At 54.2% G+C, this 53082-nt stretch carries 55 protein-coding genes and 10 pseudogenes; 31 read left to right on the top strand and 34 right to left on the bottom strand.

Annotation, left to right across the window (positions count from 1 at the left end):
* Positions 1 to 139: 139 nt before the first annotated feature.
* Positions 140 to 1036, top strand: coding sequence for an ABC transporter permease (locus ACT4MF_RS15830; RefSeq protein ID WP_444683841.1), 897 nt, complete (start codon positions 140 to 142; stop codon positions 1034 to 1036).
* A gap of 20 nt (positions 1037 to 1056) precedes the next feature.
* Positions 1057 to 1983 (top strand): ABC transporter ATP-binding protein, encoded by a 927-nt coding sequence (locus tag ACT4MF_RS15825; protein ID WP_444683842.1) that lies wholly within the window; start codon positions 1057 to 1059, stop codon positions 1981 to 1983.
* A gap of 150 nt (positions 1984 to 2133) precedes the next feature.
* Here ACT4MF_RS15825 and ACT4MF_RS15820 read toward each other — a convergent pair whose 3' ends face one another.
* The gene (locus ACT4MF_RS15820) at positions 2134 to 2820 is read right to left on the bottom strand and encodes a hypothetical protein (RefSeq protein ID WP_444683843.1); all 687 of its coding nucleotides are present in this window, start codon (positions 2818 to 2820) and stop codon (positions 2134 to 2136) included.
* A 263-nt stretch (positions 2821 to 3083) separates the two neighbouring features.
* Between ACT4MF_RS15820 and ACT4MF_RS15815 the strand changes: the two genes are divergently transcribed.
* From ACT4MF_RS15815 to ACT4MF_RS15785, 7 genes and pseudogenes are all read left to right on the top strand, one after another.
* Positions 3084 to 4091, top strand: coding sequence for an IS110 family RNA-guided transposase (locus ACT4MF_RS15815; RefSeq protein WP_512053310.1), 1008 nt, complete (start codon positions 3084 to 3086; stop codon positions 4089 to 4091).
* A 254-nt stretch (positions 4092 to 4345) separates the two neighbouring features.
* Positions 4346 to 5167, top strand: a complete 822-nt coding sequence (locus ACT4MF_RS15810) for an IS5 family transposase (protein WP_512053309.1) — start codon at positions 4346 to 4348, stop codon at positions 5165 to 5167.
* Between the two features lie 48 nt (positions 5168 to 5215).
* Positions 5216 to 5770, top strand: coding sequence for a hypothetical protein (locus ACT4MF_RS15805; protein ID WP_444683303.1), 555 nt, complete (start codon positions 5216 to 5218; stop codon positions 5768 to 5770).
* Positions 5771 to 6000: 230 nt separating this feature from the next.
* Positions 6001 to 6420, top strand: coding sequence for a hypothetical protein (locus ACT4MF_RS15800; protein WP_444683304.1), 420 nt, complete (start codon positions 6001 to 6003; stop codon positions 6418 to 6420).
* A 434-nt stretch (positions 6421 to 6854) separates the two neighbouring features.
* Positions 6855 to 7331, top strand: a complete 477-nt coding sequence (locus ACT4MF_RS15795) for a hypothetical protein (protein WP_444683305.1) — start codon at positions 6855 to 6857, stop codon at positions 7329 to 7331.
* Positions 7270 to 7706, top strand: a pseudogene (locus ACT4MF_RS15790) (IS1595 family transposase); the annotation flags it as partial. The gene ACT4MF_RS15795 and the pseudogene ACT4MF_RS15790, both read left to right, overlap by 62 nt.
* On the top strand, positions 7703 to 8023 hold the full coding sequence (locus ACT4MF_RS15785; protein ID WP_512053311.1) for a transcriptional regulator FilR1 domain-containing protein: 321 nt from the start codon (positions 7703 to 7705) through the stop codon (positions 8021 to 8023). The pseudogene ACT4MF_RS15790 and the gene ACT4MF_RS15785, both read left to right, overlap by 4 nt.
* A gap of 385 nt (positions 8024 to 8408) precedes the next feature.
* Here ACT4MF_RS15785 and ACT4MF_RS15780 read toward each other — a convergent pair whose 3' ends face one another.
* The 6 genes from ACT4MF_RS15780 to ACT4MF_RS15755 form a co-directional block, all read right to left on the bottom strand.
* Entirely contained in the window at positions 8409 to 8969 is a 561-nt protein-coding gene (locus ACT4MF_RS15780) for a PIN domain-containing protein (protein ID WP_444683306.1), read from the bottom strand.
* The gene (locus ACT4MF_RS15775) at positions 8966 to 9592 is read right to left on the bottom strand and encodes a DUF7437 domain-containing protein (protein WP_444683307.1); all 627 of its coding nucleotides are present in this window, start codon (positions 9590 to 9592) and stop codon (positions 8966 to 8968) included. The genes ACT4MF_RS15780 and ACT4MF_RS15775 overlap by 4 nt, the downstream gene beginning before the upstream one ends.
* A gap of 242 nt (positions 9593 to 9834) precedes the next feature.
* Positions 9835 to 10056, bottom strand: coding sequence for a hypothetical protein (locus ACT4MF_RS15770; protein ID WP_444683308.1), 222 nt, complete (start codon positions 10054 to 10056; stop codon positions 9835 to 9837).
* Between the two features lie 23 nt (positions 10057 to 10079).
* On the bottom strand, positions 10080 to 10499 hold the full coding sequence (locus ACT4MF_RS15765; protein ID WP_444683309.1) for a DUF8161 domain-containing protein: 420 nt from the start codon (positions 10497 to 10499) through the stop codon (positions 10080 to 10082).
* A 17-nt stretch (positions 10500 to 10516) separates the two neighbouring features.
* Positions 10517 to 10912 carry an HVO_A0114 family putative DNA-binding protein gene (locus tag ACT4MF_RS15760; RefSeq protein WP_444683310.1) on the bottom strand — a complete coding sequence of 132 codons (396 nt, stop codon included), beginning with the start codon at positions 10910 to 10912 and terminating at the stop codon, positions 10517 to 10519.
* Positions 10913 to 10981: 69 nt separating this feature from the next.
* Entirely contained in the window at positions 10982 to 11278 is a 297-nt protein-coding gene (locus ACT4MF_RS15755; protein ID WP_444683311.1) for a toxin-antitoxin system TumE family protein, read from the bottom strand.
* 127 nt (positions 11279 to 11405) lie between these two features.
* Between ACT4MF_RS15755 and ACT4MF_RS15750 the strand changes: the two genes are divergently transcribed.
* Positions 11406 to 11573 (top strand): hypothetical protein, encoded by a 168-nt coding sequence (locus tag ACT4MF_RS15750; protein WP_444683312.1) that lies wholly within the window; start codon positions 11406 to 11408, stop codon positions 11571 to 11573.
* A 178-nt stretch (positions 11574 to 11751) separates the two neighbouring features.
* Here ACT4MF_RS15750 and ACT4MF_RS15745 read toward each other — a convergent pair whose 3' ends face one another.
* The 3 genes and pseudogenes from ACT4MF_RS15745 to ACT4MF_RS15735 form a co-directional block, all read right to left on the bottom strand.
* The gene (locus ACT4MF_RS15745) at positions 11752 to 12033 is read right to left on the bottom strand and encodes a helix-turn-helix transcriptional regulator (protein ID WP_444683313.1); all 282 of its coding nucleotides are present in this window, start codon (positions 12031 to 12033) and stop codon (positions 11752 to 11754) included.
* A gap of 167 nt (positions 12034 to 12200) precedes the next feature.
* On the bottom strand, positions 12201 to 12980 hold the full coding sequence (locus ACT4MF_RS15740) for a transcriptional regulator TbsP domain-containing protein (RefSeq protein ID WP_444683314.1): 780 nt from the start codon (positions 12978 to 12980) through the stop codon (positions 12201 to 12203).
* A 67-nt stretch (positions 12981 to 13047) separates the two neighbouring features.
* A pseudogene (locus ACT4MF_RS15735) lies at positions 13048 to 13405 on the bottom strand (IS5/IS1182 family transposase); the annotation flags it as partial.
* Positions 13406 to 13573: 168 nt separating this feature from the next.
* Here ACT4MF_RS15735 and ACT4MF_RS15730 point away from each other — a divergent pair.
* Entirely contained in the window at positions 13574 to 14200 is a 627-nt protein-coding gene (locus ACT4MF_RS15730; protein ID WP_444683315.1) for a DUF4352 domain-containing protein, read from the top strand.
* A gap of 3 nt (positions 14201 to 14203) precedes the next feature.
* Entirely contained in the window at positions 14204 to 14608 is a 405-nt protein-coding gene (locus ACT4MF_RS15725) for a hypothetical protein (protein WP_444683316.1), read from the top strand.
* Positions 14609 to 14998: 390 nt separating this feature from the next.
* On the opposite strand, the gene ACT4MF_RS15720 is transcribed toward ACT4MF_RS15725, so the two are convergent.
* Both ACT4MF_RS15720 and ACT4MF_RS15715 read right to left on the bottom strand, forming a co-directional pair.
* On the bottom strand, positions 14999 to 15679 hold the full coding sequence (locus ACT4MF_RS15720; RefSeq protein ID WP_444683317.1) for a serine integrase family protein: 681 nt from the start codon (positions 15677 to 15679) through the stop codon (positions 14999 to 15001).
* Positions 15672 to 15824, bottom strand: coding sequence for a hypothetical protein (locus tag ACT4MF_RS15715; protein WP_444683318.1), 153 nt, complete (start codon positions 15822 to 15824; stop codon positions 15672 to 15674). The genes ACT4MF_RS15720 and ACT4MF_RS15715 overlap by 8 nt, the downstream gene beginning before the upstream one ends.
* A gap of 144 nt (positions 15825 to 15968) precedes the next feature.
* Between ACT4MF_RS15715 and ACT4MF_RS15710 the strand changes: the two genes are divergently transcribed.
* Positions 15969 to 16496, top strand: coding sequence for a hypothetical protein (locus ACT4MF_RS15710; RefSeq protein ID WP_444683319.1), 528 nt, complete (start codon positions 15969 to 15971; stop codon positions 16494 to 16496).
* Positions 16497 to 16643: 147 nt separating this feature from the next.
* Here the strand turns inward: ACT4MF_RS15710 and ACT4MF_RS15705 are convergent, their stop codons facing one another.
* Positions 16644 to 17024, bottom strand: coding sequence for a hypothetical protein (locus ACT4MF_RS15705; RefSeq protein ID WP_444683320.1), 381 nt, complete (start codon positions 17022 to 17024; stop codon positions 16644 to 16646).
* A 224-nt stretch (positions 17025 to 17248) separates the two neighbouring features.
* Between ACT4MF_RS15705 and ACT4MF_RS15700 the strand changes: the two genes are divergently transcribed.
* Positions 17249 to 17764: a hypothetical protein gene (locus ACT4MF_RS15700; RefSeq protein ID WP_444683321.1), complete on the top strand. Its 516-nt coding sequence runs from the start codon at positions 17249 to 17251 to the stop codon at positions 17762 to 17764.
* A 533-nt stretch (positions 17765 to 18297) separates the two neighbouring features.
* On the opposite strand, the gene ACT4MF_RS15695 is transcribed toward ACT4MF_RS15700, so the two are convergent.
* The 5 genes from ACT4MF_RS15695 to ACT4MF_RS15675 all read right to left on the bottom strand — a co-directional run bounded on the left by ACT4MF_RS15695 (position 18298) and on the right by ACT4MF_RS15675 (position 28170).
* A complete protein-coding gene (locus ACT4MF_RS15695) occupies positions 18298 to 19635 on the bottom strand; it encodes a hypothetical protein (protein WP_444683322.1) in 1338 nt (445 codons plus the stop codon).
* Between the two features lie 413 nt (positions 19636 to 20048).
* Entirely contained in the window at positions 20049 to 21248 is a 1200-nt protein-coding gene (locus ACT4MF_RS15690) for a DsbA family protein (RefSeq protein ID WP_444683323.1), read from the bottom strand.
* Positions 21249 to 21251: 3 nt separating this feature from the next.
* A complete protein-coding gene (locus ACT4MF_RS15685) occupies positions 21252 to 22136 on the bottom strand; it encodes a hypothetical protein (protein ID WP_444683324.1) in 885 nt (294 codons plus the stop codon).
* Between the two features lie 592 nt (positions 22137 to 22728).
* Positions 22729 to 24063, bottom strand: coding sequence for a restriction endonuclease (locus tag ACT4MF_RS15680; RefSeq protein WP_444683325.1), 1335 nt, complete (start codon positions 24061 to 24063; stop codon positions 22729 to 22731).
* Positions 24064 to 24201: 138 nt separating this feature from the next.
* Positions 24202 to 28170: a helicase-related protein gene (locus tag ACT4MF_RS15675; RefSeq protein WP_444683326.1), complete on the bottom strand. Its 3969-nt coding sequence runs from the start codon at positions 28168 to 28170 to the stop codon at positions 24202 to 24204.
* 194 nt (positions 28171 to 28364) lie between these two features.
* Between ACT4MF_RS15675 and ACT4MF_RS15670 the strand changes: the two genes are divergently transcribed.
* Positions 28365 to 29045, top strand: a complete 681-nt coding sequence (locus ACT4MF_RS15670) for a DUF3800 domain-containing protein (protein WP_444683327.1) — start codon at positions 28365 to 28367, stop codon at positions 29043 to 29045.
* A gap of 221 nt (positions 29046 to 29266) precedes the next feature.
* On the opposite strand, the gene ACT4MF_RS15665 is transcribed toward ACT4MF_RS15670, so the two are convergent.
* From ACT4MF_RS15665 to ACT4MF_RS15655, 3 genes are all read right to left on the bottom strand, one after another.
* Positions 29267 to 31612 carry a DUF1156 domain-containing protein gene (locus tag ACT4MF_RS15665; protein WP_444683328.1) on the bottom strand — a complete coding sequence of 782 codons (2346 nt, stop codon included), beginning with the start codon at positions 31610 to 31612 and terminating at the stop codon, positions 29267 to 29269.
* Positions 31613 to 31848: 236 nt separating this feature from the next.
* Positions 31849 to 32733, bottom strand: coding sequence for an IS1595 family transposase (locus tag ACT4MF_RS15660; RefSeq protein WP_444683329.1), 885 nt, complete (start codon positions 32731 to 32733; stop codon positions 31849 to 31851).
* A gap of 198 nt (positions 32734 to 32931) precedes the next feature.
* Positions 32932 to 34206, bottom strand: a complete 1275-nt coding sequence (locus ACT4MF_RS15655; protein WP_444683351.1) for a Cdc6/Cdc18 family protein — start codon at positions 34204 to 34206, stop codon at positions 32932 to 32934.
* 571 nt (positions 34207 to 34777) lie between these two features.
* On the opposite strand from ACT4MF_RS15655, the gene ACT4MF_RS15650 reads away from it, so the two are divergent.
* The 3 genes from ACT4MF_RS15650 to ACT4MF_RS15640 all read left to right on the top strand — a co-directional run bounded on the left by ACT4MF_RS15650 (position 34778) and on the right by ACT4MF_RS15640 (position 35986).
* The gene (locus tag ACT4MF_RS15650; protein ID WP_512053308.1) at positions 34778 to 35032 is read left to right on the top strand and encodes a DUF7983 family protein; all 255 of its coding nucleotides are present in this window, start codon (positions 34778 to 34780) and stop codon (positions 35030 to 35032) included.
* 119 nt (positions 35033 to 35151) lie between these two features.
* Positions 35152 to 35490, top strand: coding sequence for a hypothetical protein (locus ACT4MF_RS15645; protein WP_444683330.1), 339 nt, complete (start codon positions 35152 to 35154; stop codon positions 35488 to 35490).
* Positions 35491 to 35548: 58 nt separating this feature from the next.
* A complete protein-coding gene (locus ACT4MF_RS15640; protein WP_444683331.1) occupies positions 35549 to 35986 on the top strand; it encodes a TRAM domain-containing protein in 438 nt (145 codons plus the stop codon).
* Positions 35987 to 36034: 48 nt separating this feature from the next.
* Here the strand turns inward: ACT4MF_RS15640 and ACT4MF_RS15635 are convergent, their stop codons facing one another.
* The 3 genes and pseudogenes from ACT4MF_RS15635 to ACT4MF_RS15625 all read right to left on the bottom strand — a co-directional run.
* Positions 36035 to 36382: a DUF6788 family protein gene (locus ACT4MF_RS15635; RefSeq protein WP_444683332.1), complete on the bottom strand. Its 348-nt coding sequence runs from the start codon at positions 36380 to 36382 to the stop codon at positions 36035 to 36037.
* Between the two features lie 232 nt (positions 36383 to 36614).
* A complete protein-coding gene (locus ACT4MF_RS15630; protein WP_444683333.1) occupies positions 36615 to 36782 on the bottom strand; it encodes a DUF7837 family putative zinc-binding protein in 168 nt (55 codons plus the stop codon).
* Positions 36783 to 37021: 239 nt separating this feature from the next.
* Positions 37022 to 37192, bottom strand: a pseudogene (locus tag ACT4MF_RS15625) (HVO_A0114 family putative DNA-binding protein); the annotation flags it as partial.
* Between the two features lie 366 nt (positions 37193 to 37558).
* Here ACT4MF_RS15625 and ACT4MF_RS15620 point away from each other — a divergent pair.
* Together ACT4MF_RS15620 and ACT4MF_RS15615 are read left to right on the top strand one after the other, a co-directional pair.
* The gene (locus ACT4MF_RS15620; protein WP_444683334.1) at positions 37559 to 37714 is read left to right on the top strand and encodes a hypothetical protein; all 156 of its coding nucleotides are present in this window, start codon (positions 37559 to 37561) and stop codon (positions 37712 to 37714) included.
* A 219-nt stretch (positions 37715 to 37933) separates the two neighbouring features.
* Complete coding sequence (locus ACT4MF_RS15615; RefSeq protein WP_444683335.1) at positions 37934 to 38404, top strand: NUDIX hydrolase; 471 nt, start codon at positions 37934 to 37936, stop codon at positions 38402 to 38404.
* A gap of 115 nt (positions 38405 to 38519) precedes the next feature.
* Here ACT4MF_RS15615 and ACT4MF_RS15610 read toward each other — a convergent pair whose 3' ends face one another.
* On the bottom strand, positions 38520 to 39059 hold the full coding sequence (locus ACT4MF_RS15610) for a DUF7965 family protein (RefSeq protein ID WP_444683336.1): 540 nt from the start codon (positions 39057 to 39059) through the stop codon (positions 38520 to 38522).
* Positions 39052 to 39507 (bottom strand): CopD family protein, encoded by a 456-nt coding sequence (locus ACT4MF_RS15605; RefSeq protein WP_444683337.1) that lies wholly within the window; start codon positions 39505 to 39507, stop codon positions 39052 to 39054. The genes ACT4MF_RS15610 and ACT4MF_RS15605 overlap by 8 nt, the downstream gene beginning before the upstream one ends.
* A gap of 85 nt (positions 39508 to 39592) precedes the next feature.
* On the opposite strand from ACT4MF_RS15605, the pseudogene ACT4MF_RS15600 reads away from it, so the two are divergent.
* Positions 39593 to 39772: pseudogene (locus ACT4MF_RS15600) on the top strand (RNA-guided endonuclease TnpB family protein); the annotation flags it as partial.
* Between the two features lie 333 nt (positions 39773 to 40105).
* Here ACT4MF_RS15600 and ACT4MF_RS15595 read toward each other — a convergent pair.
* Positions 40106 to 41350: a hypothetical protein gene (locus ACT4MF_RS15595; RefSeq protein WP_444683338.1), complete on the bottom strand. Its 1245-nt coding sequence runs from the start codon at positions 41348 to 41350 to the stop codon at positions 40106 to 40108.
* Positions 41351 to 41469: 119 nt separating this feature from the next.
* On the opposite strand from ACT4MF_RS15595, the gene ACT4MF_RS15590 reads away from it, so the two are divergent.
* From ACT4MF_RS15590 to ACT4MF_RS15580, 3 genes and pseudogenes are all read left to right on the top strand, one after another.
* Entirely contained in the window at positions 41470 to 41895 is a 426-nt protein-coding gene (locus ACT4MF_RS15590) for a DUF6884 domain-containing protein (protein ID WP_444683339.1), read from the top strand.
* Positions 41896 to 41943: 48 nt separating this feature from the next.
* A complete protein-coding gene (locus ACT4MF_RS15585) occupies positions 41944 to 42744 on the top strand; it encodes an alpha/beta fold hydrolase (RefSeq protein WP_444683340.1) in 801 nt (266 codons plus the stop codon).
* 51 nt (positions 42745 to 42795) lie between these two features.
* Positions 42796 to 42999: pseudogene (locus tag ACT4MF_RS15580) on the top strand (ADP-ribosylglycohydrolase family protein); the annotation flags it as partial.
* A 16-nt stretch (positions 43000 to 43015) separates the two neighbouring features.
* Here ACT4MF_RS15580 and ACT4MF_RS15575 read toward each other — a convergent pair.
* Positions 43016 to 43464: pseudogene (locus tag ACT4MF_RS15575) on the bottom strand (zinc ribbon domain-containing protein); the annotation flags it as partial.
* Between ACT4MF_RS15575 and ACT4MF_RS15570 the strand changes: the two are divergent.
* A pseudogene (locus ACT4MF_RS15570) lies at positions 43456 to 43707 on the top strand (heavy metal translocating P-type ATPase); the annotation flags it as partial. The pseudogenes ACT4MF_RS15575 and ACT4MF_RS15570 sit on opposite strands and share 9 nt — an antisense overlap.
* Positions 43708 to 43721: 14 nt before the next feature.
* Here ACT4MF_RS15570 and ACT4MF_RS15565 read toward each other — a convergent pair.
* Positions 43722 to 44201 (bottom strand): annotated as a pseudogene (locus tag ACT4MF_RS15565) (hypothetical protein); the annotation flags it as partial.
* A 55-nt stretch (positions 44202 to 44256) separates the two neighbouring features.
* Between ACT4MF_RS15565 and ACT4MF_RS15560 the strand changes: the two are divergent.
* On the top strand, positions 44257 to 44892 hold the full coding sequence (locus ACT4MF_RS15560) for an IS6 family transposase (protein WP_444683341.1): 636 nt from the start codon (positions 44257 to 44259) through the stop codon (positions 44890 to 44892).
* Here the strand turns inward: ACT4MF_RS15560 and ACT4MF_RS15555 are convergent.
* The 3 genes and pseudogenes from ACT4MF_RS15555 to ACT4MF_RS15545 all read right to left on the bottom strand — a co-directional run.
* Positions 44890 to 45081, bottom strand: a pseudogene (locus ACT4MF_RS15555) (hypothetical protein); the annotation flags it as partial. The gene ACT4MF_RS15560 and the pseudogene ACT4MF_RS15555 overlap by 3 nt on opposite strands.
* A gap of 25 nt (positions 45082 to 45106) precedes the next feature.
* A complete protein-coding gene (locus ACT4MF_RS15550) occupies positions 45107 to 47059 on the bottom strand; it encodes a heavy metal translocating P-type ATPase (protein ID WP_444683342.1) in 1953 nt (650 codons plus the stop codon).
* Between the two features lie 4 nt (positions 47060 to 47063).
* Positions 47064 to 47279, bottom strand: a complete 216-nt coding sequence (locus ACT4MF_RS15545) for a heavy-metal-associated domain-containing protein (protein ID WP_444683343.1) — start codon at positions 47277 to 47279, stop codon at positions 47064 to 47066.
* A gap of 188 nt (positions 47280 to 47467) precedes the next feature.
* Here ACT4MF_RS15545 and ACT4MF_RS15540 point away from each other — a divergent pair, with 188 nt between their 5' ends.
* Positions 47468 to 47992, top strand: coding sequence for an ArsR/SmtB family transcription factor (locus tag ACT4MF_RS15540; protein ID WP_444683344.1), 525 nt, complete (start codon positions 47468 to 47470; stop codon positions 47990 to 47992).
* Positions 47993 to 48229: 237 nt separating this feature from the next.
* On the opposite strand, the pseudogene tnpA reads toward ACT4MF_RS15540, so the two are convergent.
* Positions 48230 to 48627: pseudogene (gene tnpA / locus ACT4MF_RS15535) on the bottom strand (IS200/IS605 family transposase).
* Positions 48628 to 48680: 53 nt separating this feature from the next.
* On the opposite strand from tnpA, the gene ACT4MF_RS15530 reads away from it, so the two are divergent.
* From ACT4MF_RS15530 to ACT4MF_RS15520, 3 genes are all read left to right on the top strand, one after another.
* Positions 48681 to 48836, top strand: coding sequence for a DUF2080 family transposase-associated protein (locus ACT4MF_RS15530; RefSeq protein WP_444683345.1), 156 nt, complete (start codon positions 48681 to 48683; stop codon positions 48834 to 48836).
* The gene (locus ACT4MF_RS15525) at positions 48833 to 50107 is read left to right on the top strand and encodes an RNA-guided endonuclease TnpB family protein (RefSeq protein WP_444683346.1); all 1275 of its coding nucleotides are present in this window, start codon (positions 48833 to 48835) and stop codon (positions 50105 to 50107) included. Before ACT4MF_RS15530 ends, ACT4MF_RS15525 begins: the two co-directional genes overlap by 4 nt.
* 102 nt (positions 50108 to 50209) lie before the next feature.
* Positions 50210 to 51088 (top strand): Fic family protein, encoded by an 879-nt coding sequence (locus ACT4MF_RS15520; protein ID WP_444683347.1) that lies wholly within the window; start codon positions 50210 to 50212, stop codon positions 51086 to 51088.
* A 225-nt stretch (positions 51089 to 51313) separates the two neighbouring features.
* On the opposite strand, the gene ACT4MF_RS15515 is transcribed toward ACT4MF_RS15520, so the two are convergent.
* The gene (locus ACT4MF_RS15515) at positions 51314 to 51499 is read right to left on the bottom strand and encodes a hypothetical protein (RefSeq protein ID WP_444683348.1); all 186 of its coding nucleotides are present in this window, start codon (positions 51497 to 51499) and stop codon (positions 51314 to 51316) included.
* Between the two features lie 165 nt (positions 51500 to 51664).
* Between ACT4MF_RS15515 and ACT4MF_RS15510 the strand changes: the two genes are divergently transcribed.
* Complete coding sequence (locus ACT4MF_RS15510; RefSeq protein ID WP_444683349.1) at positions 51665 to 52690, top strand: Cdc6/Cdc18 family protein; 1026 nt, start codon at positions 51665 to 51667, stop codon at positions 52688 to 52690.
* Positions 52691 to 53082 lie beyond the last annotated feature (392 nt).

Below are 53082 nucleotides of genomic sequence, written 5' to 3'. Positions count from 1 at the left end.
ATCCTCGGTGGGCAAGAACTCAGATCAGGATGAGAGGCATCACTAACCGGTGAATCCTGGTCACGCTATCCAACTACCTATTTTCTCCATCCGAGATCAGATCACTTGGTATATTACCCATCAATCACAACAGCGGTATATGCGCTGGTCCCCCCTCGCTCGTAAAGAATTTAATACCCTCCTCCAGTCAAAGGGACTCTGGCTACTTTCGCTCGTCCTCATTGTCACGAGTTACTTCTCGATTGGCGGCCCCTCCTATGTGTCCGATACTCTTGGGCCAAATATAACACTAGCCGCTTTTCAACTTCCAGTCGTCGTTTTCGGTGGGTTCGGAACAGTTCTCATTAGCTACCGTTCAATCATCAATGAACGTGAATCCGGGAGCATCAAATTCGTCAGCGGAATGCCTCTCCGACGGTACGAAATCCTTATTGGGAAAATCTTCAGTCGGACAGCTGCTCTCTGTATTCCTGTACTTCTCACGTTCGTCATCGTAGGGCTCGTGGGAACGATTCAGTATGGCTTATTTTCGCTTCCACAATTTGTACTCCTACTTCTCGTCTCAATTTTATACGTTTTAGCAAACGTCTGTATTGGAACTTCGATTTCAGCAATAGCGAACACCTCTATTCAGGCTGCAACAACTACGTTCAGTTACTACATCATCTTCATCCTCGGCTGGATAGATTTTTTCACTATTCAGTTGTACTCCACACTAACTGGCGTTCCCGTCAATCCACTAAATCCGCCAGCATCTGAATTTCTCTTCATCCTCCATCGATGGGGGCCATCCGGAGCATATAACGTACTGACGAATGCAATTCTTGGCGTCGGAAACTCGGCATCGTGGGTGACCGCCGTGATCGCTGACCAACTCCCAAATACTCGTTCGAATGCCCTCGTTGTTGACCTTGCGTTTACTGGTCAACAACCGATGATTCTGGATGAGCCATTGGCCCTATTGAACTTCGCATTTTGGATCATCATTCCCCTTCTAATCGGGGGATATGCATTCCAGCGAACTGACCTCGCCTGATTACCTTACGGAGACACAACATGCCTGCAATCACCACGACAGATCTCACGAAACGGTACGAGAACGAAACCGCTGTTCAAGACCTAAACCTAGAAGTGCAAAGTGGAGAGATTTACGGCTTCCTTGGACCGAACGGCGCTGGTAAATCGACAACGATCAACATGCTGATGGACTACGTCTATCCGACGACGGGGGAGATCTGTATCCTTGGTCTCGACCCCCACCAAGATTTGGTTGACGTCCATCAGCGTGTGGGGATTCTTCCAGATCGGTTTAGCGTCTATGACCAACTGACCGGACGTCAGCACCTCAACTACATCATCGACTCTAAATCTGCTGGCGAAAATCCGACAGATCTGCTCTCTCGTGTCGGGTTAGCGGACGCAGCAACCCAACAGGCAGGTAATTACTCACGAGGGATGCAGCAGCGGTTGGCGCTCGCAATGGCACTCGTCGGAGAGCCGGACCTCCTCATATTAGATGAGCCGTTTACCGGATTAGATCCACACGGCGCGCGGGCGATACGAGAACTTGTTGAGGAAGAAAACGAACGGGGGGCAACAGTGTTTTTCTCGAGTCACGTTCTTGGGCAGGTCGAACTGGTCTGTGACAGGGTTGGCATACTTAATGAGGGACAACTAATTGCAGAGGGCAATATCGACGATCTCCGCTTGGAGACGGGAGTAAAGGCAACGGTGACGCTCACTGTCGAAGGGTTATCAAGTGGTGTTGTAGAAGCCGTCAGGTCCGTAGAGAGCGTAACGGACGTTACGACGAACGGGGCAGAATTGTTGGTAAAGACAGGACAGAGCGATAGACGGATGGAATTGATAGAGACAGTTGAGCAGAATGGCGGGACTGTCAAGACGTTCTCTGTTCAAGAACCCTCAGTTGAAGAGATCTTTATCTCGTATACCGAGGCCGAGACCGGTCCGCGTGAACAGTAACCCGGTTCACCAGACTCGAGTATCACAGTTTCGGAGGATGTTGACGAGCTCGTTGGAACAGTTCTCTACGTCCCAGGCAACTGGCTGTGACTACCTCGACAGCACCAAAAACCTGCTAACAAACTCGGGTTGCGACGCATTTTCACGTTATCAATCGGTCGGATCAGGAAGCGACTCCATCGCAGCCTCCCGATCAAACGTATATGTCCCGTACTCAGGGCGTTCAAAGCCTGGAAGGTCATCGTAGAGGCGTTCAACTGTAGATGCCCAGAGCGCCCCGGCAGAGCCGTACGTGTCAGGATTGCGTTCGTACAATTGCTCCCGTAATTCGCTTGCTTTGAGTGGTCCCTGATCATCTAGGATCTGAGCAGCATCCAGCAATACAGTGCGAGCATCGTCGCTTTGTGGTCCATTCTCGTCAAGCCACTGTTTGAACTTGGTGAGAGATCGCGGTTCGTCAGCTGATGGCTGTTCTGTCGTCGACGGGTGGTGATCCGAAGGAGAATCAGAGGTTGAACTCACGGAGGGAGGGGTGCCTGTTGGTTGATCATCATTGGGGTGGAGCTGTTCGACTTCTTCCTCGAGATCGCTAACTCGTTGTGTGAGCTCATCATGGTAGTCGGCCAGTTCGTCGACAGTCTGCTCTATCTCGTCAACTTGTGCGCTATCGGTTGTCGCGGATGTGTCCTCTGCCGTCGCGATCTGGCTAATATCGGGGCGATGAAACAGGAGATGGCGGACGTATTCTGAGCGGGTACTAAATCCAGTTTCGTCCCCAACAGGCGCTTCGGAGGATGTCGTTACAGCGTGGTTGATTTTCAGCTCCTCACCTTTCAATCCTTATCTGAACACCGCCATGTGGGGAGGAAAAAGATAAACGGCTCTGATGGATGAAAGCCTGCTAAGTCCCCAGCGTGCGTGAAGAGGTACTGGGGTGGTCAAAGGCCGATGATTCAACAGCGTCGTAGAACGCGTGGCTCTGATTGGCCTACCTGCCAAGGACGCACTATCATGGGAGGCCGCCCGGATGCCGTCAGCATCCGGGCGGCGAGCCCGAATAGGTGTGGCTCCCTTCACGCACTTCCCACTCCAGAGGAACCATGTACTACCTCGGAATCGACCTTCATAAAGATGAGTCGCACGTCGCTGTTTTGGACGACGATGCCGAGGTCGTCGAAGAGATTCGCGTCGCAAACGCGAATCTCGACGAAGTCGCCGAAGAATACGCTGGAGCCAAAGCTGCGATCGAAGCAACCAGCAACTACTACACGGTCTACGACACCCTCAACGAACACCTCGACGTGGTTGTCGCAGATCCGAGCCAAACCAAGGCGATCGGCTATGCTGAGGTGAAAAACGACCGGCTCGACGCGAAGTTGCTCGCGCAACTTCGCCGAGCCGGCATGATCGCTGAGAGTTACGTTCCGCCCGAAGAGCTCCGGGAGCGCCGCGCACTCGTGCGCGGCCGGAAGCGATTAGTCGAGAAGCGGACGGATTTTAAAAACGAAGTCCACGCTGTTCTCGACAAACACGGGATCACCTACGACTGGGATCCGTTCAGCGTGAACGGGAGAGAAATCCTCGCCGGCGAGGATTTCTCGCTCGGTGTGGTCGGCGATCAGCTGATGGAGTCGTTCCTCTCGATCATCGACGAGCTCACGGCTCAGATCGAGGAGCTCGAAACACTGATCGAAGAGACCGCTGCGTCTCTTGAGGAGACGCAGCTGTTGATGACGATACCGGGCGTGAGTTTCTACTCGTCGTTGCTGATCACCTCGGAGATCGGTGAGATCGACCGGTTCAACGAGGCGAATCAAGTGGTGAGCTACGCAGGATTGGATCCGGTCGTCCGCGAGTCAGGTGACTCGCGGACTGAAGGATCAATCTCGAAACGCGGAAGTGGAGACTTACGCTGGATCCTCGTCCAATGCGTCCAAACGGCGGTTCATCGGTGTAACGATCCGTATCTTGGACGCTTCTACGCTCGATTGAAACAGCGGAAGAACCACCAGATAGCGATCGTCGCAACAGCGCGGAAACTGCTCGTATCGATCTTCCACATGCTGGAGCGTGAGGAGGTGTACGATCCACCAGAGGTGAGTGCCTGAGGGCCGCCGAGCCGGCGGCCCTCATCGGCGGGTCGCAGCGGGCGTGAGCCACAGCTAACGCCTTCACGTTCTGACCGCCTGCCGGCTGGTTCCTGAGCAACCACCGTGACTGCTTGCGATTTTCTCTCCGTGGACAAGATCGGGCCGATCCCGGCGAAAAATATAGTATCGCAGACGTGGTTTGTTGCGCTAGCAGGCTTTCATAGGTGTTGAAATCCTCAGAGAGTTACATGTTCGCCGTATAATTCGACGAGATGAAGGCCCTCCCGAAGTCCCAAATTCTCCGGTTTACTGAAAAGGCGATCCATCTGGCACGCCGAGCAGTCTCTCGATACTCCTCGAAATTTTCTAAACACCGCTATACACTCCCGCAGCACATTGTTCTGATCTGTCTCAAAGTGCGGAAGAACACGACCTATCGTGGTCTGCTTGACGAACTGATCGAGATGCCACGCATCCGCCGAACCCTTGGCTTATCTGAACTTCCTGCGCCATCAACACTCTGTAAGGCGTTCAACCGGCTTGATATGGCTGTGTGGCGTATTATATTGACCCTCTCAGCGACGCTACTCCCGACAAGCGGAGTTGTTGGAGTTGATGCGTCAGGATTCGACCGCAGTCACGCTTCGAAACACTACACGAAACGCGCTGAACTCACGATTCAGCAGCTCAAAGTGACACTACTGGTCGATACAAAAGTGAACGCGATTCTCGATCTACACGTGACGACGACACGAAAACACGATAGTCAGATTGCCCCGTCGTTGATCGAGCGCAATCCCGAGCATATTGACATCCTGCTTGGTGACAAAGGCTACGATGACCAGAAAATCAGACGACTTGCCCGTCACCACGAAGTTCGACCACTGATCAAGCATCGTGAGTTCACGTCGCTCCACAAGGCATGGAACGCACGCTTAGATGGCGATCTCTACCGTCAGCGAAGTCAATCCGAGACTGTGAACTCGACGATTAAGCGGAGGTACGGTGCGTTTGTTCGCTCACGACGGTGGTGGAAGCAGTTCCGTGAACTCACTATCGCCTGTCTCGTTCATAATGTAGACCGGTCACTCTGAACGGTCAATACAGACAAAGCATTTACCGAGAGTATCCTACGATGACCTATGAAGCGTCGTGATGTGCTTGTCATCACTGCTCCAGTCGTCGTTCTCCCCGCCGGGTGTCTACGCACGCAGAATTCTAAGCGAAACTCCGAATCATCCGAGTCAACACAGTACGAGTCTACGAGGCTGGTTGAAATCGGGTGGCAGGAAGAAAGCCCACTCGTCGACGGGCTTTCGCGTCATTCGGAGACAGAATATCATGTCGCGGTCGTCGGCTCTCTCTCGAATAGTGCCGTGAACCGGGAGTATCTTCGGCAGAACGACGGGCAAGACCTCCTCGCGTTTCTTGATAAAACGTCGTTCGAGACAGAACGAATCCTTGCGCTACAAGCACGTCATATGAGTACCGCCCGATACCTCGACCCTCCCTCGTTAGAGATTGACGTGGACGAGCGCATCGAGGGGACAATTTCCATCGGTTCAGCAGAAGGCGGTGGCGGTGCGGTAACCCGTGAAACTCTCTTTGTCCGAATCGAGGTCGATGCGCAGAATCCAACTGGAGCACGGATCACGATACACGAAAACGAGGACTCCGTTACGGTGACTACCGATTGATTCGTAGTTCTCATCGGCCGGCTGTTTCACACGATCTTATGTCTGAACAATAGGATTTCAACAGAGCCGATGATATAAATGTTGATACAGTAGAAAAAATAGAGCCGAATGATGTTGATTTCCTTGATGACGAGGAAATAACCCCTGAGGAATCGTTCGACGAAAACGAATCGGAATTAGTTGTGACTTCGTCGGGAGACCTTGACGACGAAGTGACAGTAACTGTTAATATGCTCCTTGACGGATACACTCCAACAGTTCGTAATTCTTGGTGGGTTGATGATGCTATTATTATCTCCTATATTCAACAGGACTGGGCACCTGTAGGTGTACCCACCGTCGAGGCTGATGACCTTCTCAATGCAGAGTTCACAACGGAAGACGTAAAAGAAGACGCAGTTGCTGGTACTGTCGAAATAGAAACCTACGGAGCTATAGATAGTCCACGGCTTGTAAGCTTAGTCAGCGATTTCAAACTACGAGACAGTGGAGAGCCGAGTAGAATCTGGGGCGGATATTCACACAATATTGCGCCTGAGCCAACTGGATCAATTAAGTCAATTTCAGGTGGGGGACAAGGCATTAGCGTGGAACTTAGTGTTGGAGCTGCCGCACATTTCAACCCCGCATCTGCTACTGATCCAAGATAGTCATTGATTCGTTAAAGAGGAATAAGCTCAACAAGATGCTGAAACATCCCGCCGAATGCGAAACGAGCCGTGACACAGTGAATCGAGCGCAGTCTGGCGATTCACCAAAACTGAAATAACACAACGACCTCACCACTTCTCATTTGGTAATAGCTTCAGTCACGTTGACCCGGCAACTGCTGAATTGCTGCCTCAAGCCTACAATTCTTGCGGCTCAGAAAATCAAAAGCGGATTTTCCGAGTCACAAAGCTTTTTATACAACCGGATTTTATACTATATTATAGAATAATGGCCGATTCAGGTCTTGAAGCGTCCCTCCGTTCAGTACGTTCCGCAATCGCTGGGTTGACCTTCGCAGTGTTAGCTATTCCGTGGTTCCTTGGAGGTTCCGATGAGATTGGACTTTTGATTTCTCTACTCGGAGTCCTGCTTCTTGCCTACGCGTTTTTCCAACGCTGATTCACTCAACCACATACTGATCAAACGCTCTCCCGTAGCAAATCGTCTATCTAATTGCGTTGAGATCAAAGAAGCGTTCGAGCCGTTCTATGGGAAGACCACCGTTACTGAGGAGACTGACCCGCAACACCTCCAGCAGCTCGCGAGCGAGCTGAAGGCGTTCCGCATCTACGATCAAAGTGATGTCGATCGGTTCGCGGAGGTCTTCTTCGACCCCGAAAACACCGGAACTGAGGGATCACACGCGAAATTAAGCAGCTTGGTACAGTCGGCACGCGACGAGTTCATGGTCTCGAACGAGGAGACACAGGAAGAGTTTCGGTCGACGCTCCGCTCGTTCCTCCGTCTCTATAAATTTCAGTCCCAGATCGTCAGCTACGCCGATACGCCTCTCGAAACGTGGCCGCGGAACATTCGATATGGACAAGCCACCCGTTTTTGTGGTCGTTGATCGCGGCACCGATCAGCGATACACGATCCCAGCGAAATCCGCGAGAGAATCGACTGTGCGACTCCTCCTCGATGACCGCGAAGAGGGTCGCTAACCGTCTACACCGACGGATTTCGAGCGTACGACCCACTGGAAGATGACGAGAATTTTCAGCGGAAGGCGGTGATTCACAGCGACGGCGAATACGTCGATGGAGATTCCCACGTGAATACCTGCGAGAGCCACGCGTCGCTGGTGCGACGGTGGCTCTCGCCGCATCGAGGCGTCTCAAAAGACAAACTTACGCCATATCTCAGAGCCTTCCAACTTCGTCGGCAGATCTTCCGTGAACCCGGCCAAGAAGCTCTCAAAGAGGTCGTTCGAACTGTCCTCTGATTCACCAACAACGTGCTTCCCATGAGCGTAAAGAGAATATCACGCTATTCCTGAGTAATAGCGTTTTAGATGTCCTCCTCAAGAATCAACCTGATACCATCACCCCACATATCGAATCTTGTAACGCTATCTACAGAGGGATCGAGATTCCACAATATAGCCTCTTTCTGATTGATGATGAAATTCTGTATACGGGTATCTATTCTCAGACAAATCATCTCTCAACTGTCATTCGAAACACAAACCAGCGAGTGATCGAATGGGCGAAGGAAATGGTCTCCGAATTCGAAGATGAGGGGACACTCCTCACAGCGTAAGTCGTTAGCTTATTTTAAGAGATATTGGCATTGATGCCGATGAGGTTTATTCTCCACATACAGGTACAAGAGCAAACTTCTAGATAACCTACAGAGGCCTGATATATCACTCCCCGTTTTATTAAATATCTGTTGTGAGAAAATAACTCGTGAACGTTTCGTGTCGTTCGTAACTTAACTCCAGGACTCCGGCGCGGTGGTATGGTGAGGTCGTCGACCTACCGGACACTCATCTCATAAGCCGCGCGAGGAGGGTGGCCTCAACGAAGAGAGGGACGTTATGATTCTCTGTCGAACTGTACCGAAAGGTCGACCACGGAACGATCTCACGGTGGAAGATCCAACGGACTATCAGAAACCGAAGGACAGCAGAGCAACAAGGGTGTTATTGTATCTCTTCTAATACCTCCGGCCCCCTCAGTATCCGGAAGAATTGCTCGTACTCCGTCTCGCTGACTACCTGAGATAGTGCGCGCTCTGCGTTCCTGTCGTCGATGATCAGCCCCACGGAATCGTGACCCTCAGACACCCGAATTTGAACAAGATTACCGGCGAATTTGGCGTCCGTTTTCGGGAGTTCATCTTCTCGCTCCTGTTCGAGCTTGGCTAATTCTCTGTGTGCTTCGTCAACCATCTCGCTCACGGTAGGACTGTCACGGATTCGCGCACCGTAGTCCGGCTCTGGAAGGGCAACAATCCAGTCCTCGTTACGTATTGGATCAAGCCAATCATTGACACCATAGGGACCAGCCCATTCCTTGTCCAACTCCTCGACTACTCCAGTGGAGACGTACAACTGCCTATCAGTCGACTGAATATAGTTAATTAGCTGTCGTCGTTCTGGAGTAGATCGCCCGATTCCACCCAAGACGCTCGAGTCAACGAGGAGCGCATCTGGGAGCGGGTAGAGGGGTGAAGAGTCAACTAATTTCGGCCGATCGCTCATTCCTGCTCAAACACGTACGGGGTGTTTCGAATCTTCCGATCATGTACGTCGTGTTCGAAGGAATCATCGATGAGCCCTGCTTTGACAAACAGGGCAATGATTGGCTCCAGCGCCTGCGTGATGCTGATAGCCTCGATCTCATCAACATTGAGGCGGTCTGCTGCTCCACGACGTGTCACCTCGCCACTGAGATATGCCCGTGTCTGCTCAACCGCCATCAGCAGCTTCGCCTTGCCGTGCCGATCAACGAAGAGTTCGATCTCACTGACCTCGCCGCTTGCACCGTAAGCGGCGATCGTAAGCGGGTCAAACAGTATCCGCGTCTCTCCCTCCCCAACAGGGAGAAGTAGTGAATCAGTCCGGAGCTGGCTCTCTTTCCCGCTACTGACATCCTCGACAATGTCTAAGTTCTTGAGCTTTCCCACCCGCATTGAGGTTGTACTTCCGGCAAGGTCGAGTCTACGCTCGATACTGCTGTTCGTGGTAGGCTGATTCAGCAGGATATCAGTATAGACTCTGGCGATGTCGGGGTTCACCAGTATCTCTGAGGCTGCGATGAAGGAGCGTGCGGTGCCCTCTTTCGAGCCGTCCTCGCCCGCAGCCGGGGCGTTTGTTACCACCATCGTAATTCATGATACGTGAACCGAGAACTAATATCTTGTGGCAGTTGTGTCGGACTGTATGGAGGCTCCTAGAAACTGTTCTTAGATAACTGGTTTGTAGATACTGTCATTCGCATCCACGCCTTAGGAGGGTATCTCACCCAAATGAATTAATCTTAATCTTAACCTTAAGGTTAGTCTGACAGCTTCTTCCGGACAAACGGCTGCTATCCGGGTACTAGGTCGGGGTCACTGTTTCGTGGTCACCACCCAGTGGCCATGTCCCAGAGGAGGGCGACGTCGACGACACCGGGAATAACCCCAGCCAGTAGCCACACATCAAGCAACGATGTGAGATCGAAGATCGGGCCAGAAACTGCGAGCTCGAAGGCCGACACCCAACTCGTCACCTCGAACAAGAGCACCCCGAAGATAGCCCAGAGTACAGTCGCACCGGCGGCGATGAGAAGCTTGCTCTCGCCCATCCTGGACGCCTAGCGACACCCAGCTACTGTCCATCGTATCGGGGAGGCGCACCGAACGCATCGGCGTAGCAGTCTGGGTGACACGGCCGCTTGCGGTTATCTGGCCATGCCCGGTCGAGTGGAACCTGCTCGCCGCAGAGCCCACACTCGGCGGTGTGACCTGCCTGACGAGCGTCTGGTGAGAGATTCCGCGCCTCGATGTAAAGCTCGTGGAGCGCCCACGGCGTGAGGCGAACGGCGACACGCTCGGCCGGATCGGGGTCCTCATCCGGCGTCGCGGCCGAGAGCGTAAGCACCCAGTCGTCACCGGGCTCGCCGTCGGTCGCTGGCCCGAGGGCGATCGTCCCCGCGAGGTCGTCGTCGACGTAGTACCACTCTGCGTCGCGGTCGACGTGGTAGTGGCCATCGGGGCGCGGATCCTCGGGATCGACGTCGTCGCCCATCGTGTATCCTCGCTGAGTCAGGCGTTCGCCTTTCGGCCCTGTCCCGACCCAGTCGTGAGCGGAATGTCGGCGTCGATTTCGTCGTACCACACGACAGGGCGCTTTGCCCGGCCATTCTCCTCAAGTTCGACGAGGCCGTAGTCAGCCAGCTCGTTCACGTTCTCGAGGACCTCTGGTGGGTTCCGATCAACGAGGCGAGCGAGCTCGCGGATGCTCTCCGGCTCGTGTTCGACGATCGCCTCCAAGAGCTCAAGGTTGGTCGAGCGGAAGACGCGACCGAACGTTTCGAGATTCTCGATCGAGAGCGTCGGTTCGTTGGGGTCGACGTCCTCGCCGGCGTCGATCGCCTCGAGGCGCTCTTCGAGGTCGCTACGGTCGGCGGACTTGATCTGAACATGGAGTGTCTGGGTCATCGGTGGGGTGTGGGGTTGTGGGTCGGAATTAGTTGCGGGTCTGTACGTCGGTCACCGTCCTTGAACGGGCTACCAGTCGTCGCGCTTCTCTTCTGGGAGCGCCGCCCGCCAGGCGCGGAAGATCTCCGCAAGGCCGGGGTAGTCGATCTCGAAGGTCTCACCGCCGAGGTGGAGTTCGTGGACGCCGTGGTGGTTGTCGAACCGGATGATCGGATCGTCTGTGCCGGCTTCTCCGTAGTGGTACGCGTACTTGATCCCGTCCTCGAACCGGTCTGAGGTCGGGACCGAAAGCACACGCACCCGCGCAACGGTGCCGTCGGCGTAGGCTTCAATCTCGTCTTCGAGTACGGTGACATCATCGCTCATCCACACATGTGCCGACGCACCTTGCTCCGATAAGTGTTAGGGCAAAACCTAACAAAACCAAGGAACGGATAGCACCCACGAAGGCAACCGAGCGATCGCTCTGTCAGCTGTGAGGCTACACCCAGATGTGGCTGATGCGGTACTACTCGTCGTCGGAGTCGTCATCGACAGAGACCTGGGAAAGCTGTCCGTTGCCTGTCTGAGCTACTGCCCGGCTGACGCCCTTCTCGAGCAGGTTCTCGATTCCATCTTTGGACACTCCATTGAAAAACAGTGGATGATTCTTCTCGGCTAGGTGTTTGGTCGAGTCCCAAATATAGTTCGGATTTTGAGAAGGCAGGAATTAAGATTAATCTTAATCTTAGTATTAAGGTGAAAAATTCCTTCTACGGTGTCTAGATACGCTACGTGGAGTTCACACGAGAAGAGCGTGAAATACTAGAGCCAAACAGTCCTCGAACGCAGCGGCTCGATCAGCCGTCGTGATCAATATAGTTGGCTTCCCATTCAGCCCGCGCTTCAATCTCTCTGGTGCCCCGACGAGTAGTGCTGTACTCGTTGGTCCGTCGGTCACGCTGGCTCTTCTCGATGAGTCCCTTCTCAACGAGCGTATCGAGATTTGGATAGAGCCGGCCATGATGAATCTCTTTTTCGTAGTAGTCCTCGAGCTCGTCTTTGATCGCGAGTCCGTGGGGGTCATCAAGTCCGGCAACTACGTACAGCAGATCGCGCTGAAAGCCAGTGAGATCGTACATGTCGCAATTTACGTATTCGAGTTTTGAAATACTATTGATCTGGAGGCTGCGTGTCATAGAATACGTTTCATACCCTCTACGCAGTGATTTTGACTACTTCATCTCACGCTTGAGTCGGAGAAGTACCGTATTCTCGTCTCGATAGCTGGGCTATCGTGGAGTGGATGCTACAGCAGAGACCGGATCTCGGTGGAGAGTGTTTTGAGGTCTGCTGTCGCGAGCTTGTCGGTTGCGATGAGCCGAAGTCGGGGACGGCCGATGTCTACTGGGACTTTCTCAGTCTCAATGAGGTCAGCGTCTTCGAGTGCTGATTTGGCTCGTGAGAAGGTTGCTTTCGAAGCGATCCCTGTATCTTCGCCCCATCTCGAGATGTCGTAGAGGAGGACTTCGTTGCGGGCTGCGAGGATGAGCATGATCTCGACGATACTGAGGTATTCGTTGGTGTTGGAAATGTCTTCAGCGTGTGCGAGGACCTCGTCGAACTCGTCTGCGACATCGTCGCCGATTTCATCTCGGAGCGTCTGTTTCACTACTGAGAGGGCAGGTGTCCGGAGGTGATACTCTTCGGCGGCTTCGAAACGCGAGTCGAACTCGCTGTAGACTGATGAGACCAGTTCGGGGTCCGAGCTCGAAATACTGTGCTTGCCCATCACAGGAACGACAGTCTCAGATTCGGTTGTGAAGATGGTATTCTGGGCTGGCTCCGTGAGTGTTCGGAGGCTGAGTTGCTCCCGATGGATGAGTTCGGCTATCTTTGAGGCCGTGAGAAAGCTGTAGAGGGCGTCTTTGATTTCATCTGAGTCTGCGAGCAGCCGGACCTTGGGCTGGTCCTCAACCGTTACTGCTTCCTCTGCGAAGGCTGCGATTTGTTCAGAACGGGGATTGATATACAGTGCTGGCTTGTCTCGTTCGGGAATCATCTGAGTGGAAATGTGTTGTTTGGCCATGTTCTGTAACTTTGCCGATATGTACTTAATAGATATGGTATCATAGAACAGTTTCATACCCACAGTATGAAAATGTGAACTTCGCTGCGATCGGCTCTTTCGCCTGGTCAAGACGATTGTACAGCTGTAGCCGTGGTAGTACCCGTCGTCAGTTGGATCATAGCACTTCAACGCGTCTTGATCGGTGGGTATCGCCTTCACGTCAGTTGAATCGATACAGTATGTCAAGTCGAGCAGACCGCGCGGGCGGCCTGCTCGACGAGGTTGTCGAACACCTTGCTAACGACGTATTCGAGGTCGGTAAGGAAGCGATCGACCGCGTCTCTCGACGGGGGTCGATCGAACCCACGGCTCAGCCAGACAACCGCGTTCTGAAGTTCTCGTTTAACGGGACGGATGACGTAGATGTTCTTGTAGGAGCAGTTCTATGACTCCTTCAAAATCCCATTTCAAAACTGGGATTATCTGTTATTCAAATATAACTCTAGACTGTATTATCTCCTCATTAATATAATTATAAATAATATTATTCTATGTAATCAGACATTACTATATAGCTAACATTTAACACAGTAGCTGAAAAATTGACAGATATGAACCGAAGAAAGTATCTAGCTATCTCTGGCGGTATGGTAGCACTAGCAGGGTGTAGTGGTGAAACCGAAGAAAGCCCGAGTAGTTCGGGCGGTGAATCCGATAGCGATTCACAAGATGGATCCGATAGTAGTTCGGGAGATGGCTCAGACGGCGGTTCGGAAAGTGGAGATGGGGAGGATTCAATTCCCACCCATGAGATCGGTGATACGTTCATGGTAGGGGGTGATGAGGATGCTGTAGAATATACTGTTTCATCTGCTTCAACAGCTGATGCTATTGGAGGTGAATACTCTAGTGAAGAAGCTAATGGGGTATTTCTTATCGTTCAACTAGAAATGGTAAACCAAACTAGCGAAACAATTAATATCTCGTCTAATCACCTGAAGGCAGTGGATTCTGATGGAAATCAGTTTGATGCTGACGCCGGAGCTAGTGTCTATCTGGAGAGTGACGAAAGATTTGATGTTTCAGGAATAAGCTTTGAGCAACTAAATCCCGGATTGTCTACTTCGGGAGCCGTGATCTTTGACGTGGCCACTGGTAGTAGTTATGGCCTATTAGTTGAACCAGTTGGACTCTTTAGCTCTGCGGATTCACACCTCGTAGAATTGGGGAGTACCTAAAATATGAACATTAACGTCAAACAAGCGGTAACAGCCGGTATCTTAGGACTAATTCCTGCTATTGTAGCGTATATGCTCATTACAATAGCAGCGGGTGCTGAAACGTTGGGGATTTCAATTCTGCTTATCGCGTTACTTGGATTCGGTTATTACTTTTACCAAAAAACAAGCATAAAGGGACAAGCAAGTTCTATGTTCTTTGTTTTAGCGATTGAATTATTACTATCTCCATTAGTATTTCTGATATATACGTTTGTATTCACAGCAGAAAATACAGCTGGAGATGCTGAAGCAGCAGGTGCTGCTATTGGTGGTATTCTGTTAATAGGTGTTGCGTTCTTTATTGGACTTCCACTAGCAGGCGTGTTCTATTTGATATCTAGAAAATTAGATACAAGTCCTGAATAGCTACTTCGCTCATAGGAAGCAGATTGTTGGTCGAAGTAGTGAACCTCGATCCGGGGTAGTAGATTCCGTGGTTCGGCTACAGAAGTGTCTCTGAGCGCTATACTTTCGGTACAGACACCTCCGTCTGTACTATTAAACGTAGTATCTACACGTGAAGGCTACATCAGTTTCTTTCGGCAGACTTCGTTGAGACGACCCGGACGGGGATCAATTATTAAAAAGGTGGCTGTAGAGAATAAAACATGACACTAACAATTTTTGCGTATTTTCTACAGTGGCCGGTCTTGATACTACTGGCTGTATTTTCCATCGGCCTTACTTATCTTTTGAGAGAGGCGGGCTTGCTCTGAATCGTAGCTTTTGTTTACCGATTGTTACAGCGACTACTAGCTACGATTCTGCCATTTTCTCGCGCTCCAAATACCACTCGCGGCGATCAATAACGTTCTGGACTGTACTTGTCGGGACATCAAGGATATTGCCAATTTCACGCCGGCTCTTCCCCGCGTTGTCGAACCGGAATATCTCTAAGACCGTTTCGAAATCTTCTCCCGGTACTTGGTATCGTCCATCTCTGTCGTAGGTCATTCCGAACCGCGGCCGTCCGTGGTCGTATCCCTCTTCTTTTCGCCTCTCGATCGCCCTCTGTGATTTCTCTATCTCCTCTTCTTTGGTGTCGCGTTCGATGCGACGCTTCAGATCGAACGTGAGATCGTCCTCGTTCACGTCGCCGACGTAGACGATCTCAGCGTCGCCCTGCTCGGCCGCGTACTGGATCACCGAGAAGTACTCGTCGCGGCAGATTCGGCGGTCATCCCACGCAATTAGGTGTGTGTACTCGCCGGCCTCCAGCTCGCCGACTCGCTCCTGGACGCGATCGTTCTGGTCAAGGAGGCCTGTCGGGTCGTCGCGGGTCATCGTCGAGAAACCAGTGTGGACACCGAGATTGAGAACGTCGATCTCGTCGGCTATGTCGTCAGCGAGAGCCCGCACTAACTCCCGCTGCTCTTCGAGCCCGACATCCGATTCGTCACCCTTCGACTTCCGTATCCACGCAAGCGCCTTACTCATCGACCACGGCCACCTCTAACGAGCTTCCCGATTTGACTTTCCAGTCGAGACGTTTTCCCTCGAGGTCCATCGCCTCTGCGAGCCCCTTTGGAACCGTCACTTTGTACTGGCCGTTCGCTCCCTGACTGACTCTCGTTTTCGCCATCTCTGTATAGGTCTATATTTAGGCCTAAACTTAGTTCTAATTGTGGTGTTCAGAAAACCCCGGTATTCTGTACGCTAAATAGGATGCCAACGTTTCCCCTCTCTCCGGCTGAGATTTTTTACGCTATAGCAATCTGGTGTAGATATGCCTGCCAAAAGGCCATATGAACTCCACGGCCTTCGATTTGAAGTGGAGCCTGTTGAACCGCCTGAACCCGTCTATTTCACAGACGAAGCACCCGAATTCAAAATAACGATAACTAACACAGAGCAGTCAGAAACCGTATATTCTGGAGATAGTGAAATCCGCTGGACCGTGGACACAGATCCTATGCAAGTAGTTCATTCTGGTAAGGTGGAGTTTGGCCCGCTTGAGATTGGCGACGAGGAGACCCATGTAGTAGGTGGTGAGAAGCCGATGTACGATGGTCACAGTGTCGTTGGTATTGACATAGATGGCGTGAGTTCACTAACCGGGTCAGAACCAGCTACTGTAGAACCTGGAAGAAGGCAGAACGGGGAACCAGTGTATAGCTTCTCCGTCTGGGATAGATTCGACTATGAGGCGTCAATTAAAGGGCCCAAACGGCTCCAGAAAGGCGCGATACTGACTTCTGTTGTTCTGATAGGATTTGCCTTTGTTCAGGTCGTATTGGCGATATCGGGATTATAAAAACGCATCTCAAATGTTCCAGAGAAGTCCTTTATTCCTCAAACGCCATATCAGTACGTCGTCGTTCCGAATCTCTTCGATATCTCGGTCGCCGACGAAGTCAGTCACTTTTCGACCCGTTGATCAGACCCTTTCGAGGGTGCGAGCTCAGTCCTGTTTGATACCCGCCCCCTCGGCGTGAGCATCCAGTTGGCGCCGGATCTTCGCCGGGAGTTCAAGCGAACCGTTCGCCCAGTTCCACGTCTCCCCGCCCGACACGTAGTAGCCGTCGCGCGTCTTCGGAATACCCGTCTCTGTCTCGATGATCCGCTGGGTCACCTTCCAGTAGTCCGATCCGTCTGGCGTGACATGAAGGACACCTACCTCGTTGACGATCTTGCCCGGCTTCTGTTCATCACGTTCTGCTGGCGGTGCGATCTGCGGCGGGCGATCACCGAACCGAAACGTATCGTTTCCGATCACGATGGTATTATGATCCTTCTCGACAACGTTGCCAGGCTTTGACCCGGCTGCGGTGTTTTGTTTCACAGCACGCCTTGAAGTTGGTGGGTGTATATAAACGATATATAAAATAGCGGCAATTATTATGTATAAACGCCTGATCCCGTCTCGTCCTCCGGAATGGACTTCTTGCTACCCTTTTGCTCAATCTGGACTTCGGTGCCGTTCTCCTCCCAGACGAACTGTCACTTGTGGAACTTCCGGTACAAATACGACTCCATGAGCTATTGGAGTACTAAAGGATGTGTACAATGGTTTCTCCGGACACGATTCTCATCACTGGATTGGCAGTCAATATCTCCGGAACGATGTTAATGACAATCCCTCTTATTCCGCGTGTGAGGGTTCTGTTTCAGTTTGGGAAACTGAAGGAGGCAAAGAGGTCAATACGCTATGACAGACTCGAAAGTGGTGACGAAGGCTTCGAAGAGGTCGCCTCTCGACACCTATCTGACCAAGACCACGGGGATCAGATAGACGTGGATGATGTTGAGTACATCACTCACGAACCAAAACTCTCGGCAGATCTCGTCAGCACGGATGATGACGATTCGCCAAAATATGTTGGTTCCAGCACCACAGACCTAATCTTTGTAAGATATTCAGGCAATGACTCCAGTATAGGAAGCACTTATCGAGAGAATATTCAAGACTTCTACAAGTTGTTTGAGCCGGATATTCGGAGAGGGGAAGAAAGGTTCAGGCTCATTGGAGTAAGCCTCCTAGGTGTAGGATTTATACTACAAATCATCTCTATTCTGATGTGATTCTCCCCGAACTGGTTCCACGACGCAGCCACCTACTCGACATCGGCTTGTAGCTCAAGGTCACCGTTCACATCTAGTCTTATGACATCCTAGTCCGTGTCGAACAGTACCGCGTGGAGCCGCTCGCTGCCCGCATACTCTGCCGACTCGTCGAACCACTGTCAGGCGTCTCGGCCACTTATCGATACCCAGCAGTGTGTTATGGCTCGCACGGCTCAACCTTGGTCGTGTTCTCGTGTAGGTCTATTTTATTTATACCAGTACGGGTTTACACGGCTTTACGAGAAGCACTACCTTCTCGGCGCATTTTGAGAACAGATGGCCCGTACTGGAGAGAATATATCGGCAGTGGCTCTGCTGAAGTCCTCTGCAGACAGCACAGATAGTATGTTGGATATAGCAGACGTATCTCGCTCTTAAGCTCTTGAGAAAATCACCTGATCGGATCGGTCAATACAGAGTATGAAACTACCAACTGCGGAGGACTTCAACAGACCTGAGTTGGTATGGACATGTTCGTGTATTATATCTCATTAATCACTAGTATTCAGATAGTTATCAACATGGATGGTGTCAAGACGACTCCTAAGACGGTCTCGTGCCTTATCATCGATTAAAGCATCCTCAATAGGTAGGGACGAGAAATTCGTCTCCATTTCCCATATGTGAGCAAATATAACAATAGAATATCTGAGATAATCCAAAATATGCTGTTGTAACTGGCCACGTTTTTTTCTAGGAACGGTCTCACCGTGTACTAATTGATTACGTTTGCCGTAGGCTTCCTCGAGATTTTCTTTCACTGTAATCGAATCAAGATCGGGGATAGTTTGACCAAGCACCAATGCGGCGTAGCGCTGTATATCATTACTACTTCCACTTCCATCTACGAAGTGCTTATAGAGTGATTCTAAACCAATAATACTGAATGTAATCCCGCTGTGGTTGTTGGTTTCAGATGAGGCTGATGTCTCAAAGTGATCCAAAGCGACCTCAATTGGTTGACCGAATTTGCCGCGTCGCTCGTCATAACTTCTTGATATAAGTCCATGGAGTATATCAAGATACCCTGATTCAAAGGGACTGATTGTCGTAGTATCTCCAAGAGTCTGAAGCCGACCAGCTGATCTTTGTGTAGCAGCCGGAGAATAAGTAATTGGGATTTGGTAGGTGACATTCACATCTATGGGAGTACCCAAATAGAGCCGAAGCGTAGTTAGTACAAGTTCAAGCAATTCGGTAGCGTATTCACTGACAGTTTCATCTCGCTTACGCTGAGTAGCTTGGATCTCTATGATTCCGTCTCCAAGAGGGCTAAACTCACGCAAACCAAAATTTTGTGGTTGTCCTCTTGCATATACTTTGTTCTTCTCGGAGCGGACGAGTTTGATATTATCCCGAATTTCCACGTCTCCTTTTTCAAAATCTACACCCCGAAGCACACCCACTAGTTTTATTTTGCTAAATCCGGTGACATCAGCTTCTAATTTAGACGCGATATCAGGCAACCTGCTTTCCCAATCATTGATACGGTTACAGTGGACACCAAATGCATCCACGTAAAGACGTTTTAACCATCTGCTAGGTGGCCTTTGGCCATACTCATCCTCAACAAAATCAAGGATTTCCTCGCCCTCATCATTAGGAAATTGCTCTATCTGGACCGGGACTTGGTGGAGATCGATATTATTTCTTCTGTGCCTATAGACCGGCTTACCACCCTCAGATCCGGTGACAACAACAGTCTTATAATTGTATTTTGACTCTCTGTTTTGTTTAGTAATTTCTTTTTGCTTCGATTGTAAAAATTCTTCTATTAATTTTTTGAGCATGTCATCGCTGTTAGATGGGACACCCGGGAGATCATCCATAGTCACTATAGTCAATTATATAATTGATTTAGAGCCTATTCAAACCTACTCTTATGAGTATTCAATATCCAACCGGGCGATCGCCCGTAGTCCCACATTTCGGGCTTGCAGCCCTTATCCTCACATGTGGTTTGATTGTCTGAGACTAACCAAAACGCGTTAGCCATCGGATTAGGTCTTGAAGACAGGAATACGAACCAGAACGTTCTCTGGACTAACTTACAGGCCTACAGAAGTTCCTTGCGTTGGCCTACTCTTCGATTTCGGACGGGTCGTCATCACCGGAAGCTCTTTTCAAAATAGCCGGAGACACGTTCCAGCAAATCTCTCACCACATAATAGAATTGCTTCAAAACCACCCTCAAAACTTATTCTCCAAAGCGCCCTCCCAACAACTGCCGGAATGCGGTCGTTCAGAGCATCCAGAACTGTTCGCCGCCGACCTCGAATGACGAAACACTATTCAGATCCTGGAGGAGCTGAATAGACTCCTCACGTTGGACTCCGTACACCTCCATCACTTCCGGAGTAGCAACGGGCCCGTACTCCTCGATGAATCTCTGTAGTTCCTGAGGCTCCTGTTCATCAATACCTTGGAACGTGAACTGGGTCTTGAAGTCTGAGTACCGAACACGGCCGTTCTTCGGAGCGGGCTTCCCTTGGATCTCCATGAAGGTGAGCGGGAGCTCTCCACGCTCCCCGGTCTCCACCTCTACTCTATCCAGATCCTCCACGAACTGTTCCTGATCCAGGCCAATATCTGACGCCAACTCGATCAGGACATCCTCGTCGTTGATACCCCGGCCAGCTGCAACACCGCGACGCCACAACGCCCTGATGTAATCCATTCCGCGGTACTGCTCGATGGCTGCCTCGAAGGCCTTGTTGACCAGTTCCGTGGACTCCGGCGGGTCCTCGTCCCAAAACGAGGGATTAACCGGCATACCGAGCTGCTGACCGGCGTTGATCCACTTCTGTTTCTCCTGTTCCGGGTCAACTTCACGGACGGGAGCTGGTTTGTAGAAGAGATCGATCTCTTCACTGTAGCACTCTTCGACACGTTTCATCACCGGTTGGACGCCCCAAGACATCGCGCTCAAGGCATCGACTTCCTGTACCACGACCACTGTCTCATCTTCTTCCTCTTCCTCGGCGTCCTCCTCTTCCGATTCTTTCTCTGACTCGGGGTCGTCGACATCGTCTTCCGGTTCTATATCCGGTTCCTCGATGTCAGGGGAGTCTGGCTGCTCTCCTTCCTCATCTTCCCTTTCAGCGGATTCACCGTCGTCGGGTTCCTCCGTGTCTCCGGAATCACCGTCTTCTGCTGGCTCAGTACCTGTACCTGTACCAGCACCAGCACCTGCGCCGGCACCTACACCAGCACCACCGGAAGCAGCACCAGCGCCAGCTGCGGCACCAGCAGCACCGGCAGCGCCCGCGGCAGCAGAACCTGCTCCGCTACCAGATTCCTGCTCAGAATCATCATCTCCGTCGTCACCACCGTAATCATCTAAACCGGGTTGCGAGTGGTCATCCGACGATCCCTCATCCTGCGAATCTTCGTCATCCGACGAGTAGTCACCGCCGCTGTATGAACCCATGAAAATAACCATCGTTCAGTTGTCCTCCTTCCTGCCGCCAAACTCGTTTATCGGCCTCTGCTCCTGCCCGTCGTTAAACGAAAGCTTGGCCTCACGACCCTCCTGGAACTCTGGCCACAGACTTTGTGAAAGCCCGTCCCCCGTAGAACAGGCATCCATCCACTGCCGAAGCCCGGTCGCTCCACGGACACGCGGAGCAAAATCAAACAGGTCATCCTCCGCAAGCCGTCCGATCAGGAAAACATCCTCCATATCCAGGGCGGCTATCGAGTTCCTGACGTGGCTCCGAAGTACGTTGATTGCGTTCCCGGCATCACCGCCTGTATACTGTACAGCGTAGAACGCGAACTCGTCGTAGTCGAACTCATCGAACAGTTTCTGGTACTCCGCGAAGTGTTCGTACTTCCAGCCCTTGTTCGTCGGGATCAACCGGACATAGAAGTCCTGCTCGATAATCTCCTTCTGAAGATTCCTGACGTGGCCGATATACGCCTCAATGGCATATTTCTGGATCTCCTCGTCCATCCAGTTGTAGCTGTAGACCACGTCCGGAACGTAGATCGCTGGCTGCGCCACCTCCAGCAAATCCACTACGTCCTGAAAAGTACGCCTGTTCACGTACTCGTCGTGCTCCGTCCCTAGGATTACCGGGATATGCCAAGGCTCCAAAACCTGGCTGAGATCGCCGTCCCGCTCGACGACCTCTTCAGCATCCGAGAAGTTGATTATCACGTACTCGACTTCCCGGTTGCCGTCAAGCCACTCCTCAAACTCCTCGTCAGGAAGCTCGACACGGGGATGAACTCCTCTAACCGGCTTGTATATCCGGTGAGAGTTAACCGCCTCGTGTAGTGTTTGCTGCCCTCTGCCGAGTTCTCTTGTGTCTACGTGGGAACTCAAAGTGTGCTCTCCGTCTCCGTCTTGTTTTTCGTAGTGGGAGACGTGTCAACATACAGTTTCTACCCCCATATAAGTACCGCCGAAAACAGGAGTATAGGTCGGCCTAAACCCTTAATCCGGAGCATGAGACTTGCTCAAAATAATTTCGTAGTAATTATATATTATTGTGGGTAATCATCTGGCTTGCGGAATATAAGTTACACCAAGACGATCCCGCCGAACCGATCGTCGATGTCGAACCGAATTCGATCTATCGTTGGGTAAAGCGGGTCGCCGAAAGACGGTATTCCGCGACAAGTGATGAAGGATGAGCCTAGCTTAACGTCCACGATAACCACGTATCTGGGGAGGACATTTACTTTGGATTGTGGCGTTCTTCCGACCGTTGTCATGATTTGTGATGGCTGGGAAGATTGACCTACCTTTTGTGACGGCTACCTCGCTGAAATGAGATCGACGGCTGCCGGAAGTGAGCTTGAGAAGATCTCGTTCGTCTCAGGGAAGAATAACTCACAGGCCGACGCAGGCCCAGTATTTGAGTCAACAGGTACTGGGCTATATTCCCTTACGTTGGTACCAGCCAATATACCTGTTAGCTGTCGTCAGCTGCGACAGGAGATTGAACAATATTCCTGAGAGAACGCACCAACTGTACCCCGTTTTCGTAGTCGGTTGTGACCCGATATCCGCCTTCATCCTGGGTGACAACCCCAACACTCGGATGCGCGAGGAGTTGGAGGGCCGACCTGATCTCCTCAGTAGTCGGGATCTCGTTAGAGTCCTCCATCCCGACAACGATCCACCGGACGTCCTCTGCCGTCTCGACGGGTCCATCGGCGCGTTCGAGGGCTTGGATGACTGCGAGGAGGGTCTCACCGGCGTCGAGCCGAGCTTGGATGGATTCGTCGAGGATATCGAGCCGATCGTCTTGGAAGGCTCCCGTTCGGGTCAAGAGGTCCATCGTTTCCTCAGGGGCGACGGCGTATTGGTCGCGACGGTCAAGCAGCTCGACGAGCTCGTCGATGGCGATAGTGGTCAGGTCGGTTGTCTCAGCGTTTTCAATGACCTTCGGGGCGAATCCCGGAGCAACGACAATAGCGTGGTCAGCTCCCCGTTGCCGACGATGTTTGTCAATATTGGTGACTTCGAGGGAGTTGACCTGGCCGTTACTCCGAGCTTTCACCTCGACAACGACGTGTTCGGGTGAGCGTATCTCAACGTCTGTGTCGCCACCCCCTTCGATCCAATTGGCCGTATACCCGAGCCGGGAGAAGGCCTTAGCGACCAACTGCTCGAATTCCTCGTGGGCGTCGCCATCCGTGCTGGTTTCCTGAAGTTGATCGACGAAGGCTGGGGTTGGTCCATCATCCCCACCGTCAACGGGGTGAACACGCTCACCGGTATCAGTGAGATTCGCGATGGCAGTTTCGACCGATTCCTCGCCGGCGAGTTGGTCAAGTCGCTTATCGGCAACTCGAGTGAACCCCTGGGGACGATAGGTCTCGTCGTAGCCGACCAACGCGTTGAACTCCTCGATATCGACGTCGACCTCCTCAACATCGGTCAAGAACGTCATGTACTCCCACGGGCTCTCATCGTTCCATCGGCCGTGGTCGACGTTGTCCTTCCAGAGATACTCGGCGAGATCGGGATCGTGTCGCAGATGGAGAACCTGCCCCCGAGCGACGAACCCGCCATCATGATAGACGAGCGCGATATCGTTTCGCTCGACGTTCCGCCAAGCGCCGTCTACTGACGTCCCCCAGACGTGGACACGATCGTCCTCAGACGTTGTGCGAAGTAGTTCGAGCTCATCCTCGGCGAAGTAGGATATGATGTCGTCTATTGGGTGTCCGTCTCGAACAAACCGTTTGTAGTCCTCGAAGGCATCATCGCGGCCAGCGGGGAAGATCACGATCCCGGTCATCACTTGCCTGAATGTGGCCGGTGAGTCACAAATAGGTTCATTACTCTTCCCTCGGAGATTGTTGATTTCGTTCCCGTTGAAAGCCTCATTCAATACTTGAGTACCAGAGCCGTTTGATTGTACGTTCTCGGGTTTTAGCTACTGTGAAGTCGTTTTCTCATAGTTTTCCTGAAATTCTGTAAACCATGTCTCGATGACTTCGGCATCGAGATCTTCAGTCACTTCACCATCTCTACTCACTCGTCCGAGCTTCTCGTTACGTGCCCATCCACAGACTGTTGGACGACCCGTAACTGCCTCTCTAAATTCAGCCTGCTGTACCAATCGTTCTGGCTCATCGCTTGTTTCACGGAGTATCTCAATCAGTTCACGGAGGAGGGGGTTTCCTGGCGCGAAGTGATGAATCGATGGGAACTCATCGGCACAGTCTGACGAGAACGTCACAGCAACTGCGTCTTCGCTTGGTGCGATGAATTGAGCAAACGTCTGCTCACCGTCTGGCTCTGGTAAATCCACGTCATCCCATCTGAGACGGTATGTTGCTTCCTCATGTTCGAACTCCCCATCGTACTCACTATTCGTGATGTCGACGTTGAGTTCCGTGATTGAAGTGAATTCCACTCCAATGTCAGTAAGCGTCTCATTGCCGACGAGAACAGCCTCGAGGCTTGACGTGCGGTATGGTGCTGGATATTGATAGTTCTCTTCTCGGGTCGCGCCGATATCTGGATGGGAATACGACTGCCAAGCATCGAGTCTCGCCTCGTCAATGACGTCTTGTGCAACTAACGGCTCTACTGTCTCCAGAGATTCACCAACATCTACACGGTCACTCTGCTCTTGATTCTCGATCTGTTCGGAAAACTCTCGGTCAGCTTCCGCGACTGCTTCGTGACTCTCATTTCGATCCTTTTCGAGGGTCGCTGCTCGGATCTGTTTGCTCACTCCGGAGAGGACGGGTTGCATTTCACCAACGACGTTCTCGAAGAGGTCAATCCGATCGTCAAGACGCTCGTAAATATCCGTCTCGACCGTATCTTTGTAGCTATAGTTGAGGATCTCGACTTCATCGTATCGCTGTCCGATGCGGTCGATCCGTCCAATGCGCTGTTCAACCCGCATCGGATTCCATGGAAGATCGTAATTGATGAGGGCACCACATTCTTGGAGGTTGAGGCCTTCGCTAGCCGAGTCCGTACAGACGAGAATGTCTACCTGTCCCTCATCAGTGGCAAACTCGCGTTTGACCCGCTCTTTCCCAACGGTTCTCCAAGACTCCTCATCAGCGTCGTACATCTCTCCGCCACGGCCAGAGTAGGTAGCGACGGTTTCACCGTGTATCGAGACGAGACTATTTCGGATGAAATCCATCGTGTCCGTGTACTGTGTGAAAATAATGATCCGGTTGTGGCCCTCCCGATCAAGTTGGTTGAGGTCGTCGATCAGTTGGTCGACTTTCGGGTCACGATCGATTTGTCTGAGATCGCTGACGAACGATTCAAGTTCCTCTATTTCCTGTTCAAGAAGATCCACACCCGCTTCGGTAACGTTTGGAACTATCTCTGTGAGATCCAAATCCTCGAGTCCGCCATCAATCTCGTCTAAGGCGTCGAAGTCCGTGAGTTCCTCTTCCGAAATGGAGTCCAGTAACACCTGGCTAGAGCTAGAACCCGAATCGAACGTTGTTCCACTTGCCCGCTTCGCTGCTTGTCGTTTTCGTTCGAGAACCGCTTGCTGTGTGCGAAGTTTTTCAAGACGGTGCTGAAGGCTCTGAGAAATCGCGTAGATACTGCTAGTCAACCGCTGCCGGTACGTGGTCATCACGAACCCGATCGCCCGATTTTCGACCTCATCGGACTGTTGTGCGAGTTTGTAGAACTTCCTCGTGTAGTCATCAATCCGGTCGTACACGCGCCGCGTCTCGTCGGTCAATTCGATCTGTCGTTGTTCAGGATCACGATTCGGAACCGTCTCGTCAAGTAGTCCGACCTGTTCGTACTTCCGAAGCGTATCTCGAGTGTTCCTGTGGATGAGCGCGTCGACAGGGGTAGACTCGGCGAGGACATCTTGAACGACCTGCCAACCAGATTCAGAAAGCTCGTCGAGGGCGTTCAACCGGTCGTTCCGACCGTAGGTGAGCCACTCCTCGTCCGCCTTCCAGTCCGGATACAGGAGGTATTTGAGCTTCTCATCCTCTTTCGCCTCGAACGGGTCGATATCATGCTCATCGACGGCGTTCTCGAAGAGTTCGATGTAGCCGTCGAAATGTTCACCATATTCTGCGGCAAGTGTACAGGCCTCCAGAAGGCGTTCTTTCGCGATAGACCGAGCCTGACTACCGTCTGGCTTGACCTCAAGTGACTCCGCCATCTTATCGAAAATCTCGTCTGACAGGGTTCGTTCAGCCGGTAGCCTGTCCTGATAACGGTTCTCGTCAAGCGTTGCTTGCGCTGACCAGGAGGAAGAATCGGATTCCGACCCGTCTGTATCGACGACAGTACGGATTGCCTGAGAGACCGCTTGGCGAGTCTCAAAGAACTCGACGAACCGTTCCTCATTTTCCCACTGTTCGGGAAGATCGAGAAGCGCCATCAGATCGTACAGCTCCCCGGCATGCAATTGCATCGGAGTCGCAGTGAGGAAGTAGTACGACTGTGTGTGATCCCGGAGCCGATCGAGCATGCTGTAGAAGCTGCTCCCCTTCCGGGCGTTGTGTGCCTCGTCGACGATGACGGCATCCCAGACACCTTCACGATGATCAGGATTTCGTCCGCGTCCACTCGCAGGAACGGTATCTCGAGTTCGAACGCGACCGCCATCGCGAGGCGCGACCTGGTTCCAGCGGTCTCTAAGCCGTGCCGTGTGCCACGACATGATGACGATTGTCGGCGTTTGGGCCGCGGAGTCCGATTTCGCAGTCGAAGATTGTTGATTGATGAATCGCCAAATCGGACTATCGACCCACGCGTCTTCTCGCTCGTCGCTTGGAATGTTCAGTTCCGATGACGATGGTGGATCGTGTTCCTGCCCAAAAGCATCAATAAACGTGTACTCGTAATTGCTCCCGCGTTCGAACCGATAGGCGTTGATATTGAACTTCTCCCATAGCTCCTCTTGCCACTGCTGTCTGAGGCTCGCCGGGACAAGAAGGAGACCCGTTTCGAGTTCATCCGTGAGTCCGAGCCGAGAGAGAGTGAGACCAGCTTCGATGGTCTTCCCGAGACCGACCTCGTCACAGAGGAGGAAGCTGTTCGGGTAGGTGTTCACAAGCGTGTCTGAGACGACGCGCTGGTGGGGCCACGGAGTGATCGTACAGGCCTCTTCAGCGAGTGCGAGGCCACCGGACGTGAGCGGACCGTCGGCGATGATGTTCGCCTTGTCTAATTCGGTCGCCGGCGCTTCGCCTCTCGCGATCTGGATCGCCTCCTTGATTTCGGACTCCGAGTCGGGATCTTTCCAGTCGATCAGCTCCCTCTCGATGGCTTCCGGGAGGTCGTACACCTCGACGAAGGGGTGCTCGTTCGACCAGAGCTGTTCAAACGTATCGACATCGGCGTCAACGTAGGCGTTCTCGCCGTCCTCCCACGATCGATGAACTTTGAAGCGCTCGTAGTTCCGCTTCCAGCCGCCGATGGTCTCGTTCACGCTTCCTTCGAAGGAAAGTGCGTTCCCGTCATCGTCGTGGAAGACTCCCATTTTCGGGTGGAATATCTGCCAGCTCCCTTCCCGTGGAACGGCGACCTTGATATGGAGCCGTTCCTCTCGGAGGAGCCGAGCGAGCAATTGAAGATGTGCATCGAGCTGTTCGTCGTCGAGCTCTTCGAGAGAATCTCGGAGTTCGTCGCTAAGTCGCTCGAGAACTGGCTTGTCAGATTTGTACAGGTCGGTTCCAACGACGAGTCGCATCTCACCGCCGTGTTCGAGGAGAGCGTCGATACCTTGGGAAGCTACAGCGAGAGCCGTACTTGAAAAATACCCGGCAATCCGGTCGTACTGGACGCTTCGTTCGAGGGCCGGAACGTAGAACTCGTCGATGAGATATGTCCCGTGGCTGTTTGGTCTGCTTTCGTAAATCGGAGACCATGACCGATCGTTGAGATGTTGCATTCTGCGAGTCGTGTCCTGACTCGACACCGAGTCCCCTTAATCCTGCTCGTCACTACCATGGGAGACCATCAGCTCCTCTCGGCACTCCACAATGACAGACCCTGTATAGATACTAAACCTCACGTCTTCCCTGAGTTACACAATAGTTATATTAGTCAATACATATCTTCGAATAAGAGGCTGACCAGCCTGTAATGACACACAGATCTCTCTATATTTGTGTCGACGAGAGCGGATCTGAGTCGACAGACGAGTACTTTACCGTCGCAGCGTGTTGGTTCGTTTCGTCGAACAGACCGCGTGCCGCACTCAACGAGACACAGACCGATCTCAGGAGTCTGCTAATAGATTGTGAGGAGCTACCGAGTGGTGTTGACGAGCTAAAGGGGAAGAACCTACAGCCCTCGGGAGCGGATCTACTGTTCCAGAGTTTTCAGCAAACGGTTCGAAAGGACAACACTATCGAACAAGGCATTTTGCCGTGGTCGGGATTTCCAGTTCGATATCGAACCGTCGAATTGGATGTCTCCGTCGGCCGAAACGCACTGAGGGATCTCCATGGGGACATCCCGGTAGAAATGTCCATGCGAACACTGCTGTTGCTCTCCGTTCTCAACCCTATCCTGTACAACTCCGGGTTTACAACCGATGCGTACGACGACGTTCAGGTCATTTTGGACGGCGATATCTGGTCGCAGCCGAAGGAGTCGATCGAGGCAACGGACCGGGCCGGTGCGTTCGACTTTTCGATCAGAGATAGCAAGAAGGTACCTGGGATCCAGTTCGCGGACGTCGCAGCGAATCTGCGATTTACTGCTCGACGCGGGGCTGACTTCGACGACGCGCTCGACACGCTATCCGGTCTGGAGTTCTAGAAAACTTCAGCGGTGCGGGAAGACTCATACCCCGTCTAGCGGAATCATCGTCTTCCGTACCCGCTGAAGCGGTGCCGAAGGCCTCATACCCCGTCTAGCGGAATCATTGACCTTCTTACCCGCTTACACCTATACGTCTATCCCATACCTGTATAAACTTTTCCAAGAATCGACCAGCGACACCAAAACCGCTAGAGGGCAGACGAAAGACACCGTCTCCGTTAGAACTCTTCGAGACTCTGCTGTGACGTATCCTCGCGGTCGTCCGCGAAGATGTTCGGACCGAAGTCGAGGTCGAGCACGTCGCTCGTCCGACCCACTGCGAGGTCGCGGGCGAGTTCCCAGTCCTCGTGGTTCTTCGGTAGCACCTGTAGCAACGCCTTCAGCGTGGCCTTGAACTGGCTGTCAGTGTTGAAGTTCCGCTCGCGAAGCCACTCGATGGTCACGGTCTCGCCTTTCTTGTCGTAGACGTGCATCGCGGCGTGGACGGCGTCCAGCGAGCGCGGGAATGAGAGGTCGTCGGGATCAATCGGCAGGCGGCTGGACCGATCCTCGGGCTTCTCGTTGATGTTCTGGACGCGGCCGTCGTGTCCGCGGAGGCTGATGTCGCCGCGGCTCTTCCGCCAGGTCTTCGTCGAGCGCTTGATCTCGTCGATGTCGACGCCGATGCCGAGGCCGAGCTGGCGGCCGTCATCGTAGGAGAACGTCTCGGACTCGTGGACGAGCCAGCAGAGGACGTACCACTCGGTGACGTCGTCGAGAGTATCGACGTCCATGCCCTCTAGATACTCGTCGACGAGGATTTGCGTCACAGCTTCCCGCGCCGTTTCGAGGGCCTTCCGCGGCGGGACCTCCTCGTCTTGGTCGTCGACGACAGGGTAAGCGTCCGCGAAGACCCGTAGCGTCGGGCCGAACGCCGAGATGATGACGTCAGTCTTGGTCAGAGAAATCCCCGATTCGAGGAGATCACGAGCGGCTTCCTTCGCGGCTTCCCGTGTGTCGGCCTCGACATCGCTCCAGAGAGTTGGGACCGCGTTCTCGGGATCGCTCTCTTCATGGGGTTTGCGGCCTGTGAGGAGAAGAGTAGAGTCTGCCGAGGCACTATTTTTCATCCCGGCTCTCTGGGGCATTTCACTCGTGATTGGATGTGTTGATGTGATTATGAACCCAGAATTGATCAGTGACATTGTGAGCGTATCCCAGGCATCAGTCTCCTTATGCGTGAACATCACAGTCATAACACCGCCTGGCTCAAGGACGCGATACAGCTCTGAGAAAATATCGCTCATTTTCTGCTCATAATCTTGGTTTGCCAACTCGCGCTTCGAGGCCTCTTCCCCCGCTACATCGGTAAATCGATCCGGGTTTGCTACAGCCTCAGAATCCTTGTCCGTCAGAGAGCGCGAGAACATATCTGGGAAAACACCTTGGAGACATTCCCGCATCCAGACGTAGAACACGTCAGATAGCTCTGCGTACTGAATACTGCTATAGTATGGCGGGTCGGCTACAACCGCAGAAATACTGTTGCTCTCTTGTGGTAGATTGCGAGCGTCCCCAACTGAGAGTGACGCTGACCGTGATTCGTCGGGCAGATAGTCAACTAACTCTGAATAGGAGTCGTAGATCTTCTCGACACTCGAAAGGAAGTCAAGTCCACCAACAGAGATGTTGTTCTCTACGAATACACGCTTGAATGCGAAGTTCTTACCCTTGAACATAGGGTTGGGATAACCCTTCGTTGTATCCCAATCTGCTAACCGAATGTTTCGGTCAATAAGTTTCGTGAAGGCGAGAACGAGTAACGTACAAATCGCCTCAGCAGTCTGTGTATCATGCTGTTCACGAATAGACGGCTCAAGTTTATTAATCGCTTTAACATATTCATAGTTACAGACTAATTGGCGGGGTGAAAATAGATCTCGCCATTCATCCATCCCGTAATTTTGTGGCTCTGAAGTTTTATTTCCTTCTGGTATAGGTTCGTTAAGAAAAGTGGAAAGCTCGAAGTCAGAATTAATCTTCTTTTTCGCAGACTCAAAGGCTTCCTCGTCTTCTTCCGCTGGCGATCTAAATCCATGACTGCCATCCTCGTTGACGTAGCGGACACAGTAGACTTCATATTCGAAGTCCCCGCTCTGGAAGTTCGCACGCACTTGATCATCTTCAGTGACGACACCACAGTTTATACACTCGGCATCTCCACCTCGAGAGACAGGCCCCTCACTCGGGTTGAACCCCTTCAGGTCATCTTCGCTTGGATCAACGATCACTTCGTAGCTCGTTGAGCCGTCCTCACCGATCGTTGGCTTGGAAACAACATCTATACCATCGCTTCTGGTCCGGATCCACCATTTCGGGACAAGAGGAATACTAGCTCCACATGAATTACATTGAACACTATACGTACAGACGTAGTTGTCCGGCGTTTGCCCCCTCTGGTTGTTCGGGAAGTACTCGTCAATCTCGGCAGATGCAATACTGTTGACTTCCTCGGCCCACCGCGAGACTTGGGAATCTATGTCCCCAACCTCGGGCGCATACTCAAGCAACACCTTGAGAATCAAGGAAGGAACAGGATTGAGTTCGTTAGCGTGGGTCGGAAGGTCATAACGTATCGACTCATAAGGGATTACGCCACCTCCTGCTGTCGGGTCTAATACCGATGGGAGTTCCTCGTCCCAGCGCTGTCTTAGTGCCTCGTGTAGTTCTTCTCGCTGTGGCTCACTTGGTGAACGCGTGAATGGCCGGGGGTATCGATAGTGACTTTCCAGATTCGCTCTTGTGTAGCACATTGTTGATTTCAGAGAGTTGCTCTGACGGCGTGTTTGAGCGCTTTTCGTCCGGGTTTGCGGTAGAGTTCTCGTCTGAGTTGGAACGCTCGGAGATACTGTGTAAGGCGATCTTTTGAGATGCCTCGATGCGGCGAGAGCCACCGTCGCGCCAGCGACGCGTGGCTCTCGCAGGTGTTCACGTGGACGGTCTCGTCGGCGTATTCACCGTCTCCGTGAACGACGTATTCGCGGTCGAATTGCTCATCTTCTTCAAGCGGATCGTACGCGCAAAATCCATCGGTATAGACCGTGAGAGGCTCCTGCTGGCGGTCAGCCAGCAGGAGCCGGATCGTCGATTCGTCTGCGGATTTCGCCGGCACAACGTACCGTTGCTCGGTGCCACGATCCACGAGGACGAACACGGGCGGTTTGTCTTGATCATACGTTCCGCGTCCGCGTCGAGAGAGGCCGCGAGAGCGCGACCAACGGTCGCGCTCGCGGCCTTTCAAGCCGGCAGAGACGTAGAACTCGTCAATTTCAACCGGGCCACGGAGATTGAGTGACGGCGCGTCGAGCGCTTCAGCGAAGCGCTCGACACGCCTGTGAATCGTTTTGTAGCTGACCTCAATTTCGCACTGTAACTGCCTGAGACTCGTGTTAAACCGCAAAAACGCGTAGATCGAAAACAGCCACTTGCGGAGTGCGATCTTCGAGTGAGCGAAGATCGTGCCGGTCTTATCGTTGAACGTGCGGCCGCAATCCTTACAGAGATACCGCTGAAAGTGCCCGTAGCTGCCGTTTCTGACCGTTCGGTCAGAACGGCAGCGAGGACAAGAAACACCGTCACGCCAGCGAACCTGTTGGAGCAGGTCCGCTGCGACCGATTCCGACCCAAACACATCTAGCGGAATCATTCGTGTCGGACACCGCTGACGCGGTGTCCTTGTCCTCTTCGACTCCACAGCGACAGCTCAGCAGTATCAACAATCTCCTACAGAAGAGCGTTGAGGATATTGAGTCATATCTCAATAACGAGGACCTCAAACTATTGTGGACGACATCTGAAACAGCCGGTTGATAAAGAGTACGAACTGGCTGTGCGGACCGGAATACTAATCCCGCAACCGTCTCTTCACGACCTCCCCAAGTTCTGTCGCAGGAATCTCTTGGAGTCGCTCGTCTTCGCTCAATGTATCTAGAACAGCCCCAACGGGCTCGGTGAACTTGAAAACCAAATGGACACCCGATTTGAATCCACCACTGACCCGTTCGCTCTCCAGCACACCGTACGTTCCGGCCTTATTGATATGGCTGTTGACTGTTTCTTGTGTGTATACCTCCATGTCGCTTCCCTCACAGAGAATTTTGTAGATGTCGTACACCACAGGGCTCGGAGCCACCCCTTCATTCTCTTTCGCGACAAGTGCGGCAGCGTACAGAGACAGCTTCTTTTGGACAGACATCCCACCAACGATCTCAAGGACCCGATTCTTCACAACAGAGTCGTTTGCCGACCTGACGTGGTCCTGCGTCACCACCGGGTCGCCCGCCCGGTTCGCGATCTCTCCAGCATCCCGGAGCAGATCGATCGCGCGGCGCGCGTCACCTTCGTTTTGAGCACCGTACGCAGCCACGATTTCGATTACCCCGTCCTCGAGGGCATCGTGTTTAAACGCATCTCGACGTCGTTCGAGAATTTCGATGAGCTCGTTGGCGTCGTAATCCGAAAAATGAATCCCGTTCGGGTTGTAGGAGCTGTCAGTCCGGCTGTCGAGGTTCTCGCGGAACTTCGGGTAGTTAGTCACAACCACCGTTGACAACTGCGTATCAACATGCTGTTCCGACATGACTCGGCTCAAACTATAGAGCAGTCGAGAGTACGCCGGTTCGTCTGCGCCCGTACTGCCGGTCAGCGCGTCGATCTCGTCGAGAATGAACACGAGTGAGTCGAAGTGATCGTCGACGATCTCGTAGAGCCGGGTGTATTTCATATCGGTCGAGACACCCGACCGAGGGACATCCCAAACCACGCCCGCTTTCCGTGCCGTCTGGTGGCCTAGCTTCCACACAGCGCGGTCGAGCGTGTGGGACTCCATCGTTTTGAAATTGACTGCCACAAAGTCGAACTCAATACCGCTCTCCTGAGCTCGTTCTTTGACTTTGTTCGCGACGGCTTTCACCGTCAGGGTCTTGCCTGTTCCACTGGGACCGTACAAAAGCAGATCCGGCGGTCGCTCACCGTCGAGAGTGTCCCGAAACGCTCGAGCTTCGGCAGCAAGTTGCTCGTCCCGGCCGTAGATCCGATCCTGATCGACAATCGTACTCGAGTCAACAAGGTCCTTGTTTTCAAAAACAGTCTGTACGTCGCCATCAAGGATGCTATCCACGACAGATGATCCGGACTCTTGTGACCCACCAGAGTCGGGATCTGGCTGTCCCGAGTCGGTTTCGTCGCCTTCCATAGTGGTCATTGTGATCTAACCGCTAATAACCTTTGTCGAAATGAAGGGGGTAGAGTCGAAATGAAAGGGGCGATGTCGATATGAATACCCCTCCGTCGAAATGAATATTTTGCCTCTTTCATGTCATCACACACCAACTTCGAAGTGAAGACCCCTCCATCGATATGAAATCTCAGACACTAAGACAGACACCCCTTCTTCGAAATGAAATCCCACCTCGGAGTCCTGACCGCGGTAGATCTTCTTCGAACTGGGCACCCCTTAGTCGATATGAAGCCATCTAGCCCGGAAATTGTCCCCATCCACACACCCCGTCATCGAAATGAAATACAAAACACTGTGTGCGAGCCCGTCTGCGAGATTTCATCGTGAGGAATAATAGCGAGTTCTTCGAGATGAAATGCTTGAACAGAACACTAATACTGCCGTATTAGACCGTACAAATTAGATTTAGAGCAATTTTCTCTGTGGAAGAACCAATTTCATCTCGAAGACGGTGTGTGAGAGTGATCCTACTACTACGTCAATCTCCGATTTCATATCGAATAGGGGGTGTGAGAGCTACCGATATTATCTCTCGTTATCCGCTCACCGACGAGGAGATGAAAGAAAACCGTCTCCAAGGTTGGTTGGAGCCAACGAGGACACAACCGAGCTCCAAGCTGAGATCGAAGAGTTAGAGAAGCGTATCACCGAGATCACTAGCTTTGACTCCGGGACATCATTCCATACTCGTTCAACTGGTGGGTAGCCGGTACCCACATCTGTACCCGTTGGGAGACGACAGACCGGCCACGAGAATTGACTAGATACTGTATCCGGACCTTCCTCGAGGCTGGTTTTTATGAGTGTGATGGACGAAACCATCGTATGAGCGACTCGGCGTCTCCAAGCGCCTCTATCTCGTTATCTGACCCGACCGATATTCCTACAGTCCTGGACCGGGCCGGAATCGATTACGTCACCGTTCATGAGCAGCGACTGCTGGCGATCTATCATACCGGAATTTTCAATGTGACAACCGAACCGGAGTCAGTGTCGAATGCGCGCACGCTCGAGATCGAATGCTGGGAAGCTCCACTTCCGTCTCGTAGTGATGAGCGATCGCCACAGGAGCTTCTCGAAGACTTTGCGGCCGTGTTTGATACTAGTGATGAGTCCAGAAGTGGTCTCTCGGGAACCTTGATCAAACCGACGGTAATCAGTTGAGAGCACTAGAAACGCTAGAAACAAGTCAGCTGGCACGAGTCAACACAATACGCGATTTATGGACATCTCTGAGACGCTCCAGACACTGTATACTGCGACTGTTGAGCAAGACGATGGCACCTACCAGATTACCGTGCCAGAACGTGAGGTAGCGACTGGGACAGTCAGTGAGGGAGAGACATACCGTGTTGCGCTCATTTCGACGTCGGCGTCGGATACCGAAGCCACGGATACGACCGAGATCTCTCAGTCACCTGACCACGCTGATCACCAGCAAGAATACGACGGCCCGCCAGTTGAGGAAGGTGAACAGCGAGACGTCGAAATAGAGAATCTCGGTGACCAAGGAGACGGGATCGCGAAAGTCGAGCGGGGCTACGTCGTGATCGTTCCCGAAACAAGTGTCGGAGACCGAGTCACCGTCGAGATGCAACAGGTGCGTGAGAACGTTGCGTTCGCTGATGTCGTTGATGACACCCTTCGCGGGGAAGTCTAGGACTGCAGGTTTGCACGAACGGGTGGTTATGGCAAACTTCTCACACCACTACTCACTTTCTGGCTTACCGACGTACTCCGATGTCATCGTGCCGTTCTCACGATAGTAGCGATAGAGATACGGACCGTGCATATCCCCAGGATTCCCGCTTGCGCATTTACAGCTGTCGTCACCACAGGTGACTTTCTCTTTGACGACCGTTCCTTTCTCCGTATTGTCGGGCTCGTCGACGAGCTCGGCAGTCTCGGGAAGCTCGTCGATGTCAACCGACTGGTTGCGATACTCAATAAGCGCCTCAACGTAGTTCTGTATCTCATGGAGTGTCTCCGTATCCTGTTTCGGGAGCCCCTCTGCGAGATACTTCGGGAGCGAGGTGGGTGGTGACGGCTGCTTCATACCTTATGTAACGATCGGAGCCATGTTAGCGTTCGGATGCTACATAAGGTATTGAACCTTCTCTACCTACCGTGACCACTTCAGCAATTACTCGAGATCGTAGGCCGCAATTTCTTGAGAGCCACACTGTGGACACTCATCGACGTCTTTCCCCACGCTGTACCCACACTGACGGCACTCGTGGTGCGTTGTTGATGACGGCTTGAGCCTAACAACCTGCTGGATGAACTGTTTACTGAGCATGGGTGGGGTCAACGATCTCGCCACAGCTTGGACATTCGGCCCACACGCTAGGGCCACCGCCAGCGGTCTCATAGAGGATGATTGTGTGCCGACCGGTGACTGTCTCGCCACAGAACGAGCAGTCGCCACGGACAGTCTCTGGGTCATTAGGAGCCATTCTCACGAGTTCACGGGCTACTTCGAGGGGAGAGAGGGAGCGTGTGACAATGTTTTGGAGCTGATCTGGTTGTTGAAACCGACTCAGCGGTGCTCCCTCTCCTCAAATTTAAGCCTCTGTGACTTATACTTCGGGCGAGCGGAGTGAAAGTACTGTTCCGGGACAGCAGCGTGACTGTAGGTCGTGAGTAGCCCTCGCACGAGAGCTTCATAGCACACTCGGAGAGTGGTGAGTGGTGACTACGCGCTTACGGGAGTATCATCGGCGTCGCCGCTATCGATAAGCGGGTAGTCGATGTGGACCTCGATGCGGTCAAACGGAACGACGGGTTGAATCGCACCGCTGGGTCCGCCCTCGTCGAGCGTGAGGATGCCCAGTACTTCCAGCTGCTTCAGGTCCGAGTGGACGTCGTCGGTGACGTGAGACCGAGAACCACCTCGTAGACACGGCCGAACGTATCCGTGCTGTCCTGCCAGCGTGGCGTCTCCGTCGCTGAGTCAGGAGCCGGCTCGAACTCGGTCGGTCGTCTCTATGGACCGTGTATCAATATATTTTGTATCAATCAAATATCTGTGGGTCTTGCGTCGAGAACGTTTTCGTAACCGTGACCTCTCGCGTGGGACCACGCCCGCGAGGATATTCGGTCGTACTACGACGACCTGCTCCCGCTCCACGATGACCAGCCAGCGCTCGGGGTTGAGGGTGACCTCGTCCGCGTCGAGTACGAGACGGATGATCCCGACGACATCGTCGTATTCGGCCGCGAGAACTGGGATATGAGCTACGTTGTTCTCCTCAAGTTTGGTCCTGGAACGGCAACGGTCGGGATCGACGAGACAGTCGACACGACGGACCTCGTCTCTAGGGAGTCGCGGGTGGCAGAAGACGGACTAACCGTTGAGGACGTCTCGATCTTCGAGACGGCGAGCTGATTCCCGACGAAGCGGATTGAGTCGTGCTGCGGCGATCGGATACGCCATATGTATAATTGAGACAACACTAATACGGGCCGGTCGAAGAGCCGTACATATGGGCCTCGTTAGAACCGACGGAACGACGGACAGCGTGTCGCGTGAGAGCATGCTATGGGTGACCCTCGAACGTGTGTCTCCAGAGACGCGTCGAAATACCCGAGAGCGACGATCTCACCGATGACCGAAACGCCACTTCGCGCGACGGTCACCCAGCGCGGTGTCGTCGTCACGCCCGACGACCACGTGCTGGTTGTTAAGCGGGCCTCCGACGGTGGGTGGGAGCTCCCCGGCGGGCGACTTGACCGTGGAGAGGACACCGTCGACGGACTTGAGCGCGAGCTCCGCGAGGAGACATCGCTTGAGCCGGAAGTAGTCGCCCCGGTACACACGCTCGCGTGGGTGAACGACGATGGGAACGGGCGGTTCGCCGCGTACTACTACTGCCGCGCCCCTCGACGGCAGGTGTCGCTGTCGGCCGAACACGACGATGCTGACTGGCGGCCGATCCCCGCCGTTGGCTCCCGACTTAGCGATCCCCAAACGGCGGCCGTCGACGCCGCGGTGACGAGTCACCGACGCTCGCTCGAAACCGACTCTGCCTGCCGCGAAACGGGACAGCGAGAGCGAAGCGACGGATCACAACTATAGCCGGAAGGTCGATAGTTTCGACGATGAGTACTCGGTCGGAGTGGGATAGACGTGGCCCCGATTCGGATCGATGCTCGATCAACAAAGGCTCCGTCGTCGGGTCTGAACTGTCGCTTTATTGCTGTTCGCCGACTGAGTCGGACTCGGTCCCCGACTCGCCGGGTACCCCGGCAGATCCCGACCCGGTTGCGACGGCAAGTGAAGCAACCCGGACCGCGGCCAGGTCCAGCAGCGTGAACACGAGCCCAAACGCGACGCCGATGACGACGGCGACTCCGGAGCCAACGGCTGCGACGAGAGCGAACGCCGTCAGCGGCCCACCGCCCGTGACGAGGTCTAGAACCGCGACGAGCACCAGCGGCCCGAGGAAGGCGCCCAGCCCGACCAGCCCTCCGGCGGCGCTCCCCCGGAGGAGCACGGGCCTGAGTGCCCCCGCCAGGGTCTCTTCCAGCACCTCCTCGGTGAGCACCCAGTGCGTCGCGAGGTACGAGAGGATCCAGAGGTACGCATAGCCGACGAACCCAGGGACGGTTCCGAACTCTGGGAGGACACCGCTCAGTCCGCCGGAGACGTACGTAGGCAGGACGACCCCGAGAGTGAGCCCGGCGACGTGGAACGAGGCCAACGTCCACACGAGTAGCCGCCGATCAGCCATGTGCGAGCACCTCCGCGACGACGACCAGCGCGAGGAGGACCGTCGTCGTCGCACCGTATGCTCGCCGGTAGAAGGGTACTGCGAGAGCGTTATCGCTGTCGTCTGCGCGTTCGATGTCGGCCAGGGCGACGATGAGGGTCCGGACGAGTGATCCGAGGACGAACAGGACGACGAGTGAGAGCTTGGCTATCAGAATCGTTCCCCACCGGGTGTCTGGTCGTGGGGCGCCAAGCGCACCCAGGTTGCCGACGCCGGTGAGGACCAGCACGCCCAACGCGCCCCAGAACGCCCACTCGTAGGCTCCGGCGAGCGACACAACGGTGTCGTCGCTGCCCGCTGCCCGCTCACCGCGACGGGCGGCGTACCACAGGACGCCCGCCCCGCCGAGCAGGACGACCATTCCGAGGATGTGGAGCACGCGGACGGCGACGTGGAGGGGTCCAGTCATCCGTTCACCTACGACGGCGGCAGTGAAATAGCCTCTCCATCCGCGTTGCGGGCCGTGTGTGGATGCGACCGGCGGTTCAGAAGTCGGGTACGAGGTCAACACGGACTACAACGCCCCGAAACACATCGGGTTACGGTATGCTTGGAAGCGACGACACAGACTCCGTTCCTCGCCCACGTTGGGGAGCGGAGACGCACCAGTAAACGTGCGTGTGAATGGTGGGACGTTGAACGGCGGGAGTCACCGGTCTGTTGCTGGTGACTGATTGCCGGGAGTCCACATCAAAGCCCGACCCTCAAGGACCGAGGCGTGTATGCGCCGAGGGAGTACAGACACACACCACTGTTACAAGTGAAATATTAAACTAGTAGTAGTGAACTGAGAAACAGTCCACAGCTTCAAGTAAAGCGTTGATATATGTTGCTCATATTGATTTGAGATAGTTTGTACTCAGAGTGATTCTGCGTATTGAAATCAGGATTTGTGATCCTTTGACTGCCTCGCTCTACTTCTACCCTCTCCCTCGGTTTCTCGTCTTCACTTGTAAGAGTGGTGTGTCTCTGTCTTCTCATCTTATTCCGTGATAATCGCTTCAAGGTTAGCTTTGAGAGATCCCGCTCAAAGCATGCTCCAAACGCCACGGATTGTTCAATACGACCTGCTTGTCGTCTGTGCCACCAGTAGTGAGGATGCCAAGGTGGTAGAGCTGATACTTGAATTGGAAGTGGATACCAGATTTATAGACAGTTGGGTCAGCAAGCTCTGATTCGGCGATCTCTCCGTCAGCAGTGAGGACAGCATCACGACGATGTTGGGTGAAGAATACCTCAACGGCGAGCGGCTGATTAATGCGCGTGGCTTCCAGAGCGACATCGGCAAGCGTCGGCTCAGAGATCCCGCTTTCGTGGAGCCGCTCGAGTGCGGTGATGATCAGCCGAGTCGGCTCGTATTGAATGGCGACAGAGCGTGCGAGCTGTGCCCATCTTGGAGCGAGCTCGGTGAAACGTGTTCGACTACCAGTCCACGTGTCGAACTCGGCGAGCGCAGCCGTGACGCTGCCGTGCTGATCGCGGGCGAAGCGAACAACTTCAGCGCCGAGGTGCGTGAGTGAGTCGCCGTTGGGCTGGTCGTCGACGAGATTCAACAGAATTGCGCCGCGTCGCCCACCTGAAATCGCGTTGATCACGTTGTCGGCGTAGACATCGTCAGTATCACCGTCAGCAGCAAGCGCAAGCGCGTACCCAAGGTAGTTCTTCGGGTGGTTCACTGGGAAACTGCCGTTAGTGAGGCGGTGGGTGGTGGCTTGGAGCCGCACCGCATCGATCGTCGTCGAGAACTCACCGGCTCCAGTAACGCGAGCGGGCTCGACGACGCGTGCCGTTTCAGTATCATCGACGGCGATGACGCCGACATTGAGGTTCCTAGCCTGTGCGCGTGCCGTATCAGTAATACTGGGGGCTGGTGCGGCGACGTATCCGAGGTTGACCTCAGGGAGGTGCGCATGCGCTTGGGTGATACCGCGAGCGACGTCCGCGGCGGCCGGGTTGGAGTTGTGGCCCTTTGCTTCGATCACCGTGACTGGTGTCGTGGCTGCGTCGCCGTTCAGAACATCGGTGGCTGGCATGCCGACGCCGAGTAGGTCGGGCTCACCAGCATTGAGTCGAATCGTGTTGTACGGTGCGAGCCGGTCATGGAGCGCTTGTGGGATTGTCCACCCGCCCCACGTGGACTGTGTGAACTGTGTCTCTGTGATTGCGTACTGATCCGGACTTGTATCGATATCTGGGTAGAGCGTGTCCTTCGCGGCAGCAAGCACCGTTGGTTCGGCGAGGGTGACTGCCATTGTCCTGTCCACTGATGGATAGCTGATATAGCTGGGGGGAACGGGACACCTACTTCTCTCAGCGTACTCGCAGGACCTCACCGAATACGATTATAAGATCAACAACACAACAGCCTCGTATGGAGATCGGACTCGTCAGCTGTACAAAGAGTAAGCGTGAGAAGGCGGCAAAACCGAAGGACCTGTACCTTGAATCAGCGTTCTTCAGGAAGGCACGGCAGTACGTTGAAGCGAATCACGATAGGTGGTATATTCTCTCAGCGAAGCACCATCTGCTCCACCCGAACAGAGATCCAATCGAGCCATACGATGAAACGCTAAGCGGTGCGTCCGTGGATGTGAAACGAGAGTGGGCAGAGACCGTGTTTGAGCAACTACGCGAAGAAGGCCTGCTTGATGACGGGAATCGGCTCGTCTTCCATGCCGGACGGGATTACCATGAGGAACTCACACCGCTACTCTCCGAGACGAGTGTTGAATTCTCGGTGCCGACAGATGGGTTACAATTTGGTGAGACCCTCGCTTGGTACAACGATCGCATTTGAACACGTCGCCGTCATAACAGCTAACAACTATTAGACATATTTGCCAATATGCCAACGGAATCAGTCAACGGGGCTGAGTTGTACTACGAATCAGATGGGGACGGAGTACCAGTTGTCTTCCTCCACGGCGTGTTAATGAGTAGCCGATTCTTCAACGAACAGCAGTCGCTCAGCGATGACCATCAGCTGATCACGCTCGATTTTCGAGGACACGGTCGCTCCGAAAAGACCGAAACGGGCCATACACTCCCACAGTATGCCCGTGACTTGGAGGCGTTCCTTGACACACAGGACCTTTCTGACGTTATCCTTGTCGGGTGGTCGATGGGATCGCTTGTGGCGTGGGAATACGTGCGCCAGTTCGGGGCAGACCGATTCCGCGGCTTCGTGAGTGTCGAACAACAGCCACTCGATCTTGAACAAGCGGGCTACGAACACGGTGTGTTCGGGTTTGATGAACTTCATGGACTCATGGAACTCGCACAAACCAATCCCCACGAGTTGGCGTGGGCACTTATTGACGAGATGCTCGTGGATGAACCGGACGCAGTCGAACAGCAACTCTTCGATGAGATCACACGAGTCCCACCGCCGATTACGAGCGCAATTCTCTTCGATCAATCAGTACGTGACTATCGAGAGGTAGTTCCCGACGTAGATGTTCCCACCCTCGTGTGTCTTGGTGAAGATGAAACGATGCTAGAGAATGGTGGTGTCGAGTACGTTGCCGACAATACGCCTGACGCCGAGCTTGAACGCTTCACCAATAGTGGTCATTGCCCCTTCTTAGAGGAGCCTGAACAATTCAATCAGGCCCTTTCGTCGTTCATCGCGGAGCGCTGCCAATAGAGCACGCTCCACTACCTACACATTTCCACAAAAGCCGTCGTTGATTGTCGTATGAGTTCAGATCGAACCCGTGGGATCCTCCTTGGATTGGCCTGTGGAGATGCGCTCGGTCGACCGGTTGAGTTCTCGTCGGCATCTGCGATTGCGGCCGAACATGGGCAACTCGACGAGATGGTTGGCCATGGAACGTGGAATCAACCAGCAGGAACGATTACAGACGATACCGAACAGGCCCTCTGTATTGCCCGCAGCCTTGGTCAACTACCCCACCCTAAACGCCTTCGGCGTTTTGAGGGTGGGGCTTGTCCATGAACTCGGCGTCGAACCCTTTCGGGTGGGCGGAGAATCCGCCACTCGGCGTCACAATTCCAGACTTGAGGGCAAGCGGACTGTTGTCCGTCCGCCGAGACGACTGTTGGCCTCGACGGACATACCGCATCCAGATGTTCTTTGCCGCATTGTAGTCCGCGTTCGCTTCTGACTCACACTTTACGCACCGGAAGTCGGTGCGAGTCGCGCATTCTCCTCAGCTGTGAATCCACACTTAACACACCGTTTCGACGTGTACGCCGACCCGACTTGCTTCACCGAGACGCCGACCGCTTCGGCTTTGTATTCGACCTGCTCGTACAGCGTTCGGAACGGCCACTTGTGTCCCCACGACGCACCCATGCGGTCGCGGATATGCGTCAAGTCCTCGAACCCAATCACGTCACACTCGAGACCGCTGATGTCGTGTTGATGGGCGACGACATCAGGAAGATACCCTACGTGCTCGGTCTCGGCCGCCGGACGCGCCGGACGCTGATGATCAATCTCGCAATCGCCTTCAGTGCGATTGCACTGATGGTTGGGACGATTCTGTTGCGGGGGATTCCCTTACCGCTGGCCGTGGTCGGGCACGAGGGATCGACGGTCCGCGTTTCGCTGAACGGCCTTCGGCTACTCGGCTTTCGAGACTAGGCTGTTGAAGCCGGTCATACTGCCTCGACGGTGAACAACGAGTCGTCACTCAGGACGGCCTGCACGCGGCGGTACCAATCCTCTGCGAACGCCTCTCGCTGCTCGTCGCTTGCGGACCCGTCGAGAATCGCCTGAAGGTTGCCGATTGCAGGACCTCCGTCGGGAACGTCGCTGACGTAATAGGTCACCTGCACTGTCTCGTCCGTATCGGTTCGCCGGAACCGGAATATTGGGTCAGCGGTGTCCGCGTCAAACGCGTCGAAGCGCAGGAGATCGCGGCGTCCGCCGTAGCCGCCGGCGAGTCCGCTGAATCCGTCATCTTCGGTCGCACCGGTGACGTACGAGATAATTCGGCTCATCACGCCGTACGTCGCGTCGTCTCGCGACCGGGGTGCTTGCACCTCGATATCGCTTCGGACTGGGTAACTCTCGGGATATAGGGTGTCGAGCCCGAGTTGGGTAATCCGGTAGGCACCCGAGGCGGTCGGACAGGAACGCGGTGTTCAAATAAGGATTGAAAGGTGAGGCGGTGCGTTTTCAAAGTGATCTATGCCCGAAAACGACCGCCTCAGCGGCTGTTTAGACGAGATCAACTTAGAGTTTGTGGAGCGAGAGGCAACACCGAAGTTGTTGATGAAGCTCAGTATTCAGCTCCACCTTGCTGGATTATCGCTTTCAAATACTGTTTCATTTCTTGAGGTATTTGATGTTGATCGGGTTCGATCCACTGTTCATAACTGGGTTCACAAGGCCGAGCTACAGCCGGAATCTGGTCGCAGCCCGAATCACGTTGCGGTCGATGAGACTGTGATTCAGCTTGACGATGAACAGTATTGGCTGTACGCCGCCGTCGATCCCAACTCAAACAATTTGCTCCACACGAAGCTTGAACCGACAAGAACGAACGTGATCGCGGATCAGTTTTTCGCGGAACTCCGCGAAAAACACGACGTGGACGACGCAATCTTTCTCGTTGATGGTGCGGTTCCACTTCACCGAGCATGTGAAAAACACGGCCTCGATTTCAGATACGAACGACATGGAAATCGAAACAGCGTCGAACGTGTCTTTCGTGAGATAAAACGTAGAAATACCAGTTTCTCAAACTGTTTCAGCAACGCCAAAGCAGAAACTGCTGACGAGTGGCTGAGATCGTTCGCTTTCGCATGGAATCAGCTTATCTGAACACGAGGGACAGGAATGCCCGGCTTCTTTCACCGCGTCCGTGTAGGTGATGATGAACGGCTCGCCCGGTTCGAGGACGCCGAGGGCTTCCGCGACGGGGTCACGGATTTCGATCGGGTCGACGTCGTAATCAACCTGCCAGTCGGTTCCAATGCGAGTCGCGTCAGTCGCAGTCGAGTTCGATGTCATGAGTTGATGGTATCGTATCTACTGGTCAGTAGCGGAGCAGTCGCATCCCGTTGAGGATGACCGCGAGGACGCTGGCCTCGTGGACCAGCATCCCCGTGGCGAGGGTGACGTAGCTGGTGAGCACGCCCGCGAGGAGGACGGTCACGGTCAGCACTGCGAGGCCGACGTTCTCGAGGACGTTCCAGCGCGTTGCCTTGCTCAGTTTGACCGCGTAGGGGATGCGTTCGAGATCATCGGCCATCAGCGCCATGTCGGCCGTCTCGATGGCGGTGTCCGTCCCGGCAGCCCCCATTGCGATGCCGACGTCAGCGGTCGCGAGCGATGGCGCGTCGTTGATGCCGTCGCCGACCATCGCGACGACATGCCCGTCGGCCTGGTAGGCTTCGATGACCGTCTGTTTGTCCTCGGGGAGGAGTTCGGCGCGGTACTCGTCGATGCCGACCTCCTCGGCGACCGCGGCGGCCGTCCGCTCGTTGTCGCCGGTGAGCATCACGGTCTCGATTCCGGCGTCCCGGAGTGTTGCGACGACGCCAGGGGCGGCCTCCCGGAGTTCGTCCCGCATTGCGATTGCACCGATGATGTCTCCATCCCGGACGACGTGGACGACCGTCTCACCGCGCTCCTCACGCTCGCGGACGTAGTCGGCGACCCGACTGGGGATGTCGATGCCGCGGTCGTCCAGCAGTGCGCGGTTGCCGACGACAACTTCGTGGCCATCGACGTGGGCGATGACACCCTTGCCGGCGACCACGTCGAAGTCGTCCGGATCGGGCACCGACTGGCGCCCCACAGCCGTCTCGTCCGCTTGGGCGACCGTTGTCCCACCGTCCGTCGCAGCCGTCGGGCGCTCGCGAGCTGCGTCGACGATGGCGTCGGCGAGGTGGTGTTCGCTCTTCTTCTCGGCGGTCGCCGCGAGCGAGAGGACCGCATCATCGTCGACGCCGAACCCCTCGACGTCGGCGACGGTGGTCTCTCCCTTCGTGAGTGTCCCGGTCTTATCGAAGGCGACGAGGTCGATCTTGCCGGCGCGTTCGAGGTGTTCACCGCCCTTCATCAGCACGCCCGACCGGGCGGCGTTGCCGATGGCCGAGACGATACTGACTGGCGGCCCGATGACCAGCGCGCCCGGACAGCCGATGACCAGCAACGTTAGCGACAGAATCGCGTTCTGTGTGACCGCATACGCGCCGATAGCGAGGACGATGACGCCCGGCGTGTAGTACTTCGCGAACCGATCGATGAGACTCTCCGTCGGCGACTGGGCCTCCTGGGCCTCCTCGACGCGACGGATGATACGTTCGAGCGTCGTGTCCGAACCCGCGCCAGTCGTCCGGACCTCCAGTGCGCCCTCTTGGTTGACCGTCCCGGCGTACACTTCGGCGCCGTCGGCCTTGTGGACGGGCGCGCTCTCGCCAGTGACTGGCGCTTGGTTGATGGCGCTCTCGCCAGTGACTGGCGCTTGGTTGATGGCGCTCTCCCCGTCGACGACCTTGCCATCCACCGGAATCTTCCCACCAGGTTTCACGACGACGACTTCGCCCTCCTCGACCTCGCGGGCGGGGACCTCTTGGAGTTCCCCGTCGCGGCGGACGGTCGCCGTATCGGGCGTCATCTCCAGCAGCTCTTGGAGGGCCGTCCGGGTCTTCCGCATCGTCCGGCCTTCGAGGTAGCTGCCGAGGCTGAACAGGAAGACGACGGCGGCGGCCTCCCAGTATTCCCCGATGATGATGGCCCCGATAGCGGCCAGCGTCACCAGCGTCTTGATGCCGAGCGTCCGGTTGATGACCTCGTGATAGGCGGTCCTGGCGATGTCGTAGCCACCCACGACCGTCGCCAGGACGAGGATGGCGGCGCTTGCAATCTCGAAACTCGTGAGATAGCCCATACTCCAGCCACCGCCGTACAGCAGGCCGCTCGTCGCGGTGACGATAGCCTTCCGGTGTTTCCGATAGTACTGCGTGATCGATTGTTTGTTCATTGTGTTAGGCGGGCTGGGGCGTGTACCCCTGGTTTTCAATGGTCTCTGCGAAGGCGTCGGGGGTAGCGACGGTGCCGTCGTACTCGATCTCGACGCGGCCGGTCGCGTAGTGGACTTCGACGTGCTGGACGCCGTCGACGTTCGAGAGGGCGCGTTCGACGGTGCTCGCACAGGTCGGACAGTCGAAGTCGAGGACGCGGAACTGGGTTGTGTCGCTCATTACAGTTTGAGGTAGTGCCGGTATCCCAATAAGTATTTTTTAGATGATATGTTTGAATTCAGAAATAGGATATTGGAACAGTCAAACGAGTCGTCTCGGGCTTTTGGTATCACGATCTCATCCTACCCAATTTCACGATTGACTTCTGTCCCGCTACCTTTTCCCTCGTGCTCTCTCTCAGTTCTTGTATGAGTAGTTCCGGTACCGATCACCGTCTCGACGACATCGCCGTACGAGACCCTCGGGTCTCCGACGCGATCGACGAACCGATGCGGGCGATGGTCCTCGACATCCTCTCCGAGGAGGCCCTGACCGCGAGCGAGGTCCACGCGCGTCTCGCGGACCGTGGCGTCGACCGGACCGAGAATACGGTTCGCCACCACATCAACGAACTCCGGGATGCCGGCCTCGTCGATGTCGTTCGGTTTGAAGAGGGCCGCGGCGGGACGACGAAGTACTACCACGCGAACACGATCGTCCTCTCGTACTCCCTCCCAGACTCGGCTGACACCGCGGTCGAAGAGATGATCGACGCCGTCCAGCCGCAGATAACGGATGCGCTCGCGACGCTCACCGACGAGTACGATGACTCAATCGAGGAGATCATCGCGGATATGCAGCCCTGTGAACACTGTCAGACCCAGAAGTACGAAACGTACGTCCTCCTGACTGTCCTGCGGCGGGCGTTCGTTCGTGCTCACCGAGATTCCTGAGTGAACACCCACACCCAAGCTGGTACTGTTTCTCAATACAGTTCACCACAGTCCAGTATTCAAGATTGACAGCGGTGGGTATACACAGTATCAAATCCAACAGCCACTATTCAAACTAATTTATATCCAATATGATTAAGACGCGTCACCCACAATCTAATTCAAAATGAGAACGCAGGATCTACAGAGGAAACAAGGCGAGTGCCTCGGGGCTTGCCCCGAAGGTGAAGCGGACACTTAGACGTGTTCTGTTCGTTTGATATAGCTTTCAATCGTCTCCGTTGAGACGGTTCCTGCCGTTCTGATGTAGTACGACCGTTCCCAGAACCCACCGCCCCACAGATACCTTTCCAAGTACGACTCGTGCTGTTCCCACATCTCCCGCGCTGTGATGCTCTTGACCGTCCGTACAATCTCGCTCGGCGCGTGCTTCGGATGGGCTGACAGGAACAGGTGTACAGGGTCAGGTGAGATGTGGAGCGACAGTATCTCGTAATTGTACAGGTCACACACGCGCGGAAACTCGCTTCCAGTGAATTCTTGATTGGTTCGAGAATCGCGTGGCGATACTTTGGACATCACACGAAATGGTAGTTGACGTTGGAAACCGTGTGATTCGACCGCTTCTCACCCATATCGAACCCACTCCACCAACACAGTTAAGTATATCCGAAGGATATACATAACTATGGTGAATCGCTTCAAGATCGACGGCGAGGAAGTTATTGACGGTGAAGTCAAACCGTTCGGGAACAGCGCCCACGTTACCGTCCCCAAACGCTGGCGTGGAGCCGACGTGAAAGTCGTCCGAACCTCAGAACCCACCGAACAAGACGAAGAATGACCGACTCACAGGCTCTCGTCAAGACGCTGGACTTCCAACTCGACATTCAGAGTGACAACGGGACCCTGTTATACGACGCTACGCTTGAAGCCCGCTCGGTATACAACGAAACCATCCGTCTCGCCAAAGAAGGTGTGAATTGGGACGTGATCCCCGACCGTGTGGCTGACGACGCCAACCTCGTGAAGAACACGACTCAGCGCGTCGTTGCGAAGGCACTCGGTGCGATAGAGAACTATCATGAATACGACGACTTCGGACTCCCAAGCCACACCAAGGACGGCGCGTACCCGCTTCGTGCGAACTACGAGGAGGGGTACAACCTGTCGCTCACCGATGACGGCGACATGGCGTTCCGAATCAGCGCGAAGCCATACAAGCACGTCACGGGCGTCCTCGAAGGGAGTGACGCTCACCTCGACATTCTCAAGACCGCACTCGAAAGCGACGAGTGGAAGATTGGGACAGCAGAAGCTCTGTTCCATAACGAGAACGCCGAGTTGCACGTCAACGTCACCAACACCAAGCAGACCGTTCGAGACAAAGACGACTCACGGACTGTTGTGGGTGTGGACGTGAATGAGGACAACGTGGCTCTCACCGCACTTTCCGAGGATGGCATCGAGGACACGTTGGTCATCGACTTCCCCGAAATCAAGTTCGAACGTCACCGCTACTTCACGATGCGGAAGCGCGTCCAGAACGCGGGGAAAGACAGTACCCACGACACGCTCGAAGGGCGCGAAGAACGGTTTGTCTGTGACCGACTCCACAAGGTGTCTCGGCACATCGTGGAGTGGAGCCAGCAGTTCGAGAAACCGTGCATCGTTTTTGAAGACCTCAAAGAGATGCGCGACAGTATCGACTACGGTACGCGGATGAACCGACGCTTGCACCATCTGCCGTTCCGCGCCCTTCAGTTCTATACGTCGTACAAGGCGTCATTCGAGGGCATCCCGACCGCGTGGATTGACCCTGCGTACACGAGTCAACGGTGTCCGATGTGCGGACATATGGAGCGTTCGAACCGTCACAAAAAGCGGTTCAAGTGCAAGTCCTGCGAGCATCAAGACCACTCTGACCGTGGTGCAAGCGTCAACATCGCCGTGAAAGGCGTGAAGAAACTCGATTGGAATGTGCCTGCTCTCAACAGCCTTCCCGTTGTTCGGAAGGTGCGACGGCAGGCATCGGGGGCCGTGGACGCCCCGACTGTGACCCACCCGACTGTTCGAGGCTATCAGGCCGATGATCGGATGGGAGTGTCCGACTAACCCACGGGAAGCCTCGGGGCTTGACCCCGAGGCGGTTCACCTTCGGATGCGCCGGGACACTATCAGGAGTCACATCCCCATCCGTACTACATTCCAGACAAGTTGCCTGTTTCATCCCCGATCGAGATCGATAACGAACTCACAGCGACGATATCGGACGCAGCGTTTCAACTTGGACGCATTGCTGGGATCAGTCCAACAGTCGATTTCTCGCCGGTGTTGTACACGTCGCTTCTCAGGCTCGAAGCTGTCGAGACTGCCGAAATTGAAGGCGCAGACGTCGAGATGGATGAGGTATACGCGTACCACACACGAAGCAAGTCCGGCAACACTGGGAGTGTGAGCCGTGACTTACAAGAAGTGCTGAACGCGGAACAAGCGCTTCGAGACGGGGTTGACGCGATCAAAAGTGGCGAATCGATTTCGATACCATTGCTCAAATCCCTCCACGAAACACTGCTTGAGGGAGTTCGAAACGAAGGCGATACTGTCGGCGAGTGGCGAGACACTGACGTTCACATTCCGTCCCCACGGGGAAGTCAGCCCCCGTTTGTGCCCCCGCCAGCAAACACCGTCCCAGAATTAATGGACTCTCTGGAGGCGTACATTCAGATGGGAGGTGAGTATCACCCACTGGTCGACTTAGCGATCACTCATTACCAGTTCGAAACAATCCATCCCTGTTCAGATGGCAACGGACGACTCGGACGAATTCTGATCGTGTTACAACTCCACGAGGCCGGCTATCTGTCCGATCCATATCTCTATCCAAGTGCCTACTTTAATCGAAACAAGCAGGAGTATGTTGAACGGATGCGGGCAGTCAGCGAAGCGGGCAACTGGCGTGACTGGATCGCATTCTTTGTTGAGGGGATTAAAGAACAGGCCCGCGACTCCTACGAGCGGACGTTCGAGCTGATCGAACGGCGCCGAGAGTACGAGGCCCAATATCCGGAACAAAAGACGAGTCTGCTCTGTTGAATCCGATGACAGCACGGGGATAACGATCCTAAAAGCGCGTTTATTTCGCTCTTCGTCGGGGATGAGTTGGATCGATCCACTCAGTAATCTCGATCCTCTCGCTCTTTGCCAAGATTCTATTCCAGAATTCTCTCGGCAGCGGTCCTGAACCGGACACAGTATGATCCGATCCCGACGCCTTCTGCGGATTCAACAGAGCAGACGAGTCACAAGCTCGCCAGAACGCTATTCGAGCTTCCGTACTTCACTGCGAACGATGTCACAGAACGGTTCGATGTAAGCGGACAGACTGCCTACAACGCGATCGAAGAAGTCGAAGCAGCCGGCTTGGTCGTCGAAGTGACGGGACAACAGCGGAATCGCGAATACAAAGCCGTCGATATCTTCGATATCCTCGAACGAGCGCCACATCGTTGATCTCGTTTCGAGATGTTTCCGGAAACAGTGGATTTCCACAAACAGAATCGGGGGACAGCGACACTATAGAAGAAGAGAATGAACGGCAATGAGGGGCTTTCCGGAACTGACCCGGTGAGGTTTTTATAACTTGGCTGGAAATTACTCTGTCAGAAACAAATGATCCGTGATGCTCGCGTCCTCCGGGCCGGGTTCGTCCCTCGAGAAGTCGAGCATCGCGACGCCGAAGTCAACCATCTCTCGAGTGTTCTCGAACCGATCACGAACGGCGAGCCGGCTGACACAGCCATCGTCACCGGTCCGAGCGGGGTCGGGAAAACCTGTGTCTCGAAGTTCGTTACCGAACGGCTCCGCGAGGAAGTGCTCGATGTCGAGGCCACCTACGTCAACTGCTGGCGAAACTACAGCCGCTTCCGAACGCTGTACCAGATCCTCGACGACATCGGTGCGACGATAGACATCCATCGCCAGTCGACACCCCACGACGAGCTCATTGATCGGCTCCAGCAGTACGACGGTCCTCGAACCGTCGTCATCCTCGACGAGGTCGACCAACTCGAAGATCCAAGCCTCATCTACGATCTCCACAGCATGGAGCAGTTCGCGGTGATCTGTATCGCGAACAAAGAAGAAGAGCTGTTCAGCCGCGTCGACGACCGCCTCGTGAGTCGGCTGCGCTCCAGCGAGCATGTCCGGATGGACAAGTACCACAACGAACAACTCTACGACATTCTGAGTGCTCGAACCAAGTGGGGTCTTGAAAACGGCGTCATCACCGACAAGCAACTCTATCAGATCGCCGATGCCGCTGCTGGCGATGCTCGTCTTGCGATCGGGATGCTTCGCAGCGCAGCCAGCACAGCTGACCGCAAAAATCACGAGAAGATCGCCAACGACATTCTCCTAAACGCTGCTGGAGATGCGCGGGCCCAAATCAAGCAGAAGAGTCTCGATTCGCTCACACCGCACCAGCGGGTCGTGTATGATATTGTTCGCGACCACGGCCCACTTGGCCCCAGCGAGATCCACGACCGCTATACAGAGGCGGTCGACGATCCGCGGACGAAGCGCACCGTCCGGACCTATCTTTCGAAGATGGCACAGTACAACCTCCTTGAGGCAGAAGGCACGAGCCGAGACCGCGAATACTCACTCGTCGATTCAGCAACTGCGTCGCCGATGTGAAACGGCGCTGTTGGAATCCTCTTCTTCGGAGAGATACAGTCTGAAGCGGCCGATCACCGAGTAGTACTTATTTTTCAGGCCGGTTCTTTTCAATCTCTCTCGCTTGTTCGTTGATACTGTTGAGTTCTCGTTCGATCTCGTTATCGGAGCCACCGTGCGAGGATCGGACAGACAGATCGAGGGGAGATGGGACAAAGCGACTGTCGTCTTCCTCAGTATCCTCGCTATCACCGTCTCCCCAGCTAAACAAAGAGCGAAATATCTTCCACAGACTTCGCATCATACGCACATATACTGTCTATCTATTGTTAACAGGTACGTGTTTAGCCCCGTCTGATTTCGTCACTATCTCGTAGGTGGTGGCCTATGACAGACACATGGTCTGCCAGCAG

Source organism: Halorubrum sp. FL23 (assembly GCF_052439115.2).
GTDB classification, from domain to species: Archaea; Halobacteriota; Halobacteria; order Halobacteriales; family Haloferacaceae; genus Halorubrum; species Halorubrum persicum.
This window is presented reverse-complemented; position numbering and strand designations above follow the sequence as displayed.

Excerpts from the sequence above, each read along its gene's own strand:
- ACT4MF_RS15615 (WP_444683335.1), top strand. The coding sequence starts at position 37,934 with ATGACCGAAACGCCACTTCGCGCGACGGTCACCCAGCGCGGTGTCGTC.
- ACT4MF_RS15690 (WP_444683323.1), bottom strand. The coding sequence starts at position 21,248 with ATGGTTATTTTCATGGGTTCATACAGCGGCGGTGACTACTCGTCGGAT.
- ACT4MF_RS15660 (WP_444683329.1), bottom strand. The coding sequence starts at position 32,733 with ATGATTCCGCTAGATGTGTTTGGGTCGGAATCGGTCGCAGCGGACCTG.
- ACT4MF_RS15630 (WP_444683333.1), bottom strand. The coding sequence starts at position 36,782 with ATGGCTCCTAATGACCCAGAGACTGTCCGTGGCGACTGCTCGTTCTGT.
- ACT4MF_RS15770 (WP_444683308.1), bottom strand. The coding sequence starts at position 10,056 with ATGGGCGAGAGCAAGCTTCTCATCGCCGCCGGTGCGACTGTACTCTGG.
- ACT4MF_RS15585 (WP_444683340.1), top strand. The coding sequence starts at position 41,944 with ATGCCAACGGAATCAGTCAACGGGGCTGAGTTGTACTACGAATCAGAT.
- ACT4MF_RS15755 (WP_444683311.1), bottom strand. The coding sequence starts at position 11,278 with ATGAGCGATGATGTCACCGTACTCGAAGACGAGATTGAAGCCTACGCC.
- ACT4MF_RS15725 (WP_444683316.1), top strand. The coding sequence starts at position 14,204 with ATGAACATTAACGTCAAACAAGCGGTAACAGCCGGTATCTTAGGACTA.
- ACT4MF_RS15740 (WP_444683314.1), bottom strand. The coding sequence starts at position 12,980 with ATGGCCAAACAACACATTTCCACTCAGATGATTCCCGAACGAGACAAG.
- ACT4MF_RS15510 (WP_444683349.1), top strand. The coding sequence starts at position 51,665 with ATGATCCGTGATGCTCGCGTCCTCCGGGCCGGGTTCGTCCCTCGAGAA.
- ACT4MF_RS15550 (WP_444683342.1), bottom strand. The coding sequence starts at position 47,059 with ATGAACAAACAATCGATCACGCAGTACTATCGGAAACACCGGAAGGCT.
- ACT4MF_RS15635 (WP_444683332.1), bottom strand. The coding sequence starts at position 36,382 with ATGAAGCAGCCGTCACCACCCACCTCGCTCCCGAAGTATCTCGCAGAG.
- ACT4MF_RS15815 (WP_512053310.1), top strand. The coding sequence starts at position 3,084 with ATGTACTACCTCGGAATCGACCTTCATAAAGATGAGTCGCACGTCGCT.
- ACT4MF_RS15695 (WP_444683322.1), bottom strand. The coding sequence starts at position 19,635 with ATGGATGATCTCCCGGGTGTCCCATCTAACAGCGATGACATGCTCAAA.
- ACT4MF_RS15680 (WP_444683325.1), bottom strand. The coding sequence starts at position 24,063 with ATGACCGGGATCGTGATCTTCCCCGCTGGCCGCGATGATGCCTTCGAG.
- ACT4MF_RS15530 (WP_444683345.1), top strand. The coding sequence starts at position 48,681 with ATGGTGAATCGCTTCAAGATCGACGGCGAGGAAGTTATTGACGGTGAA.
- ACT4MF_RS15540 (WP_444683344.1), top strand. The coding sequence starts at position 47,468 with ATGAGTAGTTCCGGTACCGATCACCGTCTCGACGACATCGCCGTACGA.
- ACT4MF_RS15545 (WP_444683343.1), bottom strand. The coding sequence starts at position 47,279 with ATGAGCGACACAACCCAGTTCCGCGTCCTCGACTTCGACTGTCCGACC.
- ACT4MF_RS15710 (WP_444683319.1), top strand. The coding sequence starts at position 15,969 with ATGCCTGCCAAAAGGCCATATGAACTCCACGGCCTTCGATTTGAAGTG.
- ACT4MF_RS15720 (WP_444683317.1), bottom strand. The coding sequence starts at position 15,679 with ATGAGTAAGGCGCTTGCGTGGATACGGAAGTCGAAGGGTGACGAATCG.
- ACT4MF_RS15610 (WP_444683336.1), bottom strand. The coding sequence starts at position 39,059 with ATGGCTGATCGGCGGCTACTCGTGTGGACGTTGGCCTCGTTCCACGTC.
- ACT4MF_RS15670 (WP_444683327.1), top strand. The coding sequence starts at position 28,365 with ATGACACACAGATCTCTCTATATTTGTGTCGACGAGAGCGGATCTGAG.
- ACT4MF_RS15830 (WP_444683841.1), top strand. The coding sequence starts at position 140 with ATGCGCTGGTCCCCCCTCGCTCGTAAAGAATTTAATACCCTCCTCCAG.
- ACT4MF_RS15560 (WP_444683341.1), top strand. The coding sequence starts at position 44,257 with ATGCCCGAAAACGACCGCCTCAGCGGCTGTTTAGACGAGATCAACTTA.
- ACT4MF_RS15760 (WP_444683310.1), bottom strand. The coding sequence starts at position 10,912 with ATGACCCAGACACTCCATGTTCAGATCAAGTCCGCCGACCGTAGCGAC.
- ACT4MF_RS15620 (WP_444683334.1), top strand. The coding sequence starts at position 37,559 with ATGAGCTACGTTGTTCTCCTCAAGTTTGGTCCTGGAACGGCAACGGTC.
- ACT4MF_RS15525 (WP_444683346.1), top strand. The coding sequence starts at position 48,833 with ATGACCGACTCACAGGCTCTCGTCAAGACGCTGGACTTCCAACTCGAC.
- ACT4MF_RS15810 (WP_512053309.1), top strand. The coding sequence starts at position 4,346 with ATGAAGGCCCTCCCGAAGTCCCAAATTCTCCGGTTTACTGAAAAGGCG.
- ACT4MF_RS15675 (WP_444683326.1), bottom strand. The coding sequence starts at position 28,170 with ATGCAACATCTCAACGATCGGTCATGGTCTCCGATTTACGAAAGCAGA.
- ACT4MF_RS15745 (WP_444683313.1), bottom strand. The coding sequence starts at position 12,033 with ATGTACGATCTCACTGGCTTTCAGCGCGATCTGCTGTACGTAGTTGCC.
- ACT4MF_RS15515 (WP_444683348.1), bottom strand. The coding sequence starts at position 51,499 with ATGTGGCGCTCGTTCGAGGATATCGAAGATATCGACGGCTTTGTATTC.
- ACT4MF_RS15825 (WP_444683842.1), top strand. The coding sequence starts at position 1,057 with ATGCCTGCAATCACCACGACAGATCTCACGAAACGGTACGAGAACGAA.
- ACT4MF_RS15765 (WP_444683309.1), bottom strand. The coding sequence starts at position 10,499 with ATGGGCGACGACGTCGATCCCGAGGATCCGCGCCCCGATGGCCACTAC.
- ACT4MF_RS15805 (WP_444683303.1), top strand. The coding sequence starts at position 5,216 with ATGAAGCGTCGTGATGTGCTTGTCATCACTGCTCCAGTCGTCGTTCTC.
- ACT4MF_RS15780 (WP_444683306.1), bottom strand. The coding sequence starts at position 8,969 with ATGAGCGATCGGCCGAAATTAGTTGACTCTTCACCCCTCTACCCGCTC.
- ACT4MF_RS15645 (WP_444683330.1), top strand. The coding sequence starts at position 35,152 with ATGAGCGACTCGGCGTCTCCAAGCGCCTCTATCTCGTTATCTGACCCG.
- ACT4MF_RS15590 (WP_444683339.1), top strand. The coding sequence starts at position 41,470 with ATGGAGATCGGACTCGTCAGCTGTACAAAGAGTAAGCGTGAGAAGGCG.
- ACT4MF_RS15775 (WP_444683307.1), bottom strand. The coding sequence starts at position 9,592 with ATGGTGGTAACAAACGCCCCGGCTGCGGGCGAGGACGGCTCGAAAGAG.
- ACT4MF_RS15715 (WP_444683318.1), bottom strand. The coding sequence starts at position 15,824 with ATGGCGAAAACGAGAGTCAGTCAGGGAGCGAACGGCCAGTACAAAGTG.
- ACT4MF_RS15700 (WP_444683321.1), top strand. The coding sequence starts at position 17,249 with ATGGTTTCTCCGGACACGATTCTCATCACTGGATTGGCAGTCAATATC.
- ACT4MF_RS15800 (WP_444683304.1), top strand. The coding sequence starts at position 6,001 with ATGCTCCTTGACGGATACACTCCAACAGTTCGTAATTCTTGGTGGGTT.
- ACT4MF_RS15605 (WP_444683337.1), bottom strand. The coding sequence starts at position 39,507 with ATGACTGGACCCCTCCACGTCGCCGTCCGCGTGCTCCACATCCTCGGA.
- ACT4MF_RS15730 (WP_444683315.1), top strand. The coding sequence starts at position 13,574 with ATGAACCGAAGAAAGTATCTAGCTATCTCTGGCGGTATGGTAGCACTA.
- ACT4MF_RS15595 (WP_444683338.1), bottom strand. The coding sequence starts at position 41,350 with ATGGCAGTCACCCTCGCCGAACCAACGGTGCTTGCTGCCGCGAAGGAC.
- ACT4MF_RS15640 (WP_444683331.1), top strand. The coding sequence starts at position 35,549 with ATGGACATCTCTGAGACGCTCCAGACACTGTATACTGCGACTGTTGAG.